This is a genomic window from Nitrosomonas marina, from assembly GCF_900110145.1.
In the GTDB taxonomy this organism is placed as follows: domain Bacteria; phylum Pseudomonadota; class Gammaproteobacteria; order Burkholderiales; family Nitrosomonadaceae; genus Nitrosomonas; species Nitrosomonas marina.
In genome coordinates this window covers 1-57671 of record NZ_FOCP01000017.1, presented here as the reverse complement: position 1 = coordinate 57671, position 57671 = coordinate 1, and the positions used below count along the sequence as shown (strand labels likewise).

49 protein-coding genes (1 of these 49 running past the window's edge) are annotated in these 57671 nt (G+C 46.4%); 37 read left to right on the top strand and 12 right to left on the bottom strand.

All coding sequences use genetic code 11. The annotated features are described in order from the left end of the window. The 3 genes from BMX44_RS11710 to BMX44_RS11690 all read left to right on the top strand — a co-directional run. Positions 1-388, top strand: partial view of a M16 family metallopeptidase gene (locus tag BMX44_RS11710; RefSeq protein ID WP_090633239.1) — the end only. The gene continues 1004 nt to the left of window position 1, outside the view; 388 of the gene's 1392 nt are visible here — the last part of the coding sequence; its start codon lies beyond the left edge, outside the window; it ends in the stop codon at positions 386-388. 795 nt (positions 389-1183) lie between these two features. After that, positions 1184-5620, top strand: a complete 4437-nt coding sequence (locus tag BMX44_RS11695; protein WP_090633232.1) for a CusA/CzcA family heavy metal efflux RND transporter — start codon at positions 1184-1186, stop codon at positions 5618-5620. 27 nt (positions 5621-5647) lie between these two features. Beyond that, positions 5648-6907, top strand: a complete 1260-nt coding sequence (locus BMX44_RS11690; RefSeq protein WP_090633230.1) for an efflux RND transporter periplasmic adaptor subunit — start codon at positions 5648-5650, stop codon at positions 6905-6907. Positions 6908-7120: 213 nt separating this feature from the next. Here the strand turns inward: BMX44_RS11690 and BMX44_RS11685 are convergent, their stop codons facing one another. Next, complete coding sequence (locus BMX44_RS11685; protein WP_090633228.1) at positions 7121-7690, bottom strand: hypothetical protein; 570 nt, start codon at positions 7688-7690, stop codon at positions 7121-7123. Between the two features lie 166 nt (positions 7691-7856). Further along, positions 7857-8408, bottom strand: coding sequence for an oligoribonuclease (orn, locus tag BMX44_RS11680; RefSeq protein WP_090633225.1), 552 nt, complete (start codon positions 8406-8408; stop codon positions 7857-7859). 100 nt (positions 8409-8508) lie between these two features. Between orn and BMX44_RS11675 the strand changes: the two genes are divergently transcribed. Genes BMX44_RS11675 through rsgA form a run of 3 tightly spaced genes read left to right on the top strand, consistent with a single transcriptional unit; the run spans position 8509 to position 11009 of the window. Further along, positions 8509-9762, top strand: a complete 1254-nt coding sequence (locus BMX44_RS11675) for a M48 family metallopeptidase (RefSeq protein WP_090633222.1) — start codon at positions 8509-8511, stop codon at positions 9760-9762. A 33-nt stretch (positions 9763-9795) separates the two neighbouring features. Then, positions 9796-10125, top strand: coding sequence for a 4a-hydroxytetrahydrobiopterin dehydratase (locus BMX44_RS11670; protein WP_090633220.1), 330 nt, complete (start codon positions 9796-9798; stop codon positions 10123-10125). Beyond that, positions 10122-11009 (top strand): ribosome small subunit-dependent GTPase A, encoded by an 888-nt coding sequence (gene rsgA / locus BMX44_RS11665; RefSeq protein WP_245738915.1) that lies wholly within the window; start codon positions 10122-10124, stop codon positions 11007-11009. The genes BMX44_RS11670 and rsgA overlap by 4 nt, the downstream gene beginning before the upstream one ends. Positions 11010-11218: 209 nt before the next feature. Here rsgA and BMX44_RS11660 read toward each other — a convergent pair whose 3' ends face one another. From BMX44_RS11660 to phoR, 3 genes are all read right to left on the bottom strand, one after another. After that, positions 11219-12373 carry a cation diffusion facilitator family transporter gene (locus BMX44_RS11660; protein WP_090633218.1) on the bottom strand — a complete coding sequence of 385 codons (1155 nt, stop codon included), beginning with the start codon at positions 12371-12373 and terminating at the stop codon, positions 11219-11221. A 316-nt stretch (positions 12374-12689) separates the two neighbouring features. Continuing rightward, complete coding sequence (locus BMX44_RS11650; RefSeq protein WP_177167743.1) at positions 12690-15062, bottom strand: fatty acid cis/trans isomerase; 2373 nt, start codon at positions 15060-15062, stop codon at positions 12690-12692. Between the two features lie 298 nt (positions 15063-15360). Continuing rightward, entirely contained in the window at positions 15361-16665 is a 1305-nt protein-coding gene (phoR, locus tag BMX44_RS11645) for a phosphate regulon sensor histidine kinase PhoR (RefSeq protein ID WP_090633212.1), read from the bottom strand. Between the two features lie 207 nt (positions 16666-16872). Here phoR and BMX44_RS11640 point away from each other — a divergent pair, with 207 nt between their 5' ends. Beyond that, a complete protein-coding gene (locus BMX44_RS11640) occupies positions 16873-17289 on the top strand; it encodes a gamma-butyrobetaine hydroxylase family protein (protein WP_090633269.1) in 417 nt (138 codons plus the stop codon). Between the two features lie 68 nt (positions 17290-17357). Further along, complete coding sequence (gene ubiE / locus BMX44_RS11635) at positions 17358-18092, top strand: bifunctional demethylmenaquinone methyltransferase/2-methoxy-6-polyprenyl-1,4-benzoquinol methylase UbiE (protein ID WP_090633210.1); 735 nt, start codon at positions 17358-17360, stop codon at positions 18090-18092. A 177-nt stretch (positions 18093-18269) separates the two neighbouring features. On the opposite strand, the gene BMX44_RS11630 is transcribed toward ubiE, so the two are convergent. After that, a complete protein-coding gene (locus BMX44_RS11630) occupies positions 18270-18617 on the bottom strand; it encodes a hypothetical protein (RefSeq protein ID WP_090633208.1) in 348 nt (115 codons plus the stop codon). Between the two features lie 133 nt (positions 18618-18750). Between BMX44_RS11630 and BMX44_RS11625 the strand changes: the two genes are divergently transcribed. The 3 genes from BMX44_RS11625 (at position 18751) to BMX44_RS11615 (ending at position 20521) form a co-directional block, all read left to right on the top strand. Next, positions 18751-19356: a hypothetical protein gene (locus BMX44_RS11625; protein WP_090633206.1), complete on the top strand. Its 606-nt coding sequence runs from the start codon at positions 18751-18753 to the stop codon at positions 19354-19356. Between the two features lie 122 nt (positions 19357-19478). Next, positions 19479-19679, top strand: coding sequence for a YjfB family protein (locus BMX44_RS11620; RefSeq protein WP_090633204.1), 201 nt, complete (start codon positions 19479-19481; stop codon positions 19677-19679). A gap of 182 nt (positions 19680-19861) precedes the next feature. Further along, positions 19862-20521 (top strand): peroxiredoxin, encoded by a 660-nt coding sequence (locus BMX44_RS11615; protein ID WP_090633202.1) that lies wholly within the window; start codon positions 19862-19864, stop codon positions 20519-20521. Between the two features lie 81 nt (positions 20522-20602). On the opposite strand, the gene BMX44_RS11610 is transcribed toward BMX44_RS11615, so the two are convergent. Beyond that, positions 20603-21520, bottom strand: coding sequence for a malate dehydrogenase (locus BMX44_RS11610; RefSeq protein WP_090633200.1), 918 nt, complete (start codon positions 21518-21520; stop codon positions 20603-20605). Between the two features lie 286 nt (positions 21521-21806). On the opposite strand from BMX44_RS11610, the gene BMX44_RS11605 reads away from it, so the two are divergent. From BMX44_RS11605 to BMX44_RS11545, 13 genes are all read left to right on the top strand, one after another. Further along, positions 21807-22982: a hypothetical protein gene (locus tag BMX44_RS11605; protein ID WP_090633198.1), complete on the top strand. Its 1176-nt coding sequence runs from the start codon at positions 21807-21809 to the stop codon at positions 22980-22982. Between the two features lie 158 nt (positions 22983-23140). Further along, positions 23141-23833, top strand: a complete 693-nt coding sequence (locus BMX44_RS11600; protein WP_090633195.1) for a Pvc16 family protein — start codon at positions 23141-23143, stop codon at positions 23831-23833. 1 nt (position 23834) lies between these two features. Continuing rightward, on the top strand, positions 23835-25067 hold the full coding sequence (locus BMX44_RS11595; RefSeq protein WP_090633193.1) for a phage tail sheath family protein: 1233 nt from the start codon (positions 23835-23837) through the stop codon (positions 25065-25067). Between the two features lie 2 nt (positions 25068-25069). After that, positions 25070-25498: a phage tail protein gene (locus tag BMX44_RS11590; protein ID WP_090633191.1), complete on the top strand. Its 429-nt coding sequence runs from the start codon at positions 25070-25072 to the stop codon at positions 25496-25498. Continuing rightward, complete coding sequence (locus tag BMX44_RS11585; protein WP_090633189.1) at positions 25491-26927, top strand: hypothetical protein; 1437 nt, start codon at positions 25491-25493, stop codon at positions 26925-26927. The genes BMX44_RS11590 and BMX44_RS11585 overlap by 8 nt, the downstream gene beginning before the upstream one ends. Continuing rightward, positions 26915-27694, top strand: a complete 780-nt coding sequence (locus tag BMX44_RS11580; RefSeq protein ID WP_090633187.1) for a CIS tube protein — start codon at positions 26915-26917, stop codon at positions 27692-27694. The genes BMX44_RS11585 and BMX44_RS11580 overlap by 13 nt, the downstream gene beginning before the upstream one ends. Before the next feature lie 2 nt (positions 27695-27696). Beyond that, positions 27697-29271 (top strand): phage baseplate assembly protein V, encoded by a 1575-nt coding sequence (locus tag BMX44_RS11575; protein ID WP_090633185.1) that lies wholly within the window; start codon positions 27697-27699, stop codon positions 29269-29271. After that, positions 29271-29609 (top strand): hypothetical protein, encoded by a 339-nt coding sequence (locus BMX44_RS11570; RefSeq protein ID WP_090633183.1) that lies wholly within the window; start codon positions 29271-29273, stop codon positions 29607-29609. Before BMX44_RS11575 ends, BMX44_RS11570 begins: the two co-directional genes overlap by 1 nt. Further along, positions 29609-30034 carry a GPW/gp25 family protein gene (locus tag BMX44_RS11565; RefSeq protein ID WP_090633181.1) on the top strand — a complete coding sequence of 142 codons (426 nt, stop codon included), beginning with the start codon at positions 29609-29611 and terminating at the stop codon, positions 30032-30034. Before BMX44_RS11570 ends, BMX44_RS11565 begins: the two co-directional genes overlap by 1 nt. Before the next feature lie 5 nt (positions 30035-30039). After that, positions 30040-32622: a baseplate J/gp47 family protein gene (locus tag BMX44_RS11560; RefSeq protein WP_177167742.1), complete on the top strand. Its 2583-nt coding sequence runs from the start codon at positions 30040-30042 to the stop codon at positions 32620-32622. A 1-nt stretch (position 32623) separates the two neighbouring features. After that, the gene (locus BMX44_RS11555) at positions 32624-33169 is read left to right on the top strand and encodes a phage tail protein (protein WP_177167741.1); all 546 of its coding nucleotides are present in this window, start codon (positions 32624-32626) and stop codon (positions 33167-33169) included. A 14-nt stretch (positions 33170-33183) separates the two neighbouring features. Further along, positions 33184-34410 (top strand): PASTA domain-containing protein, encoded by a 1227-nt coding sequence (locus BMX44_RS11550; RefSeq protein ID WP_090633175.1) that lies wholly within the window; start codon positions 33184-33186, stop codon positions 34408-34410. Between the two features lie 15 nt (positions 34411-34425). Continuing rightward, positions 34426-34974, top strand: a complete 549-nt coding sequence (locus BMX44_RS11545; protein WP_090633173.1) for a hypothetical protein — start codon at positions 34426-34428, stop codon at positions 34972-34974. Between the two features lie 41 nt (positions 34975-35015). Here BMX44_RS11545 and BMX44_RS11540 read toward each other — a convergent pair whose 3' ends face one another. Further along, complete coding sequence (locus tag BMX44_RS11540) at positions 35016-35711, bottom strand: hypothetical protein (RefSeq protein ID WP_090633171.1); 696 nt, start codon at positions 35709-35711, stop codon at positions 35016-35018. Between the two features lie 304 nt (positions 35712-36015). Here BMX44_RS11540 and BMX44_RS11535 point away from each other — a divergent pair, with 304 nt between their 5' ends. The 9 genes from BMX44_RS11535 to BMX44_RS11495 all read left to right on the top strand — a co-directional run bounded on the left by BMX44_RS11535 (position 36016) and on the right by BMX44_RS11495 (position 49651). Beyond that, a complete protein-coding gene (locus BMX44_RS11535; RefSeq protein ID WP_177167740.1) occupies positions 36016-38841 on the top strand; it encodes a CHAT domain-containing tetratricopeptide repeat protein in 2826 nt (941 codons plus the stop codon). Between the two features lie 341 nt (positions 38842-39182). Then, positions 39183-39560 carry a hypothetical protein gene (locus tag BMX44_RS11530; protein ID WP_090633167.1) on the top strand — a complete coding sequence of 126 codons (378 nt, stop codon included), beginning with the start codon at positions 39183-39185 and terminating at the stop codon, positions 39558-39560. 432 nt (positions 39561-39992) lie between these two features. After that, positions 39993-40847, top strand: a complete 855-nt coding sequence (locus tag BMX44_RS11525) for a hypothetical protein (protein WP_090633165.1) — start codon at positions 39993-39995, stop codon at positions 40845-40847. Between the two features lie 122 nt (positions 40848-40969). Next, the gene (locus tag BMX44_RS11520; RefSeq protein ID WP_090633163.1) at positions 40970-43114 is read left to right on the top strand and encodes a caspase family protein; all 2145 of its coding nucleotides are present in this window, start codon (positions 40970-40972) and stop codon (positions 43112-43114) included. Between the two features lie 49 nt (positions 43115-43163). After that, a complete protein-coding gene (locus BMX44_RS11515; RefSeq protein ID WP_090633159.1) occupies positions 43164-44132 on the top strand; it encodes a CFI-box-CTERM domain-containing protein in 969 nt (322 codons plus the stop codon). A 1-nt stretch (position 44133) separates the two neighbouring features. Continuing rightward, positions 44134-46932, top strand: a complete 2799-nt coding sequence (locus BMX44_RS11510; RefSeq protein ID WP_090633157.1) for a CHAT domain-containing protein — start codon at positions 44134-44136, stop codon at positions 46930-46932. A 255-nt stretch (positions 46933-47187) separates the two neighbouring features. Continuing rightward, the gene (locus tag BMX44_RS11505) at positions 47188-47919 is read left to right on the top strand and encodes a lysozyme (RefSeq protein ID WP_090633155.1); all 732 of its coding nucleotides are present in this window, start codon (positions 47188-47190) and stop codon (positions 47917-47919) included. A gap of 57 nt (positions 47920-47976) precedes the next feature. Next, positions 47977-48351: a hypothetical protein gene (locus BMX44_RS11500; RefSeq protein ID WP_090633153.1), complete on the top strand. Its 375-nt coding sequence runs from the start codon at positions 47977-47979 to the stop codon at positions 48349-48351. Between the two features lie 157 nt (positions 48352-48508). Then, the gene (locus BMX44_RS11495) at positions 48509-49651 is read left to right on the top strand and encodes an AI-2E family transporter (protein ID WP_090633151.1); all 1143 of its coding nucleotides are present in this window, start codon (positions 48509-48511) and stop codon (positions 49649-49651) included. A 195-nt stretch (positions 49652-49846) separates the two neighbouring features. Here BMX44_RS11495 and BMX44_RS11490 read toward each other — a convergent pair whose 3' ends face one another. Together BMX44_RS11490 and BMX44_RS11485 are read right to left on the bottom strand one after the other, a co-directional pair. Continuing rightward, entirely contained in the window at positions 49847-50026 is a 180-nt protein-coding gene (locus BMX44_RS11490; RefSeq protein WP_090633149.1) for a PLDc N-terminal domain-containing protein, read from the bottom strand. A 508-nt stretch (positions 50027-50534) separates the two neighbouring features. Continuing rightward, on the bottom strand, positions 50535-52547 hold the full coding sequence (locus BMX44_RS11485; protein WP_090633147.1) for a hypothetical protein: 2013 nt from the start codon (positions 52545-52547) through the stop codon (positions 50535-50537). Between the two features lie 165 nt (positions 52548-52712). Here BMX44_RS11485 and BMX44_RS11480 point away from each other — a divergent pair, with 165 nt between their 5' ends. Together BMX44_RS11480 and BMX44_RS11475 are read left to right on the top strand one after the other, a co-directional pair. Further along, positions 52713-53138 (top strand): hypothetical protein, encoded by a 426-nt coding sequence (locus BMX44_RS11480; RefSeq protein WP_090633146.1) that lies wholly within the window; start codon positions 52713-52715, stop codon positions 53136-53138. Positions 53139-53637: 499 nt separating this feature from the next. Next, positions 53638-54717 carry a hypothetical protein gene (locus tag BMX44_RS11475; RefSeq protein WP_090633144.1) on the top strand — a complete coding sequence of 360 codons (1080 nt, stop codon included), beginning with the start codon at positions 53638-53640 and terminating at the stop codon, positions 54715-54717. A 457-nt stretch (positions 54718-55174) separates the two neighbouring features. Here the strand turns inward: BMX44_RS11475 and BMX44_RS11470 are convergent, their stop codons facing one another. Next, complete coding sequence (locus BMX44_RS11470; protein ID WP_177167739.1) at positions 55175-56185, bottom strand: hypothetical protein; 1011 nt, start codon at positions 56183-56185, stop codon at positions 55175-55177. An 80-nt stretch (positions 56186-56265) separates the two neighbouring features. Between BMX44_RS11470 and BMX44_RS16585 the strand changes: the two genes are divergently transcribed. Continuing rightward, on the top strand, positions 56266-56550 hold the full coding sequence (locus tag BMX44_RS16585; RefSeq protein WP_177167738.1) for a hypothetical protein: 285 nt from the start codon (positions 56266-56268) through the stop codon (positions 56548-56550). 121 nt (positions 56551-56671) lie between these two features. On the opposite strand, the gene BMX44_RS17125 is transcribed toward BMX44_RS16585, so the two are convergent. Continuing rightward, positions 56672-56983, bottom strand: a complete 312-nt coding sequence (locus BMX44_RS17125; protein WP_218143960.1) for a hypothetical protein — start codon at positions 56981-56983, stop codon at positions 56672-56674. Positions 56984-57039: 56 nt separating this feature from the next. On the opposite strand from BMX44_RS17125, the gene BMX44_RS17120 reads away from it, so the two are divergent. Further along, positions 57040-57219 (top strand): hypothetical protein, encoded by a 180-nt coding sequence (locus BMX44_RS17120; RefSeq protein WP_218143959.1) that lies wholly within the window; start codon positions 57040-57042, stop codon positions 57217-57219. Positions 57220-57671 lie beyond the last annotated feature (452 nt).

Here is a 57671-nt window from a genome sequence, read left to right as displayed (position 1 = left end):
CATGTTTTTGCTTGGCGGCACACCTAGCCCCGGAAAAACTGTAGAAGAGCTGGAACAGGCATTTCGCACGGAAATCAAGCAAATGATAGAAAATAATGTGACCGATGAAGAATTAAATCGAGTCAAGGCCCAGGTTATCGCCAGCCAGGTTTATCAACTCGATTCCGTTTTCGCACAGACTATGCAGATTGGCAGATTGGAAAGTATCGGACTCTCCTACCGGGATATTGATCTCATACTTGAGAAACTGCAGACAGTAACCGCAGATCAAATTCGCATGGTTGCGGAAAAATATTTTAATGACGACAGACTCACTGTGGCCGTACTTGAACCTCAACCCCTGGAGCATAAAGAGCCAGGCAACGCACCAGAGGGGTTACGTCATTGAAATTGACATCATTGAAAATTTACTTCATTCTCGTTTAGGAATCAGGGATTCCACTGTGGGTACAACGCTTTGATCATTTCATTGCATTCGTAAATAACTTACGCTCATTCATGGCGAATAATCATTTTTTCATCAATTGCGTACTGTTAATATTTCTCTGTGCACTGGTGTCAAATTCACTGGCGTGGGCCTTTCAAGGCGAAATTTTTATGCACGTTCTGGACAACGATCATCAGCATTTATATCCAGTTGCCCAGAAAACACATACAACTAGTCTACCCCAGGATCTTTCTGCAGAAACCGATTTAACCGTATCATCCGGCGTATGTCTCAGTACTGCACAACAGCCCTTTTTCCTGTCAAAACCACTGCATTCCCTGCTCCCAGCAATAACAGAAATTTTTGATGAATTCATTTCTGAGCTGATATCAGACACCCCCGCATATTCTCTGTTTCGCCCCCCTCGAATCTTCGACCGCAACTAACAGATTGCTGCACACACCGGGATACCTGCGGCTCCTTCAGAAAGCTGATGGCATTTTCCGCGCCAGCTTGTTCAAAGGGTGCCGGAATATCAATTACAAACTGTATATTTCATTTACCGCATGATGCTGCGGTACAGGTTGACCCTTTTTCAGACAGACTGAAATTGACTGTTACGGTTGTAGCACAATCCCAGCAGCTTATAACAGGTTCAGTGTTGCGTTCAAGTTAAGTCTGGCATTCGTACCGGTACGTATTGCCTGAAAAATAACTGCCCGCACCATACTTCTTTTCCTCCAAAAGAGCCGAATAATGATCAATAACATCATATATTTTTCAATCAAGAACAAACTGATTGTGGGTTTGATGACAGTCAGCCTGATATGTGCTGGCGTTTATTCCATGTTCACCATGAATCTTGGCTCTCTGCCCGACATCACCAATAATCAGGTGCAGGTCATCACGGTGTCTCAAAGTCTGGCGACCGAAGACATCGAGCGATTCGTCACTTTTCCGGTTGAACTGGCAATGGCCAATCTGCCCGGCGTTGTGGAAATCCGGTCTATCTCACGTTTTGGCCTCTCAGTTGTGACTATCGTCTTTGAAGATGATATGGGAACCTATTTGCCACGCCAACTGGTTCAGGAAAAACTGAACACGGTCAAGCAACAGATTCCAGAACAGTTTGGAAACCCGCATATGGGCCCAATCACAACGGGTCTGGGTGAAATATACCAGTATACCCTTCAGCCCAAGCCGGGATACGAGGCCGACTTTTCACCCACGGAATTACGCACCATTCAAGACTGGATCGTCAAACGACAAATGGCGCTGGTGGATGGCGTCGTGGGTATCAATTCCTTCGGCGGGAAAATTAAGCAATACGAAATTGCCATCAACCCCGAACGGCTGAACGCCAACAATATTTCCATTTCCGAAGTATTTGAAGCGCTACGTCACAACAATGCCAATACCGGCGGGGCGTATATTGAAAAACACAATATGGCCAATTTTATCCGCGGCGAAGGACTGGTACGTTCACTCGAAGATATCCAGAATATCTTCATAAAAAATGAAAATGGCATTCCTGTTTTAATCAGAGATATCGCAGAAAAAGTACACTTTGGTCACCAGATTCGCTACGGCGCTTTTACACAGGATGGCAGAGAAGCAGTTGGCGGCATAATAATGATGCTGCGAGGTTCCAATTCAAACGCCGTTATTCATAATGTTCAGGAACGCATCGGTGAAATTCAAAAATCCCTGCCAGAAGGCATTGAAATCAAACCGTTTCTCGATAGAAGCGCATTGATAGAAAGAACTACTACAACTGTCACCCAGAATCTTACAGAAGGCGCACTTATTGTCATTTTTGTCCTGGTCATACTTTTAGGCAGTATACGCGGCGGGATTATTACCGCCAGCGCCATTCCTTTATCACTGCTGTTTGCTTTTATCATGATGCGCCTGTTTGATGTATCAGGCAACTTGATCAGTCTGGGCGCTATTGATTTCGGGATCATTGTAGATGGCGTCGTCATCATAGTCGAACGAACCGTTTTTGAAATTCAGAAGCAACTCAGGTCGAATACTTTCGCAATCAGCCAGGACGTCATGGATGACATCGCCTATAACGCAGGTAGCACCATGATGAAAACAGCGTTTTTTGGCCAGTTGATTATTTTGATTGTGTTTATACCCATCCTGTCGCTGACCGGCATTGAAGGCAAAATGTTCCATCCCATGGCTTATACGCTTGGCTTCGCCATGCTGGGCGCAATCCTGCTTTGCCTGACATACGTTCCGATGATGTCCGCCCTGCTTTTAAAGCCGACAAAAAACAAAGGGGCTTTATATAAAAAACTGGGCAAACGACTTGAGAATTGCGGTAACCGCATTGTAAGCGGGTTTCATCACGCCTACCGGCCAATACTGAAAAGCGCGTTGCGACATAAAGCAATAGTCATCATTGTCGCGATATCCCTGTTCGGCTCGGCCGGATTTATTTTTTCAAGAATGGGCGGTGTTTTCATACCTCAGCTGGACGAAGGCGACATTGCGATGCAGGCGCTAATCAGACCGGGAAGCAGCCTCAGTGAAGCGATTGAGGTCTCCAATAAAATTGAAAATATTTTGCTGGAGAATTTTCCTGAGATTCAATCCGTTTTATCCAAAATTGGGGTCTCCGATATTCCGACCGACCCGATGCCAATGGATATCGCCGACATGTTCATCATTCTGGAGAAAGACACCAGCCAGTGGGTTTCCGCAAATTCAAAGGATGCACTCATAGAAAAAATAAAGACTCTGCTCGATAGCAGGCTTGTGGGTGTCAACCTGGTTTTCAGTCAGCCGGTTGAGCTTCGTTTCAACGAGCTGTTGACCGGAGTTCGAGAAGATATTGCTGTAAAGCTGTACGGTGATGATCTTAGTGTACTGGCACAGAAAGTTGAGCAAATGGCAAAAATCATCCAAACGGTGCCCGGGGTGGGCGATGTCAGCCCTGAGAGAATTACCGGTCTTCCTCAAATGACCGTACGTTACAACCGGGAAAAGCTCGCTCAGTACGAATTGAATATAGAGAAGCTGAATGAATATATCAATACAGCGTTTGCCGGCGGTGTTGCAGGTATCATCCTGGAAGGCGAGAAGCGCTTTGAAATGGTTATACGTTTTGATCCTGCCTACCAGAAAAGTATTGATGATTTACGCAATCTTTACGTGGACCTGCCCAATGGCCATCAAATTCCGCTCCAGGAGCTGGCAGATATCAATTACGCGCAGGGACCCATGCAAATATCACGCGACAATGCCTATCGAAGAACCTATGTAGGCATCAACACCCGAGGGCGCGATGTCGAATCCGTGGTCAGGGATATCCAGCAAAAGCTGAATACCGAGCTGGATTTGCCGCCTGGATACTACCTTACTTATGGCGGAGAATACGAGAATCTGCTCAGCGCAAAACAGAGACTAACTGTACTTGTTCCCATTGTTTTATTCATGGTTTTTTTACTGCTCTACTTTGCCCTGAGGTCAATTTCCCACTCACTGATAATCTTCGCCGGTGTTCCACTGGCTGCAATTGGTGGTGTATTTGCCCTATGGATACGAGACATGCCCTTCAGTATTTCTGCCGGTATTGGTTTTATTGTAGTTTTCGGCATCGCCGTGCTTGACGATCTGGTGCTCATAGATCGTTTCAACACGTTGAAAGCGGAAGGATTCACCCATATCAAACAACGTATTCTTATCGGCACCAAAGAGAGAATCAGGCCCATCCTGCTCGCCGACACAACAGATATTGTTGGATTTATGCCTATGGCACTTGCCGTGACGGCAGGTTCTGAAATCCAGCATCCGTTGTCCACTGTAGTGATAGGAGGCTTGTTTTCATCAGCACTGTTTACACTGATCGTGCTGCCGGTATTGTATGCGATTGTTGAGATCCATGGCACTGAAACCCCAAAAGGGGCAGAAAAGAAGCGCCGCGAAAAAACTCTAATATCAAAACCGAGAAAACCAATGTCCATCTTGCTCCTGTTATTCGTTTCATTGTACGCCGCCACAGCGACGCCAGCACCAACACACCCATCCGGCAGCGAACAAACGATTGCGCTGGACGATGCCAAACGACTTGCCATCGAAAATTTTCCTAAAATCCAGGCTGCGAAACTAGAAATAGAAAACCAGGAAGTCTTGAAAAAGACTGCCTGGAACCTGGGCAATACATCCATTTTCACCGGTGGAGAAGAAATTGGCAAAGCGCAAGGCGTTTACACCCAAATCGGCATACAACAACGTCAAATCGATATCTTCGGGGTGTCGCCCAGACTAAAACTTCAAGAAGAGCAAATAGGATTGGCTGAAAGCGTGTTTAGGCTCTCCGTTATTGAAGTAGAACGTGAAGTCAGCCGTGCCTGGGCCGAGGCCTATACAGCCCAAAAAAACTATAGAGTGTACACACGCCTGGATTCAATCTTTAAGGATATCGAACGCGCAGCCAGTATACGGCTTGAAGTTGGCGCAACCTCCAAACTGGAATACCTGGCGACAGCAAACCAGGGAAATCAAGTACAGATATTAAAAGAACAAGCCTATCGTGATTATCTGAGCGCATTACAGAAACTCAATCTATGGTTTGTCACCGACACCTTTTTTAACGTCCCTGACACGCCAGCGCATCAACTGGATATACCGCTTGAATCAACGGCCGGTGCTTTGGAAAATCACCCATTATTGGATGTTTCCAAACAACAAATCAACGTGGCTGACGCAGCTGTCAATGAAAGAAAAGCGCAGTTTATGCCAAAATTCAACCTGATGTATGGCAAACAGGAGATTACAGGACTACCTGGCGGCTTTCACCAGTTCCAGGCAGGCATTCAGATTCCGCTATTTTTCGGTCCGGAACTGGGAAGGTCGCAATCGGCCAAAATTCAACGTTCAATTGCCGCTCAAAATCTCCGGCAAACGCAACGGGAACTGAACACTGCATATCAAAGCATTCGCGAACAGTACACCAAATGGTTGAATTCATGGCGGTACTATCAGCAAACAGCGCTCCCGATGGCCCAGGAACAACAGGAAGGTGCGCTGTTTGCATATAAAAAGGGGGCGATCGACTACGTCACATTCTTGCAAAATATGCGTGAAGCGATACGTGTTGAAATCGATTCATGGAGTGCATTTGGCAATTACCTGGACAGCCGATTTCAGCTGGAATATTTCTTGAAAAAACCGCACTGAAAAATTTTCGAATAAAGAGCAAATTAAATGAATCTATTCAATCTGTCACTGCCTGCTTTCCTGATACTGATTATTCTGCCCTTGCCCGGTTGTTACCAACAAACTAACGATCATCCTGCGCCTAAAGCAGAAAACGAACACAAGCACCACCACCATTCCGATATCAATGAATTTGATCGCCACAGCAAAACGGATTCTAAGCATGTGCACCAGGAGATCAATGAGGTTCATTTGTCTGAATCGATGCTAGCCAGCCTGGACATCCGGATCGACACTTTACCTGTACGCTCACTTTCGGGAAAATTTAAAGTAAATGGTAGGCTTGCCCTGTTTCCACAACACAGGGCCACCGTTACAGCAATTTTGGGTGCAAACGTCACTGCAATCGAGGTGATAGAAGGTGAAAAGGTACATAAAGGCCAGATACTGGCTTATCTCTCTCACCCCAATTTGACCAATCTTCAGGCAGCTTATATACGTGTCTATAATCAAATGCAGTTCCTGAGAAAGGAATATTTGCGTGAAGAACACCTTTTTGAGGCAGGTGTCGGCTCTGCCAAAGCATACCAGCAGGCAAAAGCAGATTACCTGGCAATGAAAGGTGAAACCGCAGGATACGAGGCGCAACTAGTGCAACTGAATATTGATGCAAAACAGGTCAGAACGGGAAAAATTCTGCGAAGCGTCCCTGTAGTCAGTCCGATTGATGGCAACATCGAGAAGGTGCTGATACAACTTGGACAATTTGTCGACCCCAATGCAACATTGTTTATGATCATGAATCTGGATCATATTCACGCTGACCTGATGGTGTTTGAAAAAAACGTCTCCCAAGTTCGTGAAGGCCAGAGAGTATCATTCAGAGTTGAATCTCTCCCTGGGAAAACAATAGCCGCGCGAATCCTTGCGGTTGGAAAGAATTTTGAGCAAACTCCCAGGGCCATCCATGTGCATGCAGAGATCGAACAAAAACATAATCTTATGATTCCAGGTATGTATATTTCCGGTGAAATCCATATCGAAAACTCGTCTGTCACTGCGCTGCCGGAAAGTGCCGTTGTCACAGACGATGGAAAATCGTTTATTTTCTCCGCGGAACATCACCATCAAAATGAGAAAACGGAATGGATTTTCAGGCCTGTCGAGGTCAGGACGGGTATTTCGGATGATGGATGGATTGAACTATCCCCGGTCGAATCATTCCCGGATGATGCCAAGGTGGCATGGAACAATGCCTATTATCTGATTGCGGAAATAAACAAAAGCGAAACCTCTCACGCGCATTAGATGTATTAGTGTGATTACCAAGGGAAACTGACGGACTAATTTATACTGATTTAGACTTGATCTGACAGTTACCCTTTTTTCTGAAGTGATGGTAAGTTTAGATCTATTAGTTTAGAAGAGAGCAGATTTCCTTTCGCTTCCCTATGGCCAGATACCACCAGACTGACCGGTGGTATTGAATGGTTGCCATTGAATCAACTACACGGAATCGATTCAGTGATTCATGTGTGCATCCTGTTCATCATCACCGTCATGTGTCGCCTCACCATGACTTCCATGCGGTGAATGCTCAATCTCTTCATGATCATGTTCCTGTTTTTCAGCATGTTCTTTTCCATGACCATGACCATGGCCGTGTCCATGCGCACCTTCTTCTTCGTCTCCGTGTCCATGGCCGTGCCCATGTCCGTGTCCATGTCCATGTCCGTGGTCAGCGTTATCTTTGTCATGCTTCTCATCGTGATCATGGTCCTTTTTCATTTGCGCGTGCATGTCTTCCATCATCCAGTGGATCTCGTCCATATCCAGAAAACGATCATTATTCAAATCATGTTTGTTAAATTTCTCGCCCTGAAATTTCATGAATTCTCTTCTACTGATTTTGCCATCTCCATCGGCATCCATTTTGGATATTTTCTTTTCACACATTTCACATGAATCCTGATCATGATGATGGTCATCATCAAGGCCTGGACTATGCGCCATGGCGGAAGGCAGATTCAGCGTCAATACAAATAAAGCTGCTGCCGCAGACACTGAAATGAAGCGTTTAGAATCGGACATGTTTGTTCTCCTTATAAGTGAATATACTGATACGAAAAAAATAATAGCATGCTTTTCGAGTCACATTTAATAACACGTTGGCATGAAAAAACTGTTTCGATCAAGTCAACAAATGTTCAATCGTTGGCTATGATTCCGGATTGTTGAGCAGCGATATCATCGCTTGTTATAGTCCGATAAAATGTTCCCGGTAATACTTGAGTTCATTGATAGAATCATAAATATCGGCCAATGCTTCGTGTTTGCTTTCTTTTTTCAATCCTGAAGCGATTTCAGGCTTCCAGCGCTTGACAAGTTCTTTGAGTGTGCTGACATCCAGATTGCGATAGTGGAAATACGCTTCAAGTCCCGGCATCCAGCGTGCCATAAAGCGGCGATCCTGGCAAATTGAATTGCCGCACATGGGTGAAGCACCGGAGGGAACATGCTGCCGCAAGAAGGACAGCATTTGCGTTTCCACATCGGCTTCTGTCATTGTTGACGCTTTGACCTTGCCGATCAGACCCGATTTTGCATGCGTCGACCGGTTCCATTTATCCATACCCTCAAGTACTGCATTTGATTGAGAAACAACCAGAACAGGACTTTCGGCAAGCATATTGAGTTGTCCATCGGTGATGACAATTGCGACCTCAATGATTCGATCCTTATCCGGATCAAGGCCGGTCATCTCCATATCAATCCAAATAAGGTTATGATTATTGTTATCTTGTGCCATAATTAAACAAAAAGTCAGAATTAATGAATGTAATCTGTTTTATTTTGTCACAAACGGTATCACAACGTCACTTTCAATATCGATTACTTAGAAAATAACCATGATGCAATCATTTACCTTGATTTTTATCACTGTTTTATTATTGACCGTTTCGATTCAGGTATGGCTGTCGTCACGGCATATCCGCCATGTACGTGCTCACCAGAACAGAGTCCCCGAGGAATTTGCCAGCAAGATCAGTCTTACTGATCACCGCAAGGCGGCCGATTATACCTGTGCAAAAACACGAGCCGGCTACCCCGGTATTTTTTTGCATGCAGGGATATTGCTGATTCTGACGCTGGGCGGTGGATTGGATGCTATCAGTCATTATTGGTCAGAATGGTTCAATGATCCGATCATTCACGGTATGGCCTTGATCATGAGCACTTTTCTAATCATGAGCCTGGTGGAAATACCGTTAAGTTATTACCGGGTTTTCGTCATCGAGGAACGGTTCGGGTTCAATAAAATGACTCCGGCCATGTTTTTTGCTGACTTGATCAAACAAGGTCTGCTGATGGCTTTATTAGGTGCACCCCTGCTATTTACCATTCTGTGGCTGATGGAAAAAACAGGCGAATTCTGGTGGCTCTATGCCTGGGCGGGTTGGATGGCATTCAATTTATTTTTACTGGCAATTTTTCCAAGCTGGATTGCGCCTCTGTTCAATCGATTTACTCCGCTTGAAGATGAGACGCTCAAAACACGCATAGAACAACTGATGAAAAAATGCGGCTTTAAGTCCAGCGGACTGTTTGTAATGGATGGCTCGCGGCGCAGCAAACATGGCAATGCGTACTTTACCGGATTTGGCAAAACCAAACGCATAGTTTTTTTTGACACGTTGCTTTCAAGCCTCGAACCCAGGGAAATTGAGGCTGTTTTAGCACACGAACTCGGACATTTCAAACACCACCATGTGATCAAAAGGATTGCTCTCTCGTTCATACTGAGTCTGGCATTCTTCTGGCTTCTCGGTTATCTGATGAATCAACCCTGGTTTTATGAAGGCCTGGGCGTAACCGGTACTTCGGTACCTGCGCCTGCGATGGCGTTGCTGCTTTTTTTCCTTGTAATGCCTGTATTTACCTTTCTGTTTCACCCGGTATCGAGCATATACTCACGCAAGCACGAATTTGAAGCCGATGCCTATGCTGCTAAAAATGCATCGGCCGATAATCTGATCAGCGCGCTGGTTAAGCTCTACCAGGATAATGCTGCCACCCTGACACCCGATCCGTTGCACTCGACTTTTTACGATTCGCACCCACCGGCTTCCATCCGGGTAGCGCATCTGCAAAATCAGTTATAACCATAAACTTTAAATTTTCGTAAAATTGAATGTATGAATGATCTTACAACCAGACAATGCAAACCCTGTGAAGGCGGTGTCGCACCGCTAAACGCCGAAGCTGCGGCGAAATTACTGCAGCAACTCGACGAATGGCACTTACAGGAAAAGCAAATTACCAAAACCTATTCTTTCAAAAACTATTATCAAACCATGGCTTTCGTCAATACCGTAGCATGGGTCTCACATCAGGAAGACCATCATCCTGACATGACCGTCAGCTACAACCGATGTGAAGTCACATATACCACACATGCCATTGGTGGCCTGTCTGAGAATGACTTCATCTGCGCAGCCAAGATAGACAAGCTGTTCAGCATTTGAACGCGCTTCAACAGCACGACAACTCGCATCAGACAGGTCTGGTTATTGCCGTATTTGGCAGGCACTACTCGGTAGAAACAGCCGAAGGGGAGCTGCTTTCGTGTGTGATGCGCGGCAAGAAAGGAGGCGTTGCTTGCGGTGACAAGGTAACGATCAGGGCGACCGGAACCGACCAGGGTGTTATTGAAGCCATACACCCGCGTAAAACACTTCTGTATCGCAGCGATGCTTTCAAGGAAAAAATCATTGCGGCCAATGTATCGCAAATCATTATCGTGATTGCTGCAGTACCCAGTTACAGCGAAGAGCTTGTTAATCGCTGTCTTATAGCCGCTGAAAGCCAGAAAATTCGCTCTATCATCGTATTGAACAAAACCGATCTTGCCGAACCAACACAAAATACCGTAGAAACCCTGTCGCTGTACGAAGCGATCGGCTATCCCCTGATTAAGGTCAGCGCAATACAAAATATTTCACCACTCAGGCCTTTTCTCAAAAATCAATTGAGCGTACTGGCAGGTCAGTCCGGCATGGGCAAATCGACATTGCTCAATGCGCTGGTTCCTGGTGCACAACGTGCCACGGCGGATATTTCAACGGCACTGGATTCCGGTTGTCACACCACGACCCATTCGCGCCTTTTTCATCTTGACACGGACAGCGCTATCATTGATTCACCAGGTATTCAGGCGTTCGGGCTTCATCATGTCAGTAATGAAGATATGGCGTGGTGTTTTGTCGAATTCCGCCCTTATATCGGACACTGCAGATTTCATAATTGCCGGCATCTCAATGAACCGGGATGCGCGCTTATTCTAGCAGCAGATAAAGGTAAAATCAGTGACAGGCGGCTGATGTATTATCAGAAACTGCAACGACACTGACGGGAACATTTCAATGCGTCTGATCAAGCGCACACCGATACGCTGCATCCTTATGGCACGATAGCCACTATGACCTCGCTACAGCCAGTTGTAGTCGATTTGAACATCTCGCGCAGATTTTGACAGACACGACCAAAACGACAAGCATCGCAAGTATGACCGGGGGGCAGAAGAAAGCATGATGGTTAAGGCGGGCTGAATAACGCCTGTTAGACTTTGAACCGTACCTGGATATCACTGGCATACGACAACACACAGGCATTTCTCAGCTGACTGACCAATTCACGGGCCTCCTGGGTATCATGTACAATCGAGAGCGGCAGGTCCAGTTCAATTTTGATCTCACCGGACAGATAATGCAGCATCACGCCTTCTATTGCCGAAACAGGCAAGTGCGGCCAGCATTGTTTCAGCGCTTCAATGACTTGTTCCCGGTTTGGCAAATTATCACATGGCGAACCGGATTCGTCATCTTCCGGATCGATATGCACGGTTACATCCGACACAACATCTATTGCATCAAGCAGACGCCTGCGGACGGTATCACCGATCTGGTGTCCTTCCGATACGCTTAGTAACGGATCAACCTGAATATGTACATCAATAATCGCATCGCCGGCACTTTTTCGTGAACGTAGCATATGCATCGAACGCACCCCTTTTACATCAAATATATGCTTGCGGATTGCATTGACCTCCTCTCGATCCAGCGCTGTATCAATCAATTCCAGTGAGCTGGAACGCACGAGATCAAAGCCGATTTTGGCTATCATCACGGCTACAGCCACAGCAGCAACCGCATCCAGATATGGCTGTCCATACATGGCGCCCGCAATTCCCAGCATGACAACAATTGACGAAATCGCGTCCGAACGGCTATGCCATGCATTTGCCATCAACATATCAGAACGCAGTCGCCGCGCAGCAGCAACCGTATATCGATAGATCCACTCTTTGGAAATGATTGACAGGATGGCCACGGCCAGCGCCAGAACACCGGGTACCGGCAGGTTTTCTGATTCACTAAGACGGTGAATGGAATCATAGGCGACACCGCAGGCAACCGTTATCAATACGATACCAAGCGCGACCGTTGCAAGTGTTTCGATACGTCCATGACCGTAAGGATGTTTTTCGTCCGCGGCTTTGTGCGCATGCTTGGCGGCATACAGCACAAAAAAGTCTGTAAACACATCGGAAAAAGAATGAATACCATCCGCAATCAACGCTTGTGAATTTGCCAGCCAGCCGAATATCACTTTAACAACACCCAGCAAAAAATCGATGACGGAACCGATCAGCGTTACTTTACGAACTTCGCGGTAGCGCTTCTGCCGCGATATTATGGTTGAATTAGCGTTCATTCCCGGCGCATTGATTATGATTGAAATGAGACAGCACTCTGCAGCTTAACTTCAGGTCAAACGACGTGATATCGTGCCAACACGATTGTTGTGACCGACCGAGGCTTGAAATAGCTTTGGCAACATCCTGCCATTGAAGCTTGCAAAACAGGTCCAGGCAAAAATCGCAAAGCGCCTGAACCAATGGCTCTGTGGCATTCGTCAGGTTATCTGGCATATTTAGAAGCACAGGAACTGAATTATTCAAGCTGTTTCTGTCAACATACAACTATTTTAAATTTTTATTGTGTGCATCTCTTCCTATTGTTACACATTATTAGCGGTTCTCAATGCGGTTATAATCCAGTGACCCATATTCGACTGGGTCCGACAGTTGAAATATTTTATGCAAATGATCACTGAATTGCCAGAAATGCTCATGCGAGCGTCGAATACCATACACGCTCATCAAATGATAGTAATCCGTTTCATTTTCCAGCTGACTCACATGAGTTACAAAGTCTTCAAGTGCTCCGGAATCAACCAGCCATAATGCATCCGGATAGGCACCAACGAAACCGGGTAACACAGTAACATAATCGTTTTCCGGCACACGGTTGTTCTGTTCAAACAGGAGACTGGTGATATGTGTGTGCGCACTGTTGCGCAAAATTGTATAAACCCGATTCTGGCGATCGTGATCAGCCACCATTAACAATCCCATCTCCGGCAGGATACTTGCGGCCCCTCCACTGAATTCATGCAGTTTTTTTAAAATCTGTCTATGCTGCTCCGGCACGGATTCGTTTTCAAGACCATATCGATTGGACAGGATACCTGATAACTTTTGCTGCAGCCGATCATATAAATGCGACTTGGCTTGATTTTTGTCCGGGTATGTGATTTCCGGATCAGTGCGTAACTGCGCATGCCCATACACATATTGTTTCACCCTGTCTTTGGCGCCCTGATACCAGTGCTCACGCAATGCGGTACGCGTATCCCCAGGCAACAGGGCCAGAAAATTGAATTCGCTTTCCATTCTTAAAAAATCCATATAGAGACGCGTCGACAACTGATGACCAACATTACCGTAAACGTCGAAACCAGCGACCAGCAGATAATGAATACGCTCCAGAATAGGATAATCGATCAACCATGCTGTTTTGGGTGGGCGCCCTACCAGACCCTCGACCACAGTGGCACTGTCGAAATGTCTAAAAACGGTCAACGCGGCATTCCAGTTCTGTCCATCGCCGTCCCAGACCCAATCGAGATCGAATCTTTCATCACGTTCTTCCAGAAGCTCATTGAGTCTCTCACTTTTTTCTTTCAGGTAGGTTGCCTGCAAATCTGAATATTTGGTCCAGTGACTGGTGATACCGGCATTACTCTCCCGCTCCGGAGGAATTTGTAATTGTTCGCTGTGTTTAGTTAAAAACCGATCGATACCAGTCAGCGCCTCCTGATCGGGGTTGACAAAAAACACCCAGAAATGATCATTGATTACACTTAGCGCAACCTGTCCACGACAGACCGCCCCCTTGATAAATCCGTTTATGGTAAATTTGGCGTGCTCCAGCATAAAGCGATAGCGAATATTGGCTGGAATGTCGGTAAATGTTTTGAATGGATTCGAAGCCAGTTCGGGACTATAGCCAGGCAGCTTCCTTACGCTGTATGGCGTATCAAAAAACAGCGCCTCAAAGCGCTGCAAACGCTTATTGCTTAAAGCGTAAGGCAGATGGCTTTTTGCGACAACACTGCTTTCGACTCTTTGCAGGCGGTAGTAAACTCTCTCGACTTCCGGGTCATCGTATGGCCTGCGCGTACTGACAATACTGACAGGTTCACCCGGCGGCGTCCGCGAGCGAACGATCCTAAAATAAGCCTGGATATTGCTGTTGTTGAGCTCCAGGTCCTCAAAATAGAGGTGTCCCAAAAACAGGTGTTCATAAATATAACGCGCTACCAAGCGTTGCTTTAAGGTCACTCCATTCAAAAAGGTTTCCCAGATACGAATCCGGTCCTGATAAACGGCATCCAGTTCCGGCAACGCTGTCAAAGGCGCACCAATCTGCAGCCATTTTTCCAGTAATTTCAACTCTGCTGGTTCAATCGGTGGCAAACCATAAGGCATGCCCCAGTGCGGGCGGGACCGGGCATATTCCTCAAACTGATCCGTATTTGGGCAGATATTTTCCGGATTGATCGAGAAGTTGAATAAATCCGCAGGCAGGCGTTCATTGTGTTTAACAACTTCACTGAGAGGATTGTGTGTTTTTAGCATCAACATCTGATAAAGCAGACTGCCCTGCAGGGGATCTCCCACCGGATCCTCGTTTAACACCGGATAAAACCCTTTTTCCCGCCAATCCTGCAAAGTATGCGCGTCTTCAAACAAACGCGTTAAAGGATCGGCAGTCAATCGAGTGCCGTTATAAATTATCTGCTTGTTTGCTCCACGATCAATGCCTTGTGCTGATGCCAGATTAACCTGACAAGGCGCATCGTAGCAGCCATGACAAACTACGCAGCGCTTTTCCAGTACTGGCTGAATGTGGTTCCGATACAACCGTCCCTGTTCCGATTCAAACGAAACATACCGATTCGGTAGCGAACCGGGGCCAGTGGGCTGATCAACACCGCATGCCGACAGTAAATACCCAATAACAAGCAAGATAATGTTTTTCAATGTTGGTTTTTCCACTGGTACAACCTGTTTTTTTAACGAATCACTAATAAAATATTTTCATGTTATCCCGGCACGGATAACATAGCACCCAGATTTTGCTGGAGCACAAAGTGTGTGGTTGTACATTTGTAACTATTGCCGATGAATTACGATCCGGTAATATGCCACACAACGCGCTTGTCTGCAGCCGAAAAGCCAGACGGGTAAATTCATATCCGGTCTACTCAGTACCCGAAATTCCGTGACAGGAGCAAGCACTACTCTAAATACTGCAACTCCACTTAATCGCCTTTGAACCTTATGCACCTTAATTTCATGATTTTGTAACCAGTCTCTTTTCCGGAAATTCGATACTGAATTCACTGCCTTTGCCGATCTCGCTTTTAATTTTGAGCCGAGCCTGATGTCGATTCAGGATATGTTTGACGATTGCAAGCCCGAGACCGGTACCTCCTGTCTCTCTTGACCGGCTGCTGTCAACGCGGTAAAAACGCTCGGTCAAGCGTGGAATATGTTCAGGTTCAATTCCCACACCGGTATCCCATACTGTAAACAAACCTTTACCGTTGCTGACAGCCCAGCGTATTCCAATTGCACCGCCCTCGGGTGTATATCGAATTGCGTTACTGATTAAATTACTGAACGCACTGCGCAGTTCTTCACGACTGGCCAGTATTTGATCTTCACTGTCAACGCTTATTTCGACAGTGTGCCTGCCGCTGCTTAATGACTCGGCTTCACGACGCAGCTCGTGAAGTATGGGCACGATATCCACGGTACTTTCGGTTAATTTGTTTAGATTATCTTCAAGTCGCGAAAGCGTTAACAGGTCTTCAACCAGATGTTGCATACGCAAGGTCTGCTCGGTCATCGCACTCAAAGCCTGATTTTGCATTTCCATGTCAATATCCGGTTCTGCAGTCAGCATCTCCAGATAACCGATGATTACCGTGAGCGGTGTGCGCAATTCATGTGACACATTGGCAATAAAATCGCGCCGCATGGCCTCGATTCTTTCGTAGCTCGTAATATCTCTACTGATCAGCAGCTTCTGTTTGTTTCCATACGGTACGAGTTGCATTAACAATGTCAGACGGTGATGACGCATTTGTTTCAGAACCAGGGGTTTGTTGTATTTCCTGGCACCCAGATATTCAACAAACGACCGTTGACGGACCATATTGGTAATCTGATGTCCCAAATCCAGCTCCAGATTTATGCCCAGATGTTTTTCGGCTACCGGGTCACACCATTCAATATGATCTCGCTCATCCAGAATTACAATACCATCCGGCATTGCAGCAGTTACGCTTTGCAACTGTTTCAACTCAAGATTAATTAATTGCCGGCTTTGGTTTTGCGTACGCACATATCGCGCCAGCAGCGCAAATATGTTATCCCAGATCCCCGAGCCGGCTGGAATGCTGGACGGTGTATGGTCAGATATAAGTAACCATTGTTCAAGCGCCGCCAGATGTTTTGTATGATGAACCACCAGCCATAACAAGCTGACACTGAAAACCGACAATCCAATCAGCGTTTCAGTGAACAAGCCGATCAATAACGCAATCAACGCAATTAACAATACGATTCCCAGCCGCCGCCAGTAACTAAACACATGCAAACCCTTTATAAAATATACTGCAGTTGTGGATTGGATTTAAATCAAGTGATATCAGTTGCAATATTTTCGAATGGTTAATACTTTGTAAGATCATGCCTACGATCGTGTTTGTTATTTACAAATCCGCAAACCTAAGTATGATGTGTTATGCAGCTATGGACTAATGTCGACAACTTAATCTATAAAACTTATTACGCAGATATGGCAGGTTTAACAAAAAATTCACCCGTTCCTACAGAAATCAAACTACACAAGCAATCCAGAATACTGGAAATCACCTTTTCCGATGGCAAAAAATTTCAGTACACCTGCGAGTTTTTACGCGTTCACTCACCATCGGCCGAAGTCAGCGGTCATGGTTTTGGTCAGGAAATACTGCAAACTGGTAAAAAAGGCGTCAATATACTTAAAATCGAGCCTGTCGGCCATTATGCCATTCAATTGTTTTTCAGCGACGGGCACAACACCGGCTTGTACTCCTGGGATCTGCTCTATAAATACGGACTCAATCAGGATAAAATGTGGCAACAATATCTTCAACGTCTAGAAGAAGCAAACGCAACGCGCGATTCTGAAACCGGTCGTCCGGCGGACCATCAAGCCTGTCGACATCACTGAACATTACATACATGGTTACTGCTGGTGTAGTTAACTTCAGGATCTTAATCTTATTCATTTAAACTATTATGACTAAAACCACACATTTCGGTTTCAATACCGTTTCCGAGACAGAAAAAGCCGGCAGGGTTGCCGATGTTTTTCACTCTGTAGCCGAACGTTACAATCTGATGAACGATCTCATGTCCGTTGGATTACATCGTTACTGGAAACGGTTTGCTGTCGAAGTCAGCGGCGTCAGAACCGGTGACAAGGTTTTGGATATAGCCGGCGGCACTGGCGACATGAGTGCTCTTTTTTTAAAACAGGTTGGCGATACAGGCGAAGTCTGGCTAACCGATATTAATAACTCCATGCTATCAATCGGGCGCGATCGCCTGCTCGATGAAGGCAACCCTGTACCTGTAGCACAATGTGATGCTGAAAAGCTGCCGTTTCCAGACAATTATTTTAACTGTGTCAGCGTCGCCTTTGGATTGCGCAACATGACACATAAGGAAGTTGCGCTCAAAGAAATGCTTCGAACCATCAAGCCCGGGGGCACCGTGATTGTCCTGGAATTTTCGAAAGTCTGGGAGCCATTACGACCAGCGTATGACACATACTCATTCAAATTGCTTCCTGTCATGGGCAAAGTGTTTGCCAACGACCCGGATAGTTATCGTTACCTTGCAGAATCGATCCGCGTACATCCATCACAGGATACACTCAAGGAGATGATGGAAGAGACCGGCTTTGAACGCGTTGAGTATTTCAACCTGGCTGCAGGAATTGTGGCTCTGCACCGCGGGTACAAATTTTAAACTTCATGACCAGAAACCGGTCTGCAGAAACAATAATTCTTCTTGTTTCTAAAAAAAACGCCGTCCTAAGACGGCGTTTTCACTTCAAGCAACAACAGGAGAGATTAAAAGTATAGAGGTATAGAGCTAACATATTCTATTGGAGCTGATCCTATTTCTTATAAAAATCTGGTCTGATCAGTATCTAAAGAAAAAATGTCCTGCTCCTGTATGAATATCCATCACGACGTTGGGTGGATACGCATAGACGGGGGCTGGGGCATAAACAGGTGCAGGAATGTAATTGTAAACATAACCCGGGTTTGAATAAATCGGTTGGTTATAAATTGGCGTATAACCACCTGGATGAAAATGATGATGCCCATGATGGTGGTGATGGCCATAGTGATGATGGTGGTGGTGATTATGATGTCGATGTCCCCTGCCTGCTTCAGCGAACGTAGGAATTGTCAATGCAGAACCTAACAGCAACACTGCAATGAAGCAGCTTGAGAAGCGAACACGTGTACTTGTTTTTGTTTTCATTTTGCACCTCCTTACCGTCATACGTTATGACCTAATTGTATGAATGCGAAGCTGAATAATAGCTGAATAAAACGACGTCTACTTCAACCTTGAGATAAAATCCCCAATTTCGCAACATTTATAAAGGATCATCATGCAGACCAGGGCTAAAGCATCTATCCGCAAATTTAAGATGATTGCCGGTGTCGGAATTTTTGCTGCTTTTATCGCGTTTGGCGCGTTATTACAGGTCAGCTCACAAGGAGATTCATCCGACACATATCCAAAAGGCTTTCGTGGCAACACCTGCACAGTGGAAACGGAAACATTGACCATCGGTTATTCCAGCTATTATCTTTCCGATGAGTATGAAATTTCTGAGGACGAACCCAGAACGCCTTATATTCCAGTCCAGTGCGGCAAGATACCGCAGCCGGGCATGCTGAATATTTCAATAGATCTGCTGCACCCAGATTCTTCCCGTAATGTACCACTGGCCATGCGCCTGGCAAAACTCGTCTATGTTGCCGACGAAACTGTTGAAGAACGTGAAATTCTTTCCGTACCTGCTCGACCCCATCCGTCAGGCGTCATTACGCATGCATTCAGGCTTGACGAAATCGGACATTACGTTATTTATCTGGATGGAACCAGTCCGGAGAATATTCATTACCTGGTGCGGGTCCCTGTTACTGTAGGTCATGACTGGCAAGATAACATGAGAAATTTTTTACCGCCTTTTCTAAGAAAATACATCTAAGACTGGTGAGCATGACCATTTCAATGGCCGTCTATACACTTTTTTGCCGGCAACTCCTTAACCCTGGTGCGATTAATGCCGTAACGAGTGTAATAGTCCCGGATTACAGCAGGAGATAACTTATGGATGTTACCAATATCGCTAACACGGCTACTTCGATGAATGAAGCTTTCATCCAGCAGGCATCAGGTACAGCCGTTCTGAAAAAAGCGCTCGATATCAGTGCCGACAATGCAATGGCGCTGATAGAAGCAATTCCAGAAAACACATCCGCGCAACACTTGCCTTCACATTTAGGACAAAATATCAATACTACGGCCTAAAACAAATCAAGCATTCTAAAAAAAACATTCTAATGGCGCTGCTCTGCAGCGTTTTTTTTGTTTCATCCGGAATCCGCACACTCTTTTTATTTGTTCAGCAAATCCAGTCGGGTTACACTTTGCTGTGTTATTAAGAACCAATTACTTTAAACATGAACAAAACTGAGCAAAGGAGTTAAAGGATGGCGCTTCGCATAAACGATCAGGCACCCAATTTTCAGGCAGATACAACTCAGGGCAGGATTGATTTTCACGAATGGACAGGAGACAGCTGGGCTATTTTATTTTCTCACCCGAAGGATTTTACGCCTGTCTGTACTACAGAACTGGGTTATATGGCCAGTATTCAATCTGAATTTGACAAGCGCAACACCAAAATTATCGGGCTGAGCATCGATCCATTGGATGATCACAAACAATGGCTGAAGGATGTTGAAGAGGTTGGCAAAGCACAGGTTCAATATCCGGTTATTGCGGATACCGACCTGAAGGTAGCAAAGTTGTATAATATGTTTCCGGCTGATGAAAGCGGTTCTGCTGAAGGTCGCACAGCATTGACTAATGCGACAGTGCGTTCGGTATTTGTCATCGGTCCCGATAAAAACATCAAACTGATGATGACCTATCCAATGACGACAGGTCGGAATTTCAATGAAATTCTCCGCGCAATCGATTCCATGCAACTGACCGCAAAACACAAGGTTGCAACACCGGTCAACTGGCAGCAAGGCGAGGACGTAATCATCGTACCCGCAGTCAGTAACGAAGATGCCGAGAAGATTTATCCGGATGGATGGGAAACCGTCAAGCCCTATTTAAGAAAAGTGAAGCAACCGAAATAAAGACTGCACAACGGGCAGGTTTACTGCTTGGCACAAACGCCCTGCCCGTTCATCAATTCGATGACCAAACCAGAAACAACATTATTTTTTTTGATTGATCAACTGGTTGATATTTTCCCTGATTAACGCTGCGGTTTTTTCCAGCGCGGTTCTTTCAACCTGATTCAGTTTGGGTTGCAAATGTCGTATTACGCCGGTACGTCCAACAACCACGGGAATGCTAAAGCAGTTATCCTCAATACCCTGCCACTCCCTGAAGTAGATACTTAAGGGCATCGTCCGGTGATCATCGAACACAATGGCCTTGAGCACTTCACTGGTTGCAGTTGCAATCGCAAAGTTGGTATAGCCTTTCAGATTGTACACATCAAAGCCTGCTTTGGTTACCTCCTCAAAAATCCTCCGATGTTCAGGATTATCGGCTATACGCTCACTACCGGCAAAAGCGTTGCTGAATACGGGAAACTGGTTTGGTCCATGCTCACCCAGAATATAAGTGCGTAAATCATCGGGATGAATTTTTTCTTCATGTGAAAGCAACACCCTGAAACGTGCTGAATCAACAAGCGTACCGATTCCCATAATCCTTGAAGACGGCAATCCTGCAATCTGAGTCGTCAGATACGTCAGCACATCGACGGGATTTGAAATAATCACAATAATGGCAGCGGGATTATTCTGGATAAGCGGCGGCATCATTTTTTTGAACAGTTTCACATTGCCGGCTCCCAGTTCCATTCGGCTGGTCATTTTTCCCCTGCCTTTCGCCGAAGCGGTTATTACAAGAATATCACTGTCTCTGACTTCCTCAATGGCGCTGCTTTCAATGGTCATCGGTCGTTCACAAAATGACAGGGTGTGTAGCAAGTCAAGCGCATCACCCCGCGCTTTGGTAACATTGCGGCCGGCGAGTACCAGATGATTGCATAAGCCCTTTAGCACCACGGCGTAAGCTATTGTCGAACCGACATTGCCGGTACCGATAATCGAAATTTTCATATTGAGTTCACTTCAATGATAATAAATCGCCGGATAATAGAGAAAATAATTCCCACCAACAGCTGTTTTCTTGTATTAAGCCCTGTTCTGGTTGCCGGTCATTAATGTAATGTAATGCCGGCATTCCGTCTGTAAATTTTCTGCCATCATACGCCGAATGCTGAACCAGCAATGACAATTCCAGTGCTTGTCGCCTGATCAGTTTTCAATATAATGAATAAATCTGAATATAGCCAGACCATGTCATTCTGACCCTTTTGATAACGAACCGCACACATACACGATAATGAACACATACCAGGATTTCGTAGACACGCTTGGATTCAAGGAATCATCGAGCGTTCCCGGCGGCGCTCAAAATTATGATGCAGAAAACTCATTCGGCTTCATAGGTAAGTATCAATTCGGGGAGGCGGCCCTGTTTGACCTGGGATACTACGGTATTGACGGCAGCGACAACAACCTGTTCAGAAACGACTGGACCGGCAACTGGTCTGGAAAAAACGGTATCAGAAGCAAACAGGATTACTTCGATAATGGTGCGGTTCAGGAATTAATCATCCGGGACTGGCAAGAAATTCTGTGGAACAGAATACAATTTCTGGAACTTGATAAGTACGAAGGACAAACACTCAATGAGCAGCTGATCAGCGCCTCGGGAATGCTGGCCGTTGCCCATCTGATCGGCGCCGGGAGCAGCTCGTCAGATACCGCAGGCCTGAAAGGGTATCTTCTGTCAGGGGCTGTTTTCAGCCCGGAAGATGCTAACGGCACATCAGCCAATGATTATATGGAACTATTTGCCAATTTCGAAACGCCATTTATAGCCGACCACACTGCCGCCGAACATATTGAAGGTGGTTCTGGGAAAGACCTGCTGACCGGTGCTGGCGGAAATGATACGCTGATCGGAAACGCGGCTATCGATACAGCCGCCTATAACGGCCATTCTACGGATTATGAGATCAAAAAAGTTGCGGAAGGGCACTGGTCAGTGGATCATTTGAGAAACGGACCTGACGGAACGGATACGCTCATCGATATTGAGCGCATAACATTTTCGGATACTTCCCTGGCGCTCGACCTGAGCGGCAATGCCGGCATCACCGCAAAATTGATGGGCGCCATTTTCGGTCAGTCATCCATTACGAACAAACAACTGGCTGCCGCCGGATTGCGCTTACTGGACAACGGCACAAGCTATGAAACGCTCTCACAGTTTGCTATCAATGCAGCCCTCGGGAACAGCGCAACTGATCACAATGCGGTTGTTCACCAGTTATATCAAAATGTTACAGGATTCGCACCTTCTGCAACCGAAGAATCATATTATGTGGAACTGCTGGATACTGGCGAGCATACTATCTCTTCAATTGGCATATTGGCAGCAGAGACCACGCTAAACCAGAACAATATCGATCTTGTAGGGCTGTCCCTGACAGGCCTTGAATTTTTAGCGTAAATACAGATTCAATTGACTTGATGCTTTATTTAATGTTAAAAAAGCTGCAAGTACATGGATGTTGTGGCTAGCAGCGTTGTTGTAACGCGGCGAGGCTGTATGTACCACGCGTTGATAACCGGCTTTTTCCAAAACAATCATATGATCAGGGCCTTAATATGATAGATGAAATTGACCGCCGTCTTAAAGAATGGATTGCCATGGTTATCGATGGCCAGCTTGCCATTACATTTGAACATCCTGGTACGGAACGAAACCAGCCCACGGTTTCGGTTTATTTGTACGACATGGAATACTCGACGCCGAATTCGACAACAAGAGAAATTCCAGTACAAATATCATTGTCCTATTTACTCACCGTGCAATCCGATGACCAGGTCGAATCCCATAAATATCTGGGTAAAATACTCTATGCAGCCAAGTCACAGTCAGACATGGAAGTTGGATTTCCTGCATTACCCGCACAATTCTGGCAGGCAATAGGGATCGCTCCCCTGCCCCATTTTAGTCTGCATGTACCCTTGATGATTATGCGGGAAACTGAACACATCCCCACAATCAAGGCGCAGCCACATATTGGCATCAGTCCCGTTACCCAGATAACCGGTGTCGTCGTAGGACCATCGGATCAGCCGATTCCGGGTGCAAAAATTATGCTGCCCCATTCCAAAACAGTTGCTTATACAAACAACAAGGGATTATTTTCCATTGCAGCAGATGCAAATTTGCAGCGCGCATTCAACTGTAAAATTGATGCGAAAGGAAAACAGTTTTCCATTTCTGTTCCTATGCAACAGATACTGAAAACTCCGCATACGCCTTTTACAATCCATCTTGACTTAGAGGTTTAATATGCCAAATTATCTATCACCCGGAATCTATGTAGAAGAGGTATCTACCGGTACCAAACCAATTGGCATGGTTGGAACAAGCATTCCCGCCTTCCTTGGTGTGGCACCGCTTAAAAACAAATTTGTTAACCAGGCAATTGCATGCAATAACTGGGGGGAATTCTGCAAACATTTTGTCAATGAAGAGAGCAAAAGCACTCATCTGGCGCAGGCCGTCTTCAGTTTTTTTAACAATCATGGCAGCCGCTGCTACATCGTCAACGTGGGTGAAAACGGGTCCATTGCAGGCGATGTTAAAAAAAGGAGTGGATTATTTGCACTGGAAACCATAGACGAGGTAGCCATTGTAGCAGCGCCGGGTTATAGCGACGCAATTTCTTATGAAGCCCTGTTATCGCACTGCGAGAAATTACAGGATCGTATAGCGATTCTGGATGCGCCGGAATCGGTATCAGACACCAATGCGCTGAAAGTTTTAAAAACAGTTTCCGGCAGTGACTCAGTGGAAACCAAACCGACAACTGATGTAAAAACCGAAAGTGCTGCATCGCAAGGATTAAGGCCACGAAATTCGGATGAAGGATATGGTGCATTTTATTTTCCCTGGTTCAGAGGACTGGATGCGCTGCAGCCAAGTTCCGGATCAATCGTAAACATCCCACCTTCTGGCGCCATAGCTGGAATATATGCGCGCACCGATGCCACTCGCGGTGTTCATAAAGCACCCGCGAACGAACAGGTCAGAGGCGCCCTGGGATTGACATACAACGTTTCCAGAGAGGAGCATGGCGAATTAAATCGAAAAGGAATCAATGTGATACGCATGTTTCCTGACGGTATTCGTGTATGGGGTGCCAGAACCCTGGCTGCTGAAGCCAGCGAGTGGCGCTATATCCCTGTCAGAAGGACCTTTAATATGATTAAAGAATCCATTCAGGAAGGAACGCGGTGGACAGTTTTCGAGCCCAACGACATGATGACCTGGAAGTCGGTTGAACGCGACATACGCGCTTTTCTGATGCGTGTCTGGCGCGACGGAGCAATACTAGGCGCAACACCTGAGCAGGCCTTTTTCGTTAAATGCGATGCTGAGACAAACCCTCCGGAAGTCAGAGACGCAGGGCAACTCATCGCGGAAATCGGAATTGCTCCGGTTAAACCGGCTGAATTCATTGTCTTCCGTATTGGGCAATGGACAAGTGAAACCGAATCAGCAACCAGCGCAGGAGCTTAAACATGGCCGATCAAAATATTTACAGAGCTTATAACTTTGTCCTTGATCTTGGTGGCGGAAAAGTATGCTACTTTACAAAAATCAACGGTCTTAGCGTAGACATAGAAACCATTGATTTCCGTGAAGGAGGTGCGGGACCCGCCGTACGTAAACTGGCAGGTAGAGTTGCATACAATAATATCGAGTTAAAATGGGGTTTGACGGAATCTACTGAAATGTGGGACTGGCTGATGACTGCTGTCAAAGGCGAAGTATCCCGCAGGAACATATCCATCATACTGAGGGATAACGATGGGAAAAAAGAGGTTACCCGCTGGAACCTTGACAACGCTTGGCCCTGCAAATGGATAGGTTCGCCACTGGATGCCTTGTCCAATGAAGTTGCGATTGAAACATTGCACCTCGCACATGAGGGTTTAACGCGTGCTTAGACTTACCCGAAAACTGTTGCAGGGTATTGCCAGGACGCTGGCACGGTATGCCAATTCTATTGAAAAGCTTTTGGCCCAATATGATTCACCAGCCAGCCGTTCTTCAATCGATTATTCAGATGAACGACCCCCAGCGCATTGGCTTGCCAAGGTTCGTCAGGGTGCTCCTCATTTACTGGATAATCGCTGTGACGATACTCAGACAGTTTCGTATTCATCCGAAACATTCAACGAATCAGGCCCGAGTTCACCGGTTGCAAGTAGCGCAGGTGAAAAACCACCGGCTCACTGGGTGGAAAAGGTTCGGCGCGGCGCCCCTTATTTACTGGACGAACAATTCGTTTACAAAAAACACAATCTTGAGCAATCTGCGGCAAATGACCGGGAATCACTGCAATCGTCACGGAATCAGACTGCCGGTTATATCGATTCTGACTCAACAGGAAATAACGAAAAAAAACTTCATACTTCTGAAACAAGGTATAAATCATCCCTGAAGTTGTTGTATCGAAAGAAACCAGGTCTTTCATCTGAAATCAACCTGCCTGATTCATATAACAGTTTCCGGATGGATGATCACAAAAAAGAAATGCAGCACGATAAATCACACCTGAAAGATACAACCGGCCTGACACAAAGGCATTCCAGCAGAAAAGCGAAAAAACCATTTGCTGGGGCGGGATCTCTCATTTCATCAGAAAAAAAAACAACAGCGCCTGCACCTGAATTCGGGCAACCAGATCCAACAGGATCACCAGCACAGTATTCTGAAATCCAATCAGCAAATCTATCCAGCAACCGACAACACAGAGTACAACGACCGAACGTTACAGTTCCAGACATAACGGCTCATATCAATAACTACCGGTCGCAATCCCGCTCACAGGATGATCGATTGATATTAAAGAATCGAGTACGAATCGGACGCGACTCTCGTGACCAATACCGCATCACACCACACTTTCCAGACAAGATTACAAAATCCGGTGCTGTCAGCAAAAATACACCCAGTCAACGTAAATTGAACAAAACTGCTGCATCGCATCCCGATAAAACGGCACACTTTTTCTTTTCATATAAACCTGAAGAACATTTGAACCGTAACCGGGCGCGCATTAACCGCCACTTACCGGAGACAACTGGAACTGTGTCAGCAGATAATTTATTTGGGACAAATCAAAAACAGTACCTTACCCGGATAACCAGAACAATCGAGCCATTCGAATCCGGGCTATCGCACTGGCCCAATCTTCCAGGAGAAAGAAAAAAACAAATATTGGATGACCAGTGGCCCGAATTGCCGGAGGAAAATCTGTCAACCGCAGAGACAATGATTCAGTCAACGATAAATTTCGCACAATTACAACATGCGATTACGCGTGATCGTCAAAGCGAAATCGAGCAAAGAGGTATATCTTGGAGCGCGTAACATTTCTGGTAGAGGACAGTAATGACAGATTGAGTTGTCTGCTCAATCCAGAAACCGTTGTAATGCGCCGAACAACCGGCGTACGACCACGGGAGTCATTGAGTGGACTGATCAGCGCCGACAGAAGTGGAGATAATCCACTTCTGTTTACCGGTGCCGGCACAACTACCATCGAACTGGATCTGGTTTTTGATGTAACGATTCCAGGTTCATCTATTGTCAGCCAGAATGTACGCGACCTCACTCAACCCATCTGGAACCTTGCAGAAAACCATCAACGCAGTGACCGCGTGCACCGTCCGGCTGTATGTCGTTTCATTTGGGGAAAATCCTGGAACATACCCGGGGTGATTTCGGCAATCGCAGAAAAACTGGAATCGTTTTCTCCCCAGGGCATACCGCGTCGTTCCTGGCTAAGACTAAGGCTTATCAGGATGCAGGAACAACCCGCCTCGTCACTACTTGAAAGCGAAATGTGGCCAGCTGAAGAACAACAGACAGCTGGTATTGCAATAGAACAACTGAATTTACCCGAAACAACTGAATTTCAAAATGAAGACTTGTTTTCCGAGATGTCAGATACGCAACTCGAATTACCGGAGAATGCGAATGAAAGAATCGATTTATCTGCCTTTCATCAGACTGGCGATCCTTACCAGTGGCGCGAACTAGCGCAACGGTACAATCTGAGTGATCCGCTTGAATGGCTGAAATCATTGGCACCTGAGCAAAACGGCATCAATGAAAGACAGGATGCAGACGAATAATCATGTTTTCAACCGTACCCCAAATCATCATTGAAATTGACGGTTCCACACTTGCCAGCGGAATCATTCAAACCATTCATGAAATCCGGGTCAGACAGATCCTGTCTTCACCCAGTCAGTGCGAGATTATTTTGCAGGAAGCACATGAAGATATATCGGCAGAAGCGTTATCGAAAATGGGCGCAACTATTCATATTAAAATCGGACACCAGGAACAATCCCTGTTTTACGGTCAAATAACAGCTGTTGAACAGCACTACAATGCATCGATACGCCCTCAGATCCACATTCGTGCCTACGACCTCCTTCATCGGTTACGCAAGCATCAGCCGGTACGCACGCACGTCAAGGTGGATTTTTATCAGCTCGCTGAAGAATTGACACATGATGCAGGAATCACTGTTGTTGAGAAAAAATCAACGCCGGTAACGCCGAGACTGGTGCAATACAGACAGTCCGATCTGGAGTTTCTGTCTGAGCTAGGAGGAAATTATGGATTATACTTTTTTTTAAACAAACGAGATCTGCGTATAACCGGCCTGGAAGGATATGAAACAGGCGAACGCCTGACGCTGGGGGAAAATCTATTTGAGGCCCGATTCTCAGTCAATGCCGACACAATAACACAATCTGTCAATACGACCGGCTGGAATCTGCAACGCGCAGCTTCCCACGTAAAAAATGCGCAAACTGCCAGCACAGAAATGCCGGCACGCAAATTTATTGATACAGCCAGATTCGGTGCAGATGGACAACGCACTATCGTCGACTATAACTGTGAGAATGATCATTTGGCTGAAACCGCCGCACAGAACGAACTGGACAGGCGGGTTGCACAGCAGGTCACGCTCTGGGGTATTGCACAAGGCAATGTTAATCTGACGCCCGGCGCCGCCGTACAAGTATCAGGCGTAAATGCGTCATTGGAAAGTCGCTATGTCCTGACAGAAATATGTCATTCAATCACTCCGGACAAAGGATTTTTTTCGGAAATTAACACTGCGACACCGGTTCTTGCATCTGTTCAGAAAAAAGCATCGAAAAACGCCACTATTGGCATCGTGTCTCAGGTAAACGACCCGGATAACCTGGGGCGTATCAAAGTTTCTTTACCCACCTATAACGATATCGAAACGGACTGGCTTGAAGTTTTAGTCCCCGGCGCAGGCGCCAGCAAAGGCCAGCTCATTTTGCCTGATGTGGGTGATAACGTTTTATTACTCTTCGTTAATGAAGAACCAGCCCAGCCGATTGTTCTGGGGGGCCTTTATGGCGAAAAACCGATTCCCGACACGGTTGTAGACCAGGGTGCGGTCAAACGGTTTGTCACGCAAACCGCAGGCAAACAGCGTTTTCTACTGGATGACACCGAAAACACAATTCGAATTGAGACACAAAACGGACACTATATCAGTTTGACTCCCGCTGAAATCGGAATCACACGTAACAACGGCAGCTCAGTCACATTAACGGATGACCGGATGACAATACACTCGGAAACAAATTTAGAGATTGAAGCCCCGGGTAACAAGATAACCATTCGCGGTAAAAGAATTGACTTTGAGGAGGCTTCATAATGCGCTGGTTGACTGAAAATGCGGTATTGGTCTGCGCACACGAATTGGGCATTGTATCAAACATTGCAACGCAGAATTTTGTCAGAATCAAAGGCAGGCGCGTTTTAGTCGCCCGGGATCCGGAGAACAAAACAATTACCGGCTGTCCCAATACCGGTCCATCGATAAAACCATGCACGATGACGCTGAAAGTAACCCGTGGTTACTCTTCATTGCTACGAATCAACGGGCACAGAGTTTGCTTATCGAATGTGACCGGTTTAACAGACGGCACACCACCGGGAACCGTTACTTACAAAGTTCGCAGCGCCGGGCAAATGCTTGTTTCGGAGATCTGATGGCTAACAGACTAACTACCGCCTGGCGATTTAACCACCCCGATATCGGAATTCAGGGCACGGGTCTTTATATCGAACCAAGCGGGAAAATTTCCATGACCAGTGGCCGTACTGCCATTCGCCAATCCATCCTGTTGTTGATGTCCACCATACCAGGCGAAAGAGTGATGCGCCCCGAGTACGGGTGCAATCTGCACCAGCTGGCTTTTATGCCAAACGATGCAACCACACATGGCCTGGCTATTCATTATGTCAGAACGGCGCTCGAACAATGGGAGCCACGTATTGATATCATTCATATAGACGCGAATGCCAACGCTGATGAACCCAGCTTGATGGAAATCACTCTCGAATATCGCATACGGAAACTCAATCAGCCGGAGCAATTAACCATTGCTTACCACCTTATGGGAGCCGAAATCTGATGCCAATGCAATCACCTAACCTAGATGATCGAACATTCAAGGATCTGGTTGAAGCTGCCAAACTCAGAATCAGACAGCATTGCCCCGAATGGAATGATCTTTCACCCGGTGATCCTGGCATTGTGTTGCTTGAAGCATTTGCTTTTCTCACCGAGACAACGCTTTTCCGCCTGAACAGGATTCCGGAAAAAGCCTATATCGAATTCCTGAAACTGATCGGCGTCAGACTAACGCCACCTTCCGCAGCACAGGTCACACTCGTTTTTTCTCTCAGCAAACCACAACCACAGGCCGTGGAAATTCCCCTCAAAACACGCGTTACGACAGCAAACAGTCCTTCCGGCGCAGATGCGCCGGTATTTACCCTGACGGAAGCGGTTACAATACCGGCCGGTGAGACAACTGCCCAGGCCCGGGCTTATCATTGCAACCAGGTTGATGCCGAGCTCCTGGGTGCAGGTACTGGTCTGCCCGGTCTCACGCTGGCCGTCAAACACGCACCGATCATCTCCCCGACATCCGACAAACTGGATTTGATTGTTGGTGTTGAAACTACGGCTGATACGTTCGAAGGGCATGCCGCTGCTGTCAGACATTTGGATAAAACCTATCGAATCTGGACAGAAGTTGAAAACTTCTCGGATTGCAGCAACAATCCCTACGTTTATCTCGCCGATCGGCAAGCCGGCACGATTTCTTTCTCACCGGCCGTGCATCGTAAGGATGACTCCGGGCTAATGAAATCAGCACCTGAGGCATTGGCCGCAATCCCACCCGCCGGGCAAGAAATCCGCGTCTGGTATCGATACGGCGGCGGATCAGCAGGTAATGTTTCCGAGAACCTACTTACAGTGTTAAAAGATCCCGTAACCGGCGTGTCGGTCACAAATCCAGAGCCAGCGACAGGCGGGCGCGATCAGGAATCGCTACAAAATGCTTTGACCAGAGGACCCCAGGAACTCCATTCTCTAAGCCGTGCAGTCACTGCCAGAGATTTCGAACTTATCGCCACTCAGTGCTCCGGCGCGGTAAATCGGGCAAGAGCTTTCACCCAGGCACAGCTTTGGGCACATGCCACACCAGGAACGGTTGAAGTCACGCTAGTTCCTGAAATTAATGTTGGTGCTGGTCAATTACATTCGATTACTGCCGACAATCTGCAGTCCCATCACATAGAAACGGTACGAAAGCAAATCCAGACTGTATTGAATAGCAGAAAACCACTCGGAACACACTGCATCGTCAATTGGATGAATTACAAAAAAGTCAGTATCAAGGCAAAAATAACAATTCACCGCGAAGAACAGGCTGCCCAGGTCAGGCAAAGAGTTTTGAACGAACTTTATAGCAGTATTTGCCCGGTTAAACTACCGACCAGCACCAAAGCACCCTGGCCTTTTGGTCAGAGCTTGAAAGCATGGGATGTCTACAAGATTATTGGATCTGAACCAGCAGTACTGTCAGTTGATACGATGCAGATGATTATTGACGACGTGCCTGATACAAGAATTGTCGATATCTGCGCTGACGCTTTTCAGCCGCATGCATGGTACAGCGGGTGCGACGAGCGTGTATTCAGATCTATAAACGATGGTTTCGGCTGGGAATTGATCGCGCGATTTGAAGGTGAGGCGGTTGAACGAATTCAATCTTTTCCAATCGAGTCATGCCACAGTATCCGTCACGCCGGCCTGCTTGCCGTTACGACAAGAGTATCCTCGCACATTTCATCTGTGAAGATTTCCAGAGATTGCGGACAGACCTGGATAGCCGCGCAACAATTTCAGTTTAATATCGACGATATCGCATGGGTGGATCGGGATGGATTTCCATATCTTATACTGGCAAGCGAAAAAGGGCTTTATGAATTAAGTCTGCAAAAAAAGGCTGTCCCTGTGCAGATTCTTGTTGATGCAAAACTTCCGGAACATGGTTTTCGCGCCGTCACCGTTTCATCGGCACTCGGAGGACGTACCTTTGTCGCAGCGGCCGGTTATGAAAACAAAGGTGTTTATTTATCATCTGAAGGCGGGAAATCGGGTAGTTTTCAGAATATCGGCCTTGCAGGAGAATTGATCGAAGTGCTTTCAGTGCAACACAAAGGTCCTCACCGGTACCTTTGGGCTGGCATCGCCGCGCCGGGCTCTGATCAGGGAAAGGGCTGTTTTCGCTGGGCTTTTTCAGAGTCTGCCGTCAACCCCGAAGGCTGGAAGGCATATTCAAGAAACTGGACGGCCGGCGGATGCAGATCGCTGGCCTTCCAGGGAGCAATTGTATTGGCTGCCTCGTACCGATTGGGTGTGCTGAGACTGAATTCCGACTTGCACAATCCCGAGTGGGAAACACTAAGCGCTTCCGAATGCGGTCTGCCTTTAAGAGATGTTGGCAAACTGGAAACAATCGACACAGTGGCTGGCGCAGTCAGTTCCAATGTCATTATGGCCGGCAGCTTACTGGGCGTATACCGCAGCCTGGACAGCGGCCTGCATTATGCCAAATGCTCCCAGCATGAATTCAGTGACGAAGTGCGAATACCGCCGAATTGGCTGTTTTATTCAGGCACGCACGAAATCGAGATCAGCAACTAAAATGAAGCATCAGGAATTCAAGCAGTTGTTGCCGGAAATATTTCAAAGAACCGACCAGCCCGGCTCGCCGCTTTATGGACTGTTACAGGCGGTGGAGGGTTTGTCAGAACCGGCTGAATTGATTCTTCAGCAGTTGCCTGTTTATTTTGATCCTTACGCTACTCCGGATAATTTTTTGCCATTTCTGGCAAGCTGGGTAGATTTAGACCGTTTTTTTACTTCAACACCTAGCTCAGCCGCCACCGACAAAGAGTTGCTACGGCAGCTTGATAGCGGGCGCCTGCGCGAACTGATTGTGGCGGCGACCCGATTATCGAAATTACGAGGAACGGCTGCCGGTCTGCAATTATTTCTTGAAACCGCCACAGGCATACAGGGCTTTATTATTGACGAAAATGTTTTGCAGGAAAATAATGATGTGATACCGTTTCACATAAAAATATCTGCTCCCAAAGCCGCGCAAAAATATCAAGTAATGATCGAAAGAATCATCGAACAAGAGAAACCGGTATACGTGACGCATTATTTGGAGTTTAGCCCTCATTAAAAGGAGAAGCATACATGGTCAAAATAGTCGAAATTACCCAGTCTTCGGATACAGTGACCTGCGATGAAAACGGTCAGGCGAGCATTCAGTTTAACGTAAATAATGTCAGCGCTGCTCAGTTAAGAGTCGGCGCCAAAATAATTACCGAGGAACCCGCAAATGAATCGTGGTTCAGTATCGTGGACAAACCCGAGAAAAAGCTCGAAATTGACGCCACCGACCATTTTTCAGTTCAAATCAATGCGGGCGATGCAGCGGAAGGCAGCTATAAACTGCGCCTGCTGGTGTATAACATTGAGAATTCTGATGAGGATTATACAGAAAGCGAAACCATTGCGATCAATGTTCCAGCGCGGGAAGAAGTGCACGATGAGCCAGAACCCAAATCCAAAATGTGGCTTGTCTGGCTGCTGGCAGGTATTTTGGTGATCGCTTCGCTGGCCGTCGGTTATTATATCTTCAGCGGACCGGACGACGAAACGTCAACTGAGCAAAAAGACAGTCTATCAGTGATCATGCCGAACGTGTCAGGAAAACCTTTCGAAGAGGCTAAATCCCTGCTGGAAGATCTGGAATTTACCGATATAGAAACAGAATTACGGTTTGATGCTTCCAGAGCAGCCGGAACAGTGCTGGATCAGACACCTGAGGCAACCGAGAAAGTTGATGCGCACAATACCACTGTAACATTGATTCTGGCAGATTCGGTTACCGTCATGCCTGATATCAGAGACATGACCTTGCAAGGAGCAAAAGAACGCCTGACAAGTAAAGGCTTCAACCAGCGGAATATCATCACCGAACCAAAGTTTGACGCATCGAAACCTGCCGGAACCATTCTGGGACAATCGCCAGATCCAGATGCAGAAGTCAGTGCAAGAGAAACCCGTGTCACGCTCACGATCGCCGATACCGGGATAGATGTGCCGAATGTCAGAAATATGCCGCTTCAGGATGCGTTAATACGGCTGCAATCGGCAAAACTTGCATTAGGCGATATCAGCACACAATTCAAATCTGAACTGGCGGAAGGAACAATTATTGACCAAACGCCCCGCAGCGGAAAAGTACCTGAAAAAACCGAAATCGAGCTTGTTGTTTCGACCAAGAAACAGGTAGTAACTGCACATCCGGCGTTCCTGAAAGCAGTTATCAGCTCCGGGATCAAGCACAATGCGCGTATTGCGCGTCAGCTTGCGCCGGAGGAGGAACTGGATGAAGAGTCGGATACAGAACAATAACGCTTTCGATTCGCCATGAGTACAACAAAGATCGTCATCATCTGCTTATTCCTGCTGATGGCGATCTTTTTTGTCGGTTTAAGTCTAAATCTGGTCGAAAAACCGAACCATGGCGTATCCGGCGAAAGCAAGGAGCAACAGCATGAAATCGCGTCAGATTACAAAAAAGACAGCTGGGTAAATGTAATTGACAAACTACTTGCACCATTCGCCGCTTCGCTCCAGCCTGATGATGTAGACATCAATTGTACGCATTCCAAGACAGGATTTCAGCTGAGCGAACAAACGCCCGAATGCGAAATCACAGTACCCGGTTTTGACGCATCATTTAAGAAGCTGTCCCTCAGGCCTGATAAACGCAGCGCTAGATTGAGAATTACTTTTTTGCCGACAGATGGTGATAAACAGGAACCATTTTCATGGCCTTCAGATGAATCCGGTGACGACACGATTAATTTTGTCATTTTGGGGAATGCAGATATGCAAGGCAAAACTGTGGCAACGATTTTTATCGAATGCAAAAACTGCACCGATCAGCGGAAAGTCAACATTGAATTTGAGTAATTTTTAATTGTGCGCGAGTATTGTTCTTGGGCCCTTTGAAATTATTGCTTCAATGCCCTGTCAATCCGCAACGCCTTAATAACGGCAGGAATTGATCCGATAAGAAAGAACAACGCCCAAATGGCAGCCAGAATAGCAATGATCAACGCTCCGATGTCATCGGTAATATAGGCCAAGAACGGTGGCGCTATTCCATGCAGAAACCCAAGTAAAATCGTCGCCACCAAAGAAGTGGCGATCAACAATACCAATCCTCTGTTTTGCAGAAAACGCTGATGCGCCATTACCAGAAAAATCACAAAGGCGACTTTAAAAATCATGATGAATGTCAGCGTAGCTGCCGCTGCACCCACTTTGAAATCTGCAAATTCGGCGAAATAAATTGCCGTACCGAATGGTACCGCCAGCAATAGCGAAACCATAAGCATTAACAATCCAAATGCAGAGAATATCGCAACAATGGCGCCTAGCAATGTCAGCAGAGCGACAATAAAAGTAATGATACCCTGGATACGGCCGTGAATTCTGTCCGGTACGATTAGTGCTGTACCCATCAGTAATATGGTAAACAGCAACAGCCAGTCCAGCCAGGCCAGATACAGAATTCCCAGTCCTGGCGTTGCCAGACTGTCTTTGTCTGCATTTAAAAAAAACTGCGTACCCAGTTCAACCGCAAAAACAATGACCAGACAAACAACTGACGCACAAAAAAAAGGAATTCTCAGTTTATCAAACAACGGTATACTCCTTTATTCAATCACAAAAGAACGAATTGCTACGATCATTTGTTCGCACGCTCCCGTGCAAATTTTATGCACAATTTCAATATCAATATGGTCGCTGGAAACGCAACGTGCACACTGATGACAATAGCATAACATGTAAATTATTCGAACTGTCACAGTTGACGCTACTTCGTCACAGTTACGGCCCAGCACTCTTTTTAGTGAGTTAAAAATGCTTTTTGGCAAACTGCTGATACCTCCCGGCCGTTCCTTATGTATCATTTTTACGATGTTGATCTGTAGTTGCGCTGCGCCCATGCTTCGCATTTCAGACATGCCTGTACCCACACTCTATCAACTCGGTATGGACGCATACAAGCTCGGTAATCTCGGACTTGCACAGCGTTATTGGGATCAAGGGCTCAGTAAAACAAACCAGAATGAATCTATGTCTTCATGGTCCGGGGCTTTTCTGGCAGGTCTTGCCAATGCCCATGAAAACCTGGGAAATCATGAGTTCGCCATTGATCTGGCCAGACAGGCACTAGAAATTGCCGAGGCTTATTCCGATCAAGGACTCAAAGCAGAAACTCATGTCACCCTGGGTCGCGCGTACCTGCAAGCGGGAAATTATTCTGCCGCAAAACACCACTCAGAGCTGGCCCGGATTCTTGCACAGCAAATCGGTAATCTGGTACTAGAAAGCGACAGCACCCGAAATCTGGGTGCAATATACAAAAACCAGGGTGAATTTAACCGTGCCGAAAACTATTATCAAACAGCATTGACACTGGCCACTCGGGCCGAAGACCTCCTGCTGCAGGCAAAAGCTCTTAACAATCTGGGAGAACTGTCGCAGCGCCGCGGACAATATGTTGAGGGACTCGAATTTTACGAGCAATCCTTACAGCTCAGGCAAAAAACAGAAGATCTGGCAGGTCAGGGAAATGTTCTGGGAAACCTGTGCCGTATTTACAGAGATTTGAACGAGTATGAACAGGCTTTATTGTTTTGCAAACGCGCGTTAAAAATTTCTCGGAAAACACGCACAAAAGCGTATGAAGCAAACCACCTGAACAATATTGCTGAAATCTACTGGCGTCTGGGAAAATTTAAAAAAGCAAAAAAAAATTTTATTCAGTCAATTGAAATAAAGCAGGCGCTTGGTGATCGTGATGGCGAAGCACGCGCCTGGAACAATCTGGCTGTTATCTTGAAATCTGAAGGCAAATACGAAAAGGCACTGGACAGTTTTTTTAAATCACTAAATATCAAACAACAAATCAATGACATATCAGGACAAAGTGCCACTTATTACAACATTGGACTGACTTATACTGATCTTGACCGTTACAACGATGCATTAGAATATTTGAAGCACGCCCTGCTGATTCAGGCCGAACTGAGCGAGGCCGGTTTACTCTGGCGTATCTACGGTAAATTGAGCGATATTCACAAGTATTTGAATCATCCGGATCTGGCTGTTTTCTTTGGCAAGCTTGCAGTCAACCATATCCAGTCCCTGCGTGCAGAGAACCTGGAACTCAACAAGCATCTGCAAAAAAGTTTTCTTGAGGATAAACGTGTCATTTATGAGAATTTGGCAAATTTATTGATTGATCAGGGCCGTTTTCCAGAAGCACAGCAAGTCCTGGCAATGCTCAAGGAGGAGGAATATTTTGATTTCATTCAACGCCAGGGCACACTCGAAGGAAACTCGACCAAAGCCACCTACACCAGAACAGAAAGTGATTATGCCGCTCGCTATCATCAACTTACGTCCGGTTTAATCGAACAGCGCAAAACCTACACGCAATTGAACAAGAAAAAAGAATCCGGGCAGATATTGACACAAATGGAAACACAGCGTCTCAATGAACTGAATGCAACACTTAAGGAAGCCCGGACAATCTATCTGGAATTCTTGAACGAACTTGAGCAAGTATTCGAAGAGGAACGCCATTTGAAGGAATTCTATGCCAGGGACCTTGATGAGATCAATCAGACTCAGTATTTACTAAGTAAATTTGAAAATACAGTTCTGGTTTATTATCTGTATACCGATGAGAAACTGAGAATTCTGCTGGTTGATGCCAACTTGTCATTTTCGCCAACATTATACGAGCAACCGATTAACCGCCGTGAACTGAATCATTTAATTCATGCATTCAGAGAAGCACTTTCAAGGCGAAACGACCCTTTAATATTTGCTGAAAAATTATTTAAGCTACTAATTGAACCGATACAGGCTGATTTGGATCTGCTCCAGCCTGAAACACTACTGATTTACCCTGCCCGTTCCCTGCGTTACTTGCCATTTTCCGCTTTATTCGACGGCGAGCGATATCTGACCGAGCAATACGCAATAACAATGTACAACGCTGCGGCACAGAGTTATCTGCTACTGGACAAACCCAGAGATCACTGGTCGATCGCCGGTTTCGGCGTCTCGGAATCTCTGGATCCCGTTTTCAGTGATTTACCCGCCGTCGAGGATGAGATAAATGTAATCGTAAAGGAAAAAATCGCAGACGAAACTGGCATATTGCCCGGCAGTGCCTACCTGAATCAGGAATTTACTCCGGACCAGCTGATACAGGTATTAAAACAAAGAGATGCTTACCAGGTAATCCATCTTGCAACACATTTCAAGTTCACGCCAGGTTCTCCAATAAGCTCATTCTTACTGGCTGGCAAAGGCACCCATATCAGTCTGCAGGATTTACTGCAGGGTGACTACCAGATGGCAGGTAAAGACCTTGTTACGCTGTCGGCATGCGAAACCGCGTTAGGAGAACTGGACGATCCAGAACAGGATGGCAAAGAACTGGAAGGACTTGGCACGCTGATACAAAGAAAAGGTGCGCATGCGGTGCTTGCCACACTCTGGCCCGTGGCAGACCAGAGCACAGCGGTATTCATGGCGCAGTTTTACACCCTCAGGGAGCAAAAAAGCATTTCAAAAGCCGAGGCCATCCGACAAACACAACGGCTGTTTATCCAGGGCAATGTGATTATGGATGAAACAAGCCGCAAGGCGCGCCTCAGGGGCATATCGCTTCCTGCAGATGAAATCGTGGAGTCACAGTTTGAGCACCCTTACTTCTGGGCGCCGTTTATCCTCATGGGCAATTGGCAATAGTGTTTCATTGATAAACCGGCATCTGCCTGATCCGCTTTTCGTGTAGTTACATTGCTCAACGTAAGCATTTACCCCAATCTTGTTAAAACTGCAGACACATTGCAGCGCGAATGGAATCCAGTCTAAATTCAGTGAAGAACCGTAAAGCCGATAACAAGCCGAAGGCAAAATACCTGTTCAGTCTGGTCGGCATATCCACAGCTGCGTAGTATCCTGCACTCTTCTTTTCCCTGGCCATCGATTAGGTTAGAACACCTGCTATTGCCGGGAGAGTATGTCAACCTTTCGAATGTATGGTATAAACCCAGCATCACTATTCGTTAGGATTTCTGGAAGAGAAAATGGAAATAACTGCGCCTTTTGTCATTGCCTACCTGGCAACTGGCATTGCTCTCATCGGATACGATTTCGCTGCGCCGTCAACACATAAAAAAGATTATGTATTGAAAGGAAAAATAGGAAGCGCATTGGCCACATGGTTTCTGTGGCCGGTAACTGCCTTTATGGATAGCTATTACGCCACGAAGAAAGGAAAAGCCGGCATCAATCTTGCATTAGGCATCATACTCCTGTTCATCATCCTATTTTTTATGTCCAGTCTTTTTTTCCATTACGTTGGCGATCCTTCTGTCTTCGCATTTCTTGTATGCTTTGTAATAGCAGTGCTGCTTTCACCGTTTCTGGCGGCCCTGGCACTGCCTGCTCACGACAAGCTTTAGCGTGAGTCAATAGAAGTGGTTTCTTGTAATTGCACATGATGCCACCCATACGATCTTCCATAATCGATTCAATGACTTTCCTTGATTTATAGCCATTGCGAAGCCGTTTATACCCAGCAGAACCCTTACCTTAAGACTTATGACAGTAACAATGCCGTAACACAACCACCCAGAAAACTGTTGACAAAGTACGCCATTTGTCTCTATAACAGTAGTCAACTGCTTGCCTTCTGAAAGCTACCCGTGATAATCGAATCGCGTTATATGGGTCGGAATACGAGGCCTGGAACCGAATGAATAGCAGCAACATACACAGCAATATGCCTTTTACAGCGTCTGTGAAGATATGGCTGGCTTGCGTTGCTCTTCTGGAACTGTTTTACCATATGTTGTTAAAACAGTTCCAGAAGACGACTACAGGAGGACAAATGAATGAAAAAGATAAGCTGCATATTCATTTCACCGCCCGTCGGGAAGGAAGACAAGCCGAGTCTTAATTCATCCGCTTTTCTTCTGCCTGACTGCAATACCCTCTTACTTCTGCTGCTCGTATTAATGCTGGGTGGTTGTTCTACCGTACCGGTTGCGAATCGGAATGTGTCAACTGCAGGCGGATTCTGGGAGCAGGACGAAAACACCGACCCTCGTTTCAATCACATGGCGAAGAGAGACAATGAGGAAATCGGGATTTTATATGCTGCAGGCAACCGGGTTCTTGTAAATGGCGAGCCGGTAAAAGATACAGCGGACATTGAAAATAATTCATTTGTAAGTACAGGTCCCCAAAGCAGCGCGCGCATTGAATTTAAGGATGATGACGGTATCTGCTCGATACAAATCCGGGAGTTCTCTATAGGCAATGGGTACGGCGACACCGCAAATTGTGAATACAGTATCATCACGACACATGCTTCTGCCAGAACGCGGGATACCATATACCATATAAACGTGTCCGGTCAACGCACTGAGATTACAGTATTGCGCGGACTGCTCAAGTCGTCACTGCGCATTGATCCGGCCCAAAGTGCTATCGTCAATAGCGGCGAGGAAATTATCCTGACAGCCGACTCAATTATCGGACCGCGGCCGGTTTCTTATGAAGAGATTGAAAGGCGAATTCGCTGGAGAGACAACTACACGTTTTACAAAAGCGAAGTCAGCTGGGTTAAAGTGCTTGTAGGCGCCGGTGTTGCCGCGGGTATTGTCGCTGCCATTTTGCGCGGCAAATCCGGAGGCAGCGGCGGCACACCACAAGGTTATGATAGAGGCGATAATTATCCGGATTAAAAAAACGATCTGCAATGCAGATTAACGTTATCGAATATTTCAGCCGATTCGAGTAACCGGATGCTGTCATTGCATGGATTCATCTATCGGATCTATCGGTTGAAGCCTGCGAAAGGAAATTTATGAACACTGCAAACAATTCCACTTTTCATACCTCTTCTGTAATCCGACAGATTGTATTGAACGCCGTATTCTATACAGTCATGCTTTGTCTGCTGTCGGGCATACACGCCTCGCAAGGTCATGCGGCACCTGACGCGACCGCTTTATCAAAAGCGTGCGCTACGAAGAACGTGGTGTCATCAGAAGACGGTATCCGCCGTCTCGCGCTGATTGTAGGCGTCGGGCAGTATAAAAGCACGAAAATACCCGATCTTCCCGGTCCGCCACAAGACGCAAAACGAATCTATCAATTGCTGACTGGCCCGAACGGTTATGATTTTCCGAAAGAGAATGTCTGCGTATTAATAGATGATGCAGCCACAACGGCGAATTTTAAACATTTTTTCTCCAGTTTTCTGATCGACCGGGCAAAACCGAACGATGAGGTGGTTTTTTACTATGCGGGACACGGTTCACAAACACGGGACCATAATGGAGACGAGTCTGATGGCATGGATGAAACATTCGTTTTTCATGATGCCAGAGACAGCGGAATCAAGGATTTTACCGACGACGAATTCGACGAATTACTGACCCGCCTGCATCAGAAGACCCGCCACATTACTTTATTTCTGGATTCCTGCAATTCGGGCACCGCGTTGCGCGGTGATACGGAATTTTTGTCCCGTTATATCCCGCCACCGGAATCCGAAACTGAAAATAAAACCGGAACCGAAACCATTATCAAACGCGGCTCAACCTCAAAATCACCTGCAAACAGTCAGAAAACCGGCTGGATTACAAAATCACTGCCCGGTATCGTCGTTTTTACAGCCGCAGGCGACGGGACGGTTGCACTGGAAAAAAATTCACGCGGTATCTTTACCGATGCAATCCTGACCACATTCGGACAGGTAAACGCTACCCAATTGACTTATGCGCAGGCAGCCCGACAGATCCGGCCGCTGGTAAAGGCAGAAAGCTACCAGATACCCTATTTCCAGGGAAATCTGCAGCGTACGGTATTTGCCGGCGTCAACAGAAAATTACCACTGGCCTGGGAAGTGATTGAAACTGCGCCACAACTTAAACTGGGCGGGTTTCCCCTGCCCGGTATTGATACAGGTGCTGAATTCAGAGTGTACGATGGTTTCGTGAAAGGTACTGACCTGCATGACCCGACCAAGGCCAAAGCGATCATTATCGTGGAAGAAAGCACGCGATTGAATGCCACGGCCCGGATTATTTCCAGGTTGGTTGATACAGCGCCAATCCGCCCGGGCGATCTGGCGATCTTATCGAGACCCGGCAGTACCCAGCGTGTACTTAAAGTCACGCTTCGCCCGCACACCGAGCAAGGCGGCATTACGGCCGAAAAGGCACAGCTGATCAATGCGAGCCTTGATCAGAATCAGGACGCTAAAAACATGGTCCAGTTAGTCAAGGATAATGGTGTTTTTGAAATCAGCTATGACAATGGCCAATACATCGTCAGCGGTCCGGAGAACCGGGTCAGGAACCGTTTCAACGAGGAAGACAGCGTCATTGAAAATTTGCGGCTGCATGCCCTGCAGCGGGTACTGAGTACATTGCGTGGTGAAGGCGGCAGTCTGTTCGCAGACCAGGACACACTTCAGGTACAACTGGTACCTGCTGACAAACAGGATCATTGCGCGCATGACTTAAATTGGCGGCAGGCCCCCCCCAATGCAATTGCAGCCCAGGAAATTCCGCTCTGCTACAGATGGAATGTCAAAATAAGACTCAGTGAGAAATCACCCGTTCGTTTGCTGGTGGGCGGTCTGATTTTATCAACGGACGGCAGTATTTTTGGTTTACCGGCCGATGGAACAGCGATACCGCTGGGTCCGGGTGAAGAAGCAGTTTTTGCGGCCAGGGGCGAGACATTCATCGCTTCAGAGCCATTGAATATTGAAGACCAGATTGTTGTTTTCGGAACGCAGGAAACCAATCCGGTACCATGGTCCCGACTGACGCAGTCCGCAGTGGAACGCGCCGGCGATAACAAAAGCGGTCTGTACAAAATACTGGACCAATACCTGAAAGGTACGCGTGGTGTCTCGCAGCCGGTTGAGACCGACGACACTGATACCGCATGGACCAGAAGCAGTATCACGATGCGCGTGATCGATCCGGATCACTGAATCTTTGCGTATCGACAAATCCGGACAAAACAAGCACGGGAATTTTACAATGTTAACTACAACTTTTATCAGACCGGTTCTTTACGTAAAAGCATACTGCGTTCTCTGGTTGTTTTTTTCTTCAGCCGTTTATGCTGATGAAAAAGACAGCATGATTAAGCGATTCCCTGCGGATATTCGTACTGAGTCCGATAGGGTCCAGGTAATTCAGCCACGCAAACTGAAAATTCAGGAGCTGCCAGACAATCGGGCACCGTTACGCAGCAGGGAACCGCTACGTATCCAGAAAAGAACACCAGCAGCAGAACCCACCACGTCCACCAGAGAACCCGAACGACTCCTGATCCAAAAGCCATTAGATCAAAGCGAACGATTACAGATACAAAGAGAATTAAATGATTTAAAAATACAGACCAATCACGTGCGCGATAATGCGCTGCAGCTCGAGCGCCAGATCAGAGACAAACAACACATTCTGGAAAACACTGCACAACCGCAAATCCGGCAGGAATTGCAACTGGAAATAGGCCGGATGCATGAGCAGTTAAATCATATGAAAGGCCAGATAGAAAATATGGAAAACCAGCAGACAATTATGCGAAAAATGACGACCGGCCAGCAAGGTTTTGCCGATGACGCGGATCATTTGAGCGATTCGGGATACGGACCTGGACAACCGAATATTGGCGACCGCCGGCAGAGCCACCCCTGCTTTATCGCCACTGCCGCATATGGCAGCCCGTTGGCAAGAGAAGTACAGACTCTCAGACAATTCAGAGATAACCATCTGGCTGACTCGGTATGGGGCAGAAGCATCATCGCTTTTTACGAGACCTATTCGCCCCCGATTGCCGACTTTATCTCCAAATACGAAACGGCCAGATCTGTAACACGGACACTGCTCTGGCCGCTCGTATTTGCCGTCAAGCATCCTGTAGTTCTGGTTGTGAGTCTGACAGTTTTGCTGGCAGCATTCTTGCTGCGAAGAAACAGACGAATATCATACAATACCAATTAATGTGGGTGCAGCCGGCAACTATGCAAACAGTACGTTATATCAGTCTCGAGTGGTCAGAGGCTGTATTTCTTTTCTACTGATTGCAGTTACAGCAGCTTGTTCATCGTTTTATGATTTGATCGACAGCCGGTTTTCCGATCGTGCCGAGTACGAACGCCATGCAGGTTTTACAGCATACCAGAAACAAGATTATCCAGCGGCACTGAAACATTACCAGAATGCGCAGGCTTATTTGCCGTCTGAACAAAGCGATGCAATGCGCGCTGATCTTTATTATAAACTGGGGCGCGCCTATCTTAAGCTGCAGAACAACAGTGCAGCCATTGAAAGCTTTGAGCAGGCACTGGCACTGCAGGAAACCGGCAGCGCGCATGACCGTGCCATTTTGCACAACATGCTCGGACTGGCTCATCAAAAAACCGGCAACATTGATAAATCCCGGGCACATCTGAGCAAGGCGCTGGAATTACGAGTTGCTAACAACGACACGCTCGGCAGAGCCCGTACACTGGGCAATCTTGCGGCCACCTATCTCGCTCAGGGACGCTATATCAAAGCCATTACGCACTATCAGCAGGCACAGCAGCTATTTACAGAAGCTGATCATGCGACATCCATCGATTTGGGAAACGTTCATACCAACCTGAGTTCGGTTTATGCCGAAATGGGACAATATGACAAAGCGCTGACCCATCAGTATCAGGCCATGGCCATCTATCAGCAGGCCGGCAACACAGCAGGTATTGCATCTGCATATCACAATATCGGTTATATCGAATCCGAGCTGCAGAATTATACAATCGCACTGGATGCCTTCAGGCAGGCTATCGCCTTGCGTGAAACAACTCATGACCGTTTCGGCGCTGCGGAGACCCGTAACAATCTTGGTATGCTGCTCAGCGAAATGGGGCGGCAGGAAGAAGCGCTTGAAACCTTGTTTCAGGCCTTGCCGGTTCTTGAAGAATTGCATACTCGAATACAGATTGCAGCAACCTATGACAGTATCGGCAGTGTCTATGCGCAAATGAACAGACATGCGTCAGCACTGGATTATTTTCAGAAGGCACTGCTGATCTGGCATGAATCCGGTGACCGTGAAAGCGAGAAAATTACATTGGCCAACATGGGCGATCTGTTCACACAATCGGGACAGAAAACGCTGGCCATCGTATTTTACAAATTTGCTGTCAATATCAGCGAATCGATACGCGAAGAACTCCAGATACTGCCCCAACAAGAACAAAAAGCATATTTAAACCGCGTACAGGATTTTTACCGCAAACTCGCTGACTTATTGCTTCAGCAGGACAGAGTGATCGAAGCACAGCAGATTCTGGATTTATTAAAAATACAGGAAGCCGCACAATTTCTAGGCCCCGTTCGCGGAAACACGCAAACAGCAGCAGGAATCACCATGCTATCACCCGAGCAACAGATCCAGAAGCAATATGCACTGCTATTACAGCAATCCATTCGGGTGGGAAAAGAACTGGCCGTATTACACAAGATAGCTAGAGACCAACGCACAGCCGCGCAAAACGAAAGGCTGCAACAACTCATCAAACAGGAGCGACAGCTGCAAAGAGGGTTTGTCAGCTTCATCGAAAGCAATGAAATCCGGGACCTGATCGATCAGCTCAGCCGCGAGGTCCGTACGCAAATGCCCGCACTGGAACAGTTAAGACCATTGCGTGACAATTTAAAACAACTGGGAGATCATGTTGTACTGCTTTATCCATTGATCATGGAAGACCGAATCGAACTGGTCCTGGTAACAGGACTTACCCCTCCCTTGCACGTCCCGGTTCCCGTTGACCGTCAGGTACTGAACCGAACGGTATTGAATTTCCGAACCGCGCTCATCGAGCGTAACGACACGGTACAGGCATATGCGCACAGTTTATATCGCTGGCTCATTAAACCAGTAGAACACATATTAAATGAGGTCAATGCAGATACCATTCTATATGCACCGGATGGCATATTGCGATATATTCCCCTGGCGGCCCTGCATGACGGCCAGCAATGGCTGGTAAAACGCTATAACATTAACAACATTACCGCATTTTCGCTAACTGACCTGGATACCCGTCCGGCCAAAGAAACAAAATTACTGGCGGCCGCTTTTACCACGGGTAATTACACATTTACCATTGGAGAGCAGACGTATGATTTCAATGGGTTACGCTATGCCGGCGAAGAAGTGAATAATCTCTCTGAAATTTATCCCGATATGACCAAACTTCTGGATAAAAATTTCACGCCGGATGTTGTGATTACTGATATCAACCACTTCAACATCGTCCATTTCGCTACACATGCGGCTCTGGTGCCGGGAAAAGCTTATGAATCATTTATCCTGTTCGGGAATGGTGAAAGAGTAACCGTTGACCAGGTTAAATACGAATGGAGCCTGACAAATATCGATTTGATTGTGCTGAGCGCTTGTGAAACAGCCCTGGGTGCAGTTTTTGGCCAGGGTGAGGAAATCCTGGGATTGGGCTTCCTCATGGAAAGCGCCGGCGCAAAATCTACGCTCGCCTCATTATGGTCAGTTGATGACCGTGGTACGCAGCTACTGATGAATCAATTTTACAGGCAACTCAGACTGCCCGGCACGACAAAAGCAACTGCACTCAGGAAAGCGCAGCTATCCATGCTGAATGAATCTCCGGTAACCTCCATGCCAGGCGATGATCGAGGCGTACAGCTTGAGCAGAATGCGGCGCCGGTTCAGAATCAGCGCACAACTCACCCGTATTACTGGGCACCTTTCATTTTAATTGGTAATGGCTTATAAATGATTCATTATTGTTGGTCTAAAATGTATCCGGCCACTTCAAAATCTGGCACTATTGCATCATGGGCGATAGCCTGACATGTTTACAACATCAATTCGATGTTTACAGTATTATTATCGATCAGAGAGGCTGGTCTGAACACAGCTACAAATTTGCTTCAGGTCCGGAATAGCAGAAGACTGCAATAATTATAAAACATAGCGTAAGTTACTTTTAACAAGATGGTTTGATCGTATCAATTAAAAGGAGAAAAAATGCATAAAGCTATTATATTGATTATTCTCAGCATCACGCTATTTATGCAGTTATCAGGTTGTGCCGAACATCAACCGCAAGAACAAGAACAACAGGAACAACAAAAACAGCAACCGGTTGAGCAAATATCGGACGCTTTGACACCCGGTATTTTTTTGGAAGAAACACGCGCTCTGATTCCTGAAGGTGTTGAATTAAGGAAAGTGTATCCACCGGGAATAGAACTGACCAAAATCTCAGAAGGCTTTCGTGGCCGACTTTATAATGATGCAGCTGGTTTTTGCACCATTGGTTATGGACATCTGATCAAAAAATCTGCCTGTGACGGTACTGAAAAACAGGAATTCAAATCCGGCATCTCTGAACAACAGGGTGAAGCGCTACTTGTTGAAGATATGAATTGGGCCAAATATTCAGTGATGCAGGCAGTATCTGTCGAGTTGACTGACGGCCAGTATGCCGCATTGGTAGATTTTGTTTTTAATGTAGGCAGCGGCAACTTCAACAAATCAACATTGCTCAAAAAAATTAATGCACAACAGCATTCCGAAGTTCCTGCACAATTCAGGCGCTGGATACGCGCAGGCGGCAAAGTGTGGCAAGGGCTCGTGACACGCCGGGAGCGTGAGATAGATTTATATCTGGAAGGAACAGCCATACCGCGTTTGCTACCACAGGAAGGCGAAGAATTACCGGATATTGATATCCGAAAAGGCGAGCTGAACGGCTGATTCGTTTATTGAAAAAGCAGACACAACCATAACCAAACAACCTTAACAGGCGGCAGCATGGATAATTTTATAAGTTCCAGATCAATGATCACGCCAGGCCTTGCCGGCAGTGCGACAACCATGATTACAGGCACCCTGGTAACTACGTTCGGATTTCCAGGTGCCGTTACCGCACTGATAGTCAGCTTCGTATTCGGTTCAATGGCCCTGGCAGACAAATCGGTTGAGTTTTACTATAAATTTATTTTCTATATTATTAATTCAATTACTATTTTCTCGGTCGCGGTCGGATTGAACCAGGCCGGCATGGCCATTATAGAACGGGACAGACAGGAGACCACAGTTAACGAAAGAGCCCTTGGTCCGGCCGAAGAAGAAAATGATATTGTCAGGAAAGCCGAAACAAAGCCTTTTTTCCAGGAATGGTTCTAACTATAAAGCTGATAACATCAATGATTGCTACACTTTGTCAGTACCAGAATTTATTGCCGATCAGTAATCTACTAGCGGCGATTCGCCTTATTTAGCCTGATTACGGCATTATTGTTCCCAACATTTTTGATATTCATGTACTTGCAGCTGGCGAATTATGAAAGTAGAAGAACTTGAGCGATGGACTTTTCTGATCATATTGACGTTTGTTTCCTGTCTGTTTTTATTTCTGCTTCAACCATTTTTTGAATCAATTCTGTGGGCCTGCATCATTGCAATTCTATTCCACCCAATGCAAATGTGGCTTGAAAGAAAAGTGGGTGAACACCCAAATTTCACCGCTTTGGTCACATTGACAGCCTGTGTATTTCTGGTTGTTATACCTGTGTTACTGCTGCTGACCTCATTCCTACAGCAGGGCATAGCTCTATATCAGCGCATCGACACCGGTGAGATTCAGCCTGCGCAATACATTGACCGAATTCGCCAGGCTTTTCCGGTAGTGCAGGAATTTCTCGAGCGCATAGGCGTGGACATCGCCTCTCTGCGTGAGAATGCGACCAAAGCTGCACTGGCCACCGGCAGTTTTCTGACGCAAAACGCCGTTGCGGTGGGTGTCGGCACTTTCAATTTTCTACTGAAACTTGCGCTGATGCTGTATATCGCATTTTTCCTGCTGCGTGACGGCAGACAGTTGATAGAAAAACTGATTTATGTCATTCCGCTGGGTGACGAGCGCGAACGGTTGCTGTTTCAAAATGTTGCAGGCGTGGCGCGTGCGACCGTCAAGGGTAATCTGGTAGTGGCAATGGTTCAGGGCGCACTGGGTGGTTTCATTTTCTGGGTTCTTGATATTCCCGCGCCACTGTTATGGGGAGTGGTAATGGCAGTATTATCACTGATACCGGCAATCGGCGCTGGTTTGATATGGCTACCGGCTGCCGTTTACCTTTACGCTGACGGGCAGTGGGCGGAAGCTTCAATATTAGTCGCCTACGGTATCCTGGTTATCGGGCTTGCCGATAACGTTTTACGTCCGATTCTGGTCGGCCGTGATACCAAGCTGCCGGACTGGATGGTGCTGCTTTCCACACTCGGCGGAATCGGATTGTTCGGTATTAACGGATTTGTGGTTGGCCCTTTGATCGCTGTTCTGTTCGTCGCCTTCTGGCAGATCTTTGGCAAGGATTTCAATGCAGGCGATACTGATACTGGTGTGAATAATGATCATGATCAATCCAAAACTGAATCGGGCACGACCAGAAATCAGACTGCCAATGAAAATCCGGCAAAACAATGACAGCCAGAAAAATCAACCGGAATGCACACAAGCTCCCCGCTAGTCAGTCCATTAAACTTAAAAGCAATTGAATAATTTTTTTGAGCAGTGCTACAAGTAACCGGTCATTTCAAATGGCCAACCTGTCGCAAATGGCCAGCCTGCCGGACCATGTTTGGATATCAGGCATCAACAAAGTCCCTCTTCGACACAGCACTACCCTCTGGGTCCGAAAAAGAACCACACAATCAGACCAAATACTGGCAACAGCAGTATCAATACAATCCAGAGTACTTTGCTTCCTGTACTCGCAGCACTCTGTACGACTCTAACAATAGCCCATACATTCAGAATCAGTAATATCAATCCAAAAAAACCACCCACTTCAATGCCCATTGGCTGCTCCTTTTGCAAACAGATTCAAATTGTAACTGCACAGCTGCAATGACACCGTCATTAAAACGCTAAGCTGTATTAGTGTCGTTCTCAAGAGAAACTGGAGGTTTAATTACCAAGGGTTTTATCGTAACACCCTATCAGCAGAAAGCCAACCTGGTAACGATCAAGCAACGAATCAAGTTAAGCAGTCCAATTAATGCATCAATAATGTTTCGGCAGTAAAAACCAGGAATAACACCTGATAAAATTTACCTTGGGACTACGATGATTCCCGAATTAGGCGATGAAATTATTAACTAAAATAATGTCCTGCACCATCTCACAATCAATGACGAACGCCAAAGAAACGTTGAACTGCTTTGTGCCGGAACAACAGACCGGTATCGCACCACATAGAACCGATGGATATTTCGCACTTGAAAAAACAAAACACTGACTTGCCAGGTATTCCGCTACAAACTATCGCGTGACCTATTTCAATATTGCTGACATACAGTTTCTGGAGTCAATGGAATCGTCTGATACTCGATAAACTGTTTACAAACCACAGCACCAAAATTCCTAACAAGATCAAATACAATAAATTCGGCTCTGAAACAATAAAATTTGAATTAATTGAGATCTCAAGTGTGTCTGGCAAATCAGAATTACGGTTGAGCATAACATCAAATTCTCCCAACACGCCCGGCGTTAAACAAGAAAAAAATAATCCGCATAAATTTGTGTTCTCAGGCGTATCCGATGGAAAAATATTAAGTGCAGTCAAAAACTCATAAACTTCAAATTGCTTTGGTAGAAAATCAAAGTCAAATTCAATGAATGATCCTTCCCTGAATCTTGCCCAGCCACCCTCTCCATTTATAGCGTCGACCGTCAAAGAGCTTATTGATAGTGGAGAATCCATATCAATGACAAGTCCTCCCCCATCAAAGAATCTTACTGCCCCTTCAATATCGAGTTCACCGGCAGTAAAAGCAGAACCTGGCCGAATCGCACCACCGTCAAACAAAGTAACCGAGTAGTCTTCCACCACACCAATACCCTGCAGCGCCCCTTTTTCAGAAATAAACATTTGACCAGCTGTTACCTGACTTGATAATTTTCCGACTGCGCCGACATTGATCAAACCACCTTCAATAGTGACATTTTTCGTATTCATTTCGCCATTGACACTGATAACAGCTCCTTCTTTAACCTGAGTGTCACCCTGAATATCAATTTTACTGGTAGCGTCAATGTTGATAACATTATCATTACCGGAGCCTGCTCCTTTACCTTCATGTAACAGATCGCCATTTACAATCATGGTAGCCCCGTTTTGCAAAGCAAGCGCAGTTAATCCAGTGGCATCCAGACCATTTTGTACATAGTTATTGGTAATTGACAGTAATGCTGACTGACCATCAACAACCAGTTGGTCAGATTTGGATAGAGATAATGAATTCACTGCTACAGCTTCATTTAAACGAACAACAGCACCAGCAGAACCGTCATTATCTATAAATACATTATAAATATTTCCATTATTGTCAGGATATTCATCGGTGTTATGGGATGTTAACCAGTTGTCGCCATCAACCCAGTTACCGGAAGTAATGGTTGAGCTATCCCAAATGGCATCAATTACCTGCTTCTCCTCCTGTTGAGCACTCCATGTCGCTCCATAAGAATGAAGACCAAGTCCAGATGCCAGATACCTTTCCTGTATGAGAGCCACATCTATTGCGTTTATCGCTGTCTCTGTATTTTTCAATTCTACGAGATTTCTCAGAGCGTTAATGTCGTTTAGCGCCGTCTCGATATCCGTTTTTGTATTCGAGAAAAACCAATCCGTTCCTGCGTCCCCTGGGGCATTATCAACAGAGACCTGTGTCAAGGGAGGAATAAGACTGTCTCCAGAAAATGTAAATGATTCAAGAAAACCGGATAAAGAATCGCTACTTGCAGTGTCGCTACCCACAGTATTATTTACATTAAAATCAAAATACTCGTAAATCAGGAAATCATCAGATAGTGTGTTACTGTCTGAAATTAAATTTATTGCTGATGATAAGCTGTTTGTACCAACCGTATAATCGATACTAACTGTAAAATCGAGGCTATCGCCTATTGAAAAACCATAAAACCACCAGTCTGGTGAAATCGGGTTCTGTGGATCAATGTTAATGTAATATTTGATATTAATAGTATTATCTACAGCGGTTAATACAGGAGGGCCAGTATCTGTCACAGGTACTGGAGTAGCGAAGTTTGTTGCATCTGGTTCACTAAACCCTCGATTATCTCCGTTTGCAATATAGAATTGGTGCAGCCCCAATTGATTTATCTTCGGCTTACCAGAGAAAGTTGGGTCCAACTGCCAACTTGTTAATTGATCAGTTGAATTCCATTCGATACGATTCCCATCTTTCTCCGCATAGCATGATAGAGTCGTATAATCACATACAGCAATAGCCCATGCACTGCCCTGGGCATGAAAAAAAACAAATAACAGAGGAACCAATTTTCTATAAAACATAGTGCACCCCTTTCTCTATAGCCACGCCATAACCCCAGCTTCATTCCATTATAATGCTGCAAGAATTATTACAAAATACGTACTAACACGTAGATAAACCCCAGAATCAACACAATTTTGTTAAACTGTCACGAAATTTACTTATCCATTGATCGAGCGACAACAATGCCAAACAAGAATATAAAACAGCCTGCAGTTAAACGAAGCAACTGGCCGAAGTTTGTTACACTAACGCTGATTCTGGTGATCGTGTTCTTTGCGGTATCGCTTCTGCCCCGCGGTTTTTCGGGTGACACATCCTTAATTGGCCAGGGAACCCCTGTACTGCTGCTGGTCCATGACGACAATATTCTTCAGAGTGGAGAAACAATGGCAGCCATGAATGCGATCAGAGATGACTATGCAGAGCGTCTGGCTTTTATCGTCGCCGACATCAATACACCGGAAGGTAGAACATTTACCGACAGGCACGGCCTGATGCCGGCTGGATTGGTATTTTTCTCGGCAAACGGCGACAGACTGCAAACGCTGTACACACCACAAACGCCCGAATCGTTGCGATTGGAATTGAAAAAATTATTCCAGTACTGACAAATTGATCAGTAAGCGTACGGCAAGCATGCGAGTTGCCTGAATTATCATGCTTACAACAGACATATCAGCATTTTTCAAAACATGTCGTTCGGGAATATACACCGCTAATACCAGCCTAACGCATGCGCTTTAACGGATCGATTGGACGTCTGTACCGGCACGCTTTTTCATATATACAATCCATAACATGAGTAACACCGTCTGAATGGCGGTTTTCTGGCGAAAAAGCGGCTGGCGCTGTGTGCATGTAAGAATGCAAGAGCCCCTCCCGGTTGTTCTCATTTATCAAATCCAGGTTCATCTTCCATATGTATTCTTGACCCGCACTGCAGCTCTCACCTGCATCGCTGGTGTTAGTGGTATAAAAAAGAACTTAATTTCAGCATGTTAATTTGGAACCAGGCATTCGTTGTCTTACAGGTCAATCCAAATCACTGTCTCGTACGTAAAGAAAAATGAAGTTGTCATTTTTTAATCAACGTACAAGGAGCATGAAATGAATACCATCAAATCAAAACGGGCCGCAATAGTTCGAGAGCTGCTTGATAACTCGATCAAATCAATGTTTCAGTGGCATACCGTATTTTTTCTACTATTACTGTTTTCCGGATTCAGTGGTTTCCAAAATACCGCTTATGCACAGGCGGAGACTCTGGAACTTGACACATGCACCCAGTGCAAAGTAACAATCAGTCAACGCATTACGCAATTGCAGGAGATAAAAAAGCAGCTGGATAGAAATTACATTACAGACAAGAATCTGGCGTTGTTAATCAAATGGAAAGAAAGGTTCAGAATCGACATCAAAAAGTGCGATTTGGCTGATGAAATCAAAGGGCTTGTAACAGGTGAAAGCGTAAGCATTCTGGCTACTTTGCTGTCGTCGATGGAATTGACTGCCGAGGTAATAACTGCGGGCACCGGCATCGGAGCGCTTATCACGTTGGTAGGCATTGAATCCTATACTGCCATATACAATATCGGCTACTGGAAAATCATTGATCAAAATACTGCTATCTATCAATGGCTGGTGGACTTTCTGGAATATGGCCGTACCGGTCAACTGGATAAAAATACAGTGGATTTCCTGTACGATAACCAGAAGGCGGTAAAAGCAATTACTGGTAAAAAACTACCAGCCCGTAGTAACAAAAAAGCAATCGAATCTTACTTAAAGTCTCATGCCGTATCTCTGTTTTACACCATAGGACAAATTGAAGAAAAATTTGGCAGTGCAAAATTTCCTCGATTCAAAATAAATGACTTTACCGGAAACTTCAAGGGCAGCCGATATGACGTCGGTTATTACAGATATGTGCTGACATCCGTACTCACCAGTGAAATTAATCTGGCGATAAACGAATTATTGAAACTGAAAGGCAAAGCCTGTAACGGCAAAGCGCATACCTTGATTAATGGCAAAACATTTAAAGGAAAACCTCTGATTGATACAGCCACTCCCAAAGAAACCACCGCCAAGCCTATTAATAAACTGAAAGTAATTACACCCAGTGGTGGGCTGAAGAAACCGGATGACAGCCAAACCGGCAAAACCATAACAGTTGTTCCCCGGTAGAAAGCCGGGCTAAACCCGAAACATTTGTCCTCTCATATACGGGAATATGAAATAAACCGTATCTTGTCCTGCTTCATATCTCCGGCATTGCCGGAGATATGACCTCGAAGTAATCGAAAACACGAAAATCAATGTAAAACGCCGGCTCTGGCTACTCCCACTCTATTGCAAATAAGCCTTTTTTATATTTTATATTCAATGGCTTATTTTCCTGTTAAACAGTAATACCATGAAAAATACCATGCTCAGAAATTTCTTCAAAAAAACTCATTTTTTCAACTGACCGACTAGAAAACTCGAGCACAGAAACCTTTTTTGGTCGGGTGATAGAGATCCCAATCCGATGGATGTTCAGCTCCACTCCCCGCGCCAAAATGTATGCCTATCATACCCCATCAAATACTGCGAAAGATATCGTAAAAACAGCGCGTTACCGAAAATACCCTTCAGCTGGGTTTTAGTCGTTTCCAACTACGATACTGAAATGCTCAGTGCGTTTACCCGGTAGGCCATCCTTACGAAACCGTCTTCCCCATACTGTGAACATGACGTGATCTTCATAGGTGTAGACGTTCATCCCTTCTACCTCGAACCGCACCAGACTTTTCCCGGCCTCGACGACCACGACATCACCCACTTCGATGCCCAAAACGTCCTGGCACAGGACCACAGATTCACTCTCGAGCTCTTGTTCCCATTGCTCGATGTCTGCCTCCAGCTGCCGCCAGGCCTGTCGGGCGCCGACAAACGGACCCGCCTCTCCCCGAGAAAACCACAGCCTATCGAATAGCGCGAGTCGCTCGTTCGGTACGGCCTGATCCATGTCATAGGTCGCCTCCACCAACGCCTCATAGACCGCTTGCGCTTCCTGTAGTGCTTGAAGACGGTCTGTATAGGGCTTGATTCCTGACCGCTGAATCCTCCCCGGTAACCGCTTGTCGTTAGCGGGCATCAAGTCAATCGGACAAACTTCTCGCAGTGGTATTCGAGCCGTCTCGAACCGGTCGCGTGACCAGGTATCGTCCACGTCTGCCCGGATCCAGACGTCATGGGATGACACACACAACTCGGTCTTGGCTCTTGCGTAAGCGCTGGGCGAATAAATCTGCTTCACTGACCAGGCGTGATCCAAGGTCGACATATCGGCTGCGGCATAGGCCAGACCGTTGTCACGCGCCAGTCGTGAGAGGTGCGCAATACGCCCCAGAAAATCTGGCGTCGCCCTGACGGAGATTGTGGGACTATCCGCGCGAGAGTAACGACCATCTGTCCTGCGACGAAATATCAGCAGCTGCTCCTTCGCGTGCGGCAGCAACTTGCCAACCAGATTACTCAAACTGCTTAGCGCGCCATTCATGCTTGACGCAGTTGTCCTGTCGATCAACCACTTCTCATATCGGGTCTGTAGAACGATCAGGATTTGAGCCGTCAGCGCTGGGGGAATGGAACGGATGCCATCGTAGGCCAAGTCGCAAACCTTGGTATCGACTCCGCTGCCCGCTAACTCATCCAGTGCATATCTGAGAAATTCCAACTGCAGCTTGGATAGTGGAACCTGGCATTTGGACTTCACCTGTTTCCGCAGGCGCTCTTCAATTTCCTTGCGGTATGCCGGTAGCGGCGGCTTCCTTGGTGTCTTACCCGATGCCACCCTGGCCCAATATCCTCTCGGTGGCTTCGGCACCTGAAGTCGTCGGCAAAGCTTGCCCAGGGCCACATCCGAAATTCCCAACTCGCGTGCCACCTCTCTGGCAGGGCGTTCCCAAACCAGAGCGAATAATTCTTCACGAGATGGGTCACTATTTCTCAATGGGTCCGGACCGTTTTGACTAAATCATTCATGCATAGATTACTTCCTGAATCGCCTGCCTGGAGGGCTGCCAAAATCCCCGCTCGAAATCTGGCGTTGAATCTCCAAAGATCATATTTTCCTTCCAGGTCCAGACCACTGGGTTCAGCTTGGGGGCAACGCTTCTTGTACAAAAGCATCCCTGGGCACCCATATCCAGCCCTCGCTTGGAGAAACGTCAGCCTCCGGCAGCATAAGAGAACTCGGCTTTTCCGAGAACAGACTGGCGACCAAGGCGCAGGTCAGTGCATCCTCGCAGTCCGCATGACTAAGCGCAGAGTAAGGCCGGCGCAGAGCCTGAATGGTTTCTGATCGTTTGCAGGCCGAAGGATAGGCTTCGATTGCGGTGAGATTGCTGCCATCACTCCAGACACCACACTCCACTATCTTCGGTGTAAAACGCGCGAGAACGTGCATCCCCTTCGTGGCCTGGGAGCCGATCATGTCTTTAATGGCCGCAGCGGACTGAGGCCTTGCTCAAACAGGTAATGCTCAGTGCGGCGAAACAGATAGGGATTGGTGTTGGATGCCTCGATGGAGGCTGCCGCCTGACTTTGGGTTACCAGCTGGATAAAGGCTTCGGAGAAACCCAAAGGGGTATCAATGGCGAGGGTTACTGGACCGGATTCTGGAGATACCCTACTCTCACATAAATCGAACAGAGCACCGATCCACTCGATACTCGTCGAACAGCTATTGATGCACTCGCGCAGATTACCGCGCCAGGGAGTACCGACGATCTCATGGTTGGCGTCGAGAATTACGATGGCGTCGCGACTGTTCTGGTTCTTGTCACAGTTCCAACCACCGACATCCCAGCCGATAAACCAAGCTGTATTTCTATTAGCGATGATAATAATCCCGTCCGTAACTACGTAGTTTCATACCGCACACGCAAACCCGCCTCTTCAAATTTGTACTTATCCCTATACTTCCTGTCATATGGATTTGGCAACAACCGGAATTGCGGGCTATCGGAGAGCGCATCCAGCACATGTAATATCACGAACTGTCAATCGGCATGTAAAACTTACCAGGATTTTGGATAAATCGGCGTTGAAAAGTATCCACTCTGAGATGATAAATTACCGGCATTTTGCCGGAG

Excerpts from the sequence above, each read along its gene's own strand:
- BMX44_RS11640 (WP_090633269.1), top strand. The coding sequence starts at position 16,873 with ATGGCAGGTTTAACAAAAAATTCACCCGTTCCTACAGAAATCAAACTA.
- BMX44_RS11480 (WP_090633146.1), top strand. The coding sequence starts at position 52,713 with ATGCCAAACAAGAATATAAAACAGCCTGCAGTTAAACGAAGCAACTGG.
- BMX44_RS11530 (WP_090633167.1), top strand. The coding sequence starts at position 39,183 with ATGGAAATAACTGCGCCTTTTGTCATTGCCTACCTGGCAACTGGCATT.
- BMX44_RS11610 (WP_090633200.1), bottom strand. The coding sequence starts at position 21,520 with ATGAAAATTTCGATTATCGGTACCGGCAATGTCGGTTCGACAATAGCT.
- BMX44_RS11565 (WP_090633181.1), top strand. The coding sequence starts at position 29,609 with ATGGCTAACAGACTAACTACCGCCTGGCGATTTAACCACCCCGATATC.
- BMX44_RS11555 (WP_177167741.1), top strand. The coding sequence starts at position 32,624 with ATGAAGCATCAGGAATTCAAGCAGTTGTTGCCGGAAATATTTCAAAGA.
- BMX44_RS11630 (WP_090633208.1), bottom strand. The coding sequence starts at position 18,617 with ATGAAAACAAAAACAAGTACACGTGTTCGCTTCTCAAGCTGCTTCATT.
- BMX44_RS11490 (WP_090633149.1), bottom strand. The coding sequence starts at position 50,026 with ATGGGCATTGAAGTGGGTGGTTTTTTTGGATTGATATTACTGATTCTG.
- orn (WP_090633225.1), bottom strand. The coding sequence starts at position 8,408 with ATGGCACAAGATAACAATAATCATAACCTTATTTGGATTGATATGGAG.
- BMX44_RS11570 (WP_090633183.1), top strand. The coding sequence starts at position 29,271 with ATGCGCTGGTTGACTGAAAATGCGGTATTGGTCTGCGCACACGAATTG.
- BMX44_RS11625 (WP_090633206.1), top strand. The coding sequence starts at position 18,751 with ATGCAGACCAGGGCTAAAGCATCTATCCGCAAATTTAAGATGATTGCC.
- BMX44_RS11520 (WP_090633163.1), top strand. The coding sequence starts at position 40,970 with ATGAACACTGCAAACAATTCCACTTTTCATACCTCTTCTGTAATCCGA.
- BMX44_RS11675 (WP_090633222.1), top strand. The coding sequence starts at position 8,509 with ATGATGCAATCATTTACCTTGATTTTTATCACTGTTTTATTATTGACC.
- BMX44_RS11595 (WP_090633193.1), top strand. The coding sequence starts at position 23,835 with ATGCCAAATTATCTATCACCCGGAATCTATGTAGAAGAGGTATCTACC.
- BMX44_RS11545 (WP_090633173.1), top strand. The coding sequence starts at position 34,426 with ATGAGTACAACAAAGATCGTCATCATCTGCTTATTCCTGCTGATGGCG.
- BMX44_RS11560 (WP_177167742.1), top strand. The coding sequence starts at position 30,040 with ATGCAATCACCTAACCTAGATGATCGAACATTCAAGGATCTGGTTGAA.
- BMX44_RS11515 (WP_090633159.1), top strand. The coding sequence starts at position 43,164 with ATGTTAACTACAACTTTTATCAGACCGGTTCTTTACGTAAAAGCATAC.
- BMX44_RS11590 (WP_090633191.1), top strand. The coding sequence starts at position 25,070 with ATGGCCGATCAAAATATTTACAGAGCTTATAACTTTGTCCTTGATCTT.
- BMX44_RS11660 (WP_090633218.1), bottom strand. The coding sequence starts at position 12,373 with ATGAACGCTAATTCAACCATAATATCGCGGCAGAAGCGCTACCGCGAA.
- BMX44_RS11685 (WP_090633228.1), bottom strand. The coding sequence starts at position 7,690 with ATGTCCGATTCTAAACGCTTCATTTCAGTGTCTGCGGCAGCAGCTTTA.
- BMX44_RS11600 (WP_090633195.1), top strand. The coding sequence starts at position 23,141 with ATGATAGATGAAATTGACCGCCGTCTTAAAGAATGGATTGCCATGGTT.
- BMX44_RS11495 (WP_090633151.1), top strand. The coding sequence starts at position 48,509 with ATGAAAGTAGAAGAACTTGAGCGATGGACTTTTCTGATCATATTGACG.
- BMX44_RS11670 (WP_090633220.1), top strand. The coding sequence starts at position 9,796 with ATGAATGATCTTACAACCAGACAATGCAAACCCTGTGAAGGCGGTGTC.
- BMX44_RS11485 (WP_090633147.1), bottom strand. The coding sequence starts at position 52,547 with ATGTTTTATAGAAAATTGGTTCCTCTGTTATTTGTTTTTTTTCATGCC.
- BMX44_RS11620 (WP_090633204.1), top strand. The coding sequence starts at position 19,479 with ATGGATGTTACCAATATCGCTAACACGGCTACTTCGATGAATGAAGCT.
- ubiE (WP_090633210.1), top strand. The coding sequence starts at position 17,358 with ATGACTAAAACCACACATTTCGGTTTCAATACCGTTTCCGAGACAGAA.
- BMX44_RS11615 (WP_090633202.1), top strand. The coding sequence starts at position 19,862 with ATGGCGCTTCGCATAAACGATCAGGCACCCAATTTTCAGGCAGATACA.
- BMX44_RS11475 (WP_090633144.1), top strand. The coding sequence starts at position 53,638 with ATGAATACCATCAAATCAAAACGGGCCGCAATAGTTCGAGAGCTGCTT.
- BMX44_RS17125 (WP_218143960.1), bottom strand. The coding sequence starts at position 56,983 with ATGCACGTTCTCGCGCGTTTTACACCGAAGATAGTGGAGTGTGGTGTC.
- BMX44_RS11525 (WP_090633165.1), top strand. The coding sequence starts at position 39,993 with ATGAAAAAGATAAGCTGCATATTCATTTCACCGCCCGTCGGGAAGGAA.
- BMX44_RS11690 (WP_090633230.1), top strand. The coding sequence starts at position 5,648 with ATGAATCTATTCAATCTGTCACTGCCTGCTTTCCTGATACTGATTATT.
- BMX44_RS11550 (WP_090633175.1), top strand. The coding sequence starts at position 33,184 with ATGGTCAAAATAGTCGAAATTACCCAGTCTTCGGATACAGTGACCTGC.
- BMX44_RS11695 (WP_090633232.1), top strand. The coding sequence starts at position 1,184 with ATGATCAATAACATCATATATTTTTCAATCAAGAACAAACTGATTGTG.
- BMX44_RS11505 (WP_090633155.1), top strand. The coding sequence starts at position 47,188 with ATGCATAAAGCTATTATATTGATTATTCTCAGCATCACGCTATTTATG.
- BMX44_RS11605 (WP_090633198.1), top strand. The coding sequence starts at position 21,807 with ATGAACACATACCAGGATTTCGTAGACACGCTTGGATTCAAGGAATCA.
- BMX44_RS11575 (WP_090633185.1), top strand. The coding sequence starts at position 27,697 with ATGTTTTCAACCGTACCCCAAATCATCATTGAAATTGACGGTTCCACA.
- BMX44_RS11535 (WP_177167740.1), top strand. The coding sequence starts at position 36,016 with ATGCTTCGCATTTCAGACATGCCTGTACCCACACTCTATCAACTCGGT.
- BMX44_RS11500 (WP_090633153.1), top strand. The coding sequence starts at position 47,977 with ATGGATAATTTTATAAGTTCCAGATCAATGATCACGCCAGGCCTTGCC.